The organism is Bacillus sp. FJAT-27225 (genome assembly GCF_001685025.1).
In the GTDB taxonomy this organism is placed as follows: Bacteria; Bacillota; Bacilli; order Bacillales; family Cytobacillaceae; genus Bacillus_D.
In genome coordinates this window covers 518116-573425 of the sequence record NZ_MAYU01000001.1, presented here as the reverse complement: position 1 = coordinate 573425, position 55310 = coordinate 518116, and the positions used below count along the sequence as shown (strand labels likewise).

The following is a 55310-nucleotide window of genomic DNA, read 5'->3' as shown; positions in this document are numbered from 1 at the left end:
CACATGTGAAGGCTGTACTGTATTTTATTCAATGAAGGATTTTCTCGAGTATAGCAAAACAAAAGATGAAGAGATCTTTGTAATTGGCGGAGCCGAAATTTTCCGTGAACTTTTCCCATATGTGGATAAACTCTATTTAACACTGATTCATGAGCAATTTGAAGGAGATACCTTCTTTCCAGTATTCCTTCCGAATGAATGGGAATTGATTTCAAGAGAAATAGGCATCAAGAATGAGAAGAATCCGTATGACTATGAATATCTTATCTACAGCAGGAAAACTGGCGGAGGGAAATAATGATCCGGCTCATTGTATGTTTTGCCTATATTAGCGGCTATCTCCTCTATAGCACAATTGAACTGCGCCGCCTGAAAAAGCTGAATCCTCTTCTATCGGTAGCGGAGAAGGATAGAATCATCCATGCGACGCCTAAACGCTGGTCTCGTACAATCATGAAATTGACCGGGTCAAAGGTTGATGTAATTGGGGAAGAAAACATCCCCGAAGGAGCTGTCGTTTTCATCTCGAATCATGAAGGCGATTTTGATGTACCTGTCCTGCTCGGCTACTTGGCCAAACCGTTTGGTTTCATTTCCAAAATGGAAGTGAAAAAAGTGCCGGTCATGAGAACATGGATGGATTTGCTTAGCTGTGTATTCATCGATAGAAGAGACCGAAGACAGGCGATTACGTCAATACGTGAAGGGGCCGAAATCTTGAAAAAGGGCCATTCAATGGTGATTTTCCCTGAAGGAACGCGGAGCAAAGGAGGCGCTGTAGGCACATTCAAATCCGGAAGCTTTCGTCTTGCCAAGGATGGGGGAGTCCCGATTGTTCCTGTTTCCATCCAGGGGACCGCAGATGTTTTTGAAAAAAATGGCCGCCTGATCAGGCCTGCCGGGATTACCGTCACAATTGGGAATCCAATCATGCCGAAAATTTTTCTCGTGAAGGATTTGAAGCAGGTTGCCGAAGAAGTAAGACAGACAATTATAAGGAATATGGATACACCTCCTAATAAAAAACATCAGCCGGCCGGCTGATGTTTTTTGCCCGTTATTCCAGATTACCAGATTGTTCGTACTCGCTGAGCTTTCCCATCATGTTCCTGAAATCGTCAGGGCTTCTGAATTCATCTTCCTGAAAATGCGCTCGAATCCATTGAATCAATTCCGAAGGGCTGTTAAAGAAAACTCCGCTTGTATCGCTTTTGCGGATCATATAGCGGCCGTTGTCCTCATCAATCGTCACTTCAACTGGAAGTGCACATTCAAAGCTATCCAATGAAAACTCCATCCATCCCACTCCCTTCGGATCTTATTTGGTATAGTATATGTAGTTGCTTTCCGTATAATCAACTGAACACCGTCTTTTTTAGCAAACCAGAATTCAGTATCGATTGACTTAAGCCTGCGTTCTTGTTACATTTGTACAGCAGGGCATAGCTGGTAATTCATTGAAATGCAAAATATCACATTTGTGGAGAATCATTTGGATTTTGTGAACTTACTATGAATTTTAACTATATTTAAACCAAAATCGTTTATAAAGTACTATAATCATAGTAGATTTATCATTATGAAACGCTAAAGGGGTTGTACACTATGGGATTGAGTAATATTGGTGTTCCCGGATTAATTCTAATCCTTGTTCTTGCATTGATCATTTTTGGTCCTAAGAAGCTTCCTGAAATTGGACGCGCATTTGGCCAGACACTCCGTGAATTCAAAAAATCCACCCGCGAACTGACTAGCGATGTCATGGAAGATTTTGAAGAAGATAAGAAGAAGGCAGAGAAAAAAGCTTAATCTTATACATTCATTTATGTAAATCAGGGGGTTCACTTACCTTGCGAGCTTGAGGGCGGAGCTTGGGAAGGAACCCTTTTGTTTAAACTATAATTCAAAATTTTAACCCCCTTAACTTCGCCAAAAGGCTCGCAGTTGTGCGGGCTTTCTAATAAAGCTTTTAAACTGCTCCGAGGAAAAGGTAAAAAGTACATGGCAGGGAGAAAGATATGGAAGATAAAGAATTAAACTTAGTTGATCATCTTGACGAGCTCAGGAAAAGAATTATTATTACAGCAATTGCCTTTGTGGCTTTTTTCATTGCCGGGTTTATGTATGTGGAAGAGATTTATCAATGGTTTGTCCGCGACCTCGAAGTCAAGTTGATTGTGCTCGGGCCTAGCGATATTGTCTGGGTTTACTTTGCCCTGGCTTCGTTAATCGCCATTGCCGGCACAATTCCGATTTTGGCCATCCAAATCTGGCTGTTTGTAAAACCGGCGTTAAAGCCAGTTGAGCGGAAAATATCGCTTTCCTATATTCCAGCTCTGTTCATCCTGTTCATAGCTGGCTTGGCATTCGGTTATTTTGTTATTTTCCCGAACGTGTTGAAATTCCTGGTCAATCTGGGCGGCGACATGCTCGTCACCAACTTTACCGCTGATAAGTATTTCCGGTTCATTATGAATATGACCTTGCCATTCGGTGTATTGTTCGAGCTGCCGGCAGTTGTCATGTTCCTGACTTCACTCGGAATCCTTAATCCTTATGTGTTAACAAAAATTCGGAAATATGCTTATTTCATTTTAGTAGTAATCGCAGTTGTCATCACGCCGCCGGATCCAATGTCCGATTTTCTCGTGATCATCCCTTTGCTGCTTCTATACGAAATCTCTGTCAATCTATCAAAATTCGTCTTCAAGAAACGGCAAAAACGGCTTGAAGCAGAAGAAACCGAGCTGGCAGCTGAATAATTTACATTAACTAACCCTGGCCAAAACGGCTGGGGTTTTTTTGCGCAGCAAAGGGACATAGCGGCTAATCACTAATTTCTAACCTTGCTTGCAATTTGATTGCAATAGGTTTTTTTATTTGACTTAAAAACCACTATAAAGAACGAAATATTCTTAATAAAAAACGAAATAGTAAGAAAACTGAAGATAAAAGGAGGAAAATAACGAATTAAGTTAAAAAAACGGCAAAATATCGAATTTTCAGGGTTTTCTATCTCCTCCAATCTTTTTTATACTAAGAACGCTAGGTTCTTTAAAGAGAACGAATGAATTTTAATAGACTCACAATAGGAGTGAGAACAATGATAAGCCGTCGTGAACGCCACAGAAAAAATGCTGTATTTTCTAACCTGTTCAAGCCAATTGTTATCCTGTACATACTTATTTTCATCATTACAGCCATGACAGGAGGAACAAATGCTTCTTTCAATGATTTAGAAAATGTCAATGTATCTTTTAAGTATGGTGAAGAGGTTTGGGATAAAAGCTCTTTAAGTTTTGAGAATAAATTTGGACTTATATGTCAAAAGCCATCTTTAGTGCTTTTTACAGATATAAAAAATGTCGGAAGTACAATGCAAGGCACAACTAAATTTGAACTCCAATTTGACCCAACCCAAACACCTACACGTAAAAAGCCAGGAACTACTGTATTTTCAGGTGAAATTCCAGCATTAAGTTCGAACCAAACTTTCACTCTAAAGACACCGGCAGGCTTTGATGTTAAACCGGGGATATACAAATTCAGGGCCTACCAAAGACCTGGGCATTCCGGAAATCAAGTTATCTGGGGCGGGGAAATCAGGGTGACTGAAAAAGATATTAATTCATGTAAAACCGCCAACTAATACAGATAAAAGAGGTGATCGAAATGAAAAAGGACAAGAAGTCATCGAAAAAAATTTGGGATCTTCTTTATTATAGTGGATTCACAGTTCTTCTTGTTCTGATTGCTATTGTCTTGTGGGGGCGATTTACAGGAGGTGAACCTAATCTATTAGGCTATCAGCTGAAGAAGGTCATGTCTGGATCCATGGAGCCTACTTTTTCAACGGGTTCTTTAATACTCGTTAAAAAAATAGAGAATAGAAGTTCTTTGGAGAATGGGGATATTGTCAGTTTTATCGATAACAATAGCCTAACAACCCACCGAATCTTAAAGGTAACAAATGAAAATGGCCTGTTGGCATTTCAAACCAAGGGTGACAACAATGCTCATCCAGATATGAAACCTGTCTATGCTGGGAATGTGGTAGCAAAGTATACAGGGGTAACCATTCCATTTTTAGGATATGTATTAGATTTTCTCGGTTCCAATAAAGGAATAGGGTTATTAATGATTATCCCAGGAATACTACTCGTCGGTTATTCAATCTTGACAATAGGAAGTGCTATTAAGGATATCGATAGGCGGCTTAAACAGGCCAAGGGAGAATCAAAGGAAGCAGTCTAGATGGTGGCAGCTCCTTTACTAGAAGGAGTTTACATACATGCCTGGGAAGGGCGACTATAAATAAGGAGGTATTTAGAATGACCATTAAAAGAAAAATGAGTATGGGCATCCTTGCTGGGGCATTAGGATTATCACTAATTGGCGGAGGAACCTGGGCTGCGTTTAACGATGTGGAAGAAGTAAACAATAGTCTACTTGCAGGGACTCTGAATCTTGAGGTCGGTGAGGGTACGACTTTTGACTTTCCATTGAAAACCTTAAAGCCAGGAGACTCCATCACCAGCCAGCTGGTTCTTGAAAATGCTGGTTCGCTGGATATCAATGACATTCTTGTTGATGTTGAAAAGCTTGAAGGCTGGAAAGATAAGGATGAACTTGAATTAGGTATAACCAATACAGAGGATGAATTCCTTCAACAATTTTCAATCGTAGTAAAGAAGGGTGAAACAGCAGTCTACACAGGCACGCTTAAAGACCTTGTCTACGCTGACTTTGGAAAGGAACTAACTGGAACTAAGCATGATGAAGTTGGTATTGAAAAAGATGGATCTTTAACTTTAGACATTCTAGTTACTTTCGTGGATAATCCAGCGAGGATCGGGGATACGAGGCATTTTGTCCAAAACAAATACCAGGGTGAACAATCCAACCTTCGCTTTGTTTTCGAAGCAACCCAAATGCCAGGGGAAGAAAGGTAATAGAGTATGTATATCGGAAAAGGGAGGATATCTAATCCTCCCTTCTTTAAAACTAGCAAAATGTCCGCATAGCCATGCCGAAATAGATAAAAGCATGGACGAAAGCGAAAGAAAGGACATTGATGGAATGAAAAAACTTCTATTAACGATGGTTTGGGTAATACTCCTAGCAGCCTATCTTCCAATGGCAGCTCTGGCAGACCAAACCGAAGCTGGCAAGAACGTGAAAGAGATCGATATTACCACTGTCCCTGAAGAGTTTTTAGTCCAAGTGGAAAATTTTAAACCGGGTGACTGGGTAGTCCGAGAGTTGAAAGTATTAAACAGCGGAAAGATGGATTTTTATTATTCCTTTGAGAATTCGTTCTTGAAAGGCTCAGAAAAACTTTATAACGAGCTTTTACTCAAGGTGACAAGTGAAAAAACAACATTGTTTAACGGAAAACTCAAAGACTTTAAAGAGTTGAATCCTAACTTTTTAGCAAAGGGAAAAACAGAGATTCTAACAATGACTGTGGAAATGCCTTTTGAACTTGGCAATGAATATCAGGGACTTGGGACCGAATTTCTTTTTAAATTATATGCAACAGGTGAAGAGGATATAGTGATTCCACCTGGGGATAAACCAACAGGACCTTCCAAGCCAGTTGGGCCAGGGGGGAATTCCTTGCCCTTGCCAAATACAGCAACTGGCATGTTTAGCTTACTAGCTATAGGAATAGGGTTGGTAACAGCAGGGGGATACCTGTATATTCTTAGTAAAAAGAAAATGATGAAAACAGGTTTAAATCGACCTTGAATAGGATAAAGGCTATCAAGGTCTTTTTTTGTTATACCATCATATCCAAAGTGGTAGTTACGTAAAGTATAGTAATAGATAAGATTAGGGGAGCGAGAGGGATGTATAAAAAGGTATGTACTGAGTGTGATAAGCCATCGTTCAGCAGCGTTGATTCAGGAACGTGGCTTTGCCCGGTATGCGGGGCGGATATATCAAAAGTAACTATTCAGGCTTCTGAAAGCCACGATAGGCAAAAGAAGGTTGATCATTTATCAGTCCGATATGTCAAGCAACATAGTCAGAAGAAACTTTATCATGAATTGGTTTAATCCATCTTTTCAAAAATCTGCGCATAATCAGACACATTTCGAACTTTAAGTATTGTATACTATAATCAAACGGGTGAAAAAGAGGATTGATACTATTTTATTAGTGAAAAGCCTGGAGTTCACAAATGCAGTTGGACAGAAGGTAAAGATTGTGGAGATTCCTGTATTGGAGGAAGATAACCCAAATCAGTTTATGATCCGTTTCCGTTTGCAGAAGTTTATGTCAGGTCTAAACGAGGAACAGCGGCCGAAATCCAGCTATTCCTTTCGGGAGTACTTGAAGAGTAATTTGAGATGGCCTGATTATGAGCAGCTTTATAACAGTACTAAATTGAAGAACAATGCTTAATCAGTTGGGTGCCGGGCTGCCGGTGCCCTTTTTATTTGGTAACTTCGCAAGACAATCGGTATAATAAATAGCAAGTGTAAATTAGCAGGGAAGTGAATGTATTGGCTAAGATTAAGATTGTAACAGATTCTACACATGATTTGCCAAAGGAGACAATTGAACAATATGGTATAGAAGTCGTTCCTTTGACGATTTCAGTTGCTGGGAAAACGTACACTGATGGAGTAGATATCGAGCCGGAAGAATTTTTGGAACGAATGAAAAATTCACCGGAGCTGCCGAAAAGTTCACAGCCGTCCGCTGGTGCTTTTCTTGAGGTGTATGACCGGCTTGGAGCAGAAGGATATGAAGTCCTGTCTATACATATGACTGGTAAAATGAGCGGTACAGTCCGGTCAGCAGAAAGTGCTGCAGGGATGACTGAGACAAACGTGACGGTTGTTGATTCAAAGTTCATTTCAAAGGCCCTTGGTTTCCAGGTAAGGGAAGCCGCTATCATGGCGGCAGAAGGGAATACGATGGATGAAATCGTTGCCCGCCTTGATGAAATGATCGGAAATACGCGACTTTACATAATGGTTGATACGCTGGAGAACCTGGTGAAGGGCGGGCGGATTGGTAAAGGCCGTGCTTTCCTTGGCTCGCTCTTGAATATTAAACCGATTGCCTCTCTTGAAGGTGCCGAATACAATCCTGTCGCAAAGGTACGGAGCTACACTCAGGTTGTGAAGTTCTTGGCCAAGCAGTTTGCTGAGGATGTGAAAGGGAAAACGGTTAAAAGTGTCGGAATTGCCCACGCTGGAGCGGAAGATCTTGCCGGGAAAGTTGCTGACAGCATCCGTGAAGCAACAGGTTTTGATCAGGTAGAAATCGATTATACAAATTCAACGGTCAGCACCCACACAGGGCCTGGTGCGTTTGCATTGATGTATCATTTTGAATAATAATAAAGGGTCGGGCCATTGGGTTCCGGCTCTTTTTTAATTTTGGATGTGCTAAATGAAAATGTGATTTTTAAGTCGTTGATTGGAGCGAAAGACACGTNTAAGGCGCGAAGACTCGTTCGAAAATGCAAAGAGCGCATTTTCTCCTGCGATGCTTTTTCTTGGAAGCTTATTCAACGTCCTGCGGGAGAAAAGGTCAGTGGGAGACCCCACAGGCGCATGCGCCGAGGAGGCTCCCAGGCCGCCCGCGGAAAGCGAAGTGCCTGGAGCGTAAATCAACTTTCACCTTTACATTTAATTAAAACGATTTCCTTTTCAGGCCTGAAAAGGTTTGGTAAGATAGGGACGACTATAGAGAAAATGACGGCGGTGACTCCCTTGAAAACAAAAGCAATTCTCTTAATGGTGGCAGTATGTGCGATGCTGCTGTCAGCCTGTAGCAAGGAGCTGGATGGTGCCGAAAACTGGGACCTCCAGGAGTTTACGTTTACAAACCAGGAAAATGAGAAATTTGGAACGAAAGACCTCGAGGGTAAGGTGTGGATGACCAGCTTTATCTTCGCCAACTGCGAAACTGTCTGCCCACCTATGACGGCGAACATGGTCGAAATTCAGAAACAAGCCGAAGAAGAGGGCATCGAGAATATCCATTTTGTTTCCTTCACAGTTGACCCGGAGAATGATTCTCCCGAAGTTCTTAAGGAGTACAGTGAGAAGTTCGATGTTGACCTGAAAAACTGGGATTTCCTGACTGGCTATGAACAGGAAGAAATTGAACAGTTTGCCTTGGAAAACTTCCAGTTGCTTGTAAAAAAACCTGAGTCGGATGACCAGGTGATCCATGGTACTTCCTTTTACCTAATCGGTCCCGATGGAAAAGTGAAGAAATATTACTCTGGCGTGTCAGACGTACCAAAGGACCAAATAATCGAAGATATCAAGAAACTTCAATAAAGCCCAGTTTCGGGCTTTTTTGCTTTGCCTCTCTAAAAATCAAAGTAATTCAGCGGTTTTGATCCATAATTCAGCGATTTTTAGAATAATTCAGCGGTTCTGGCAATCGCTTCACCAACATTCGGGTTCTATAAACAGTTTCCCAGTTTGTCCCGGTGTTTTACAGGCATCCAAGCAATTTTCGCATGATATAATAAGATATAGAAAGGACGGTGAAGCGTGTGTGGAATAAAGCGGGATTAATTTTTGCTGCGGGTCTTATCGTAACGGCTTGTGCAGTCAACTTTGAGTGGCATACCCATAAGGAAAGAAAAACGGTGATTGAAGCTGAACGATCGATACCTGAAGATTTTATCCCACGCACGTTTAAGCTTGCAGCGATCGGGGATTCTCTTACACAAGGTGTCGGGGACAGCACGGATAGCGGCGGTTACCTTCCATACTTGAACGAAATGCTAGAGCAGGAAAAAGGGGTAAAAGAAGCAAGCTTCATAAATCTCGGTGTGCGTGGGACGAGAAGCGACCAGCTGCTAAGAAAGCTTGAAACGGATAAAATGCAAGAAGCCATAGCCGAATCCGATATTGTCATAGTCACGATTGGCGGAAATGACGTGATGAAAGTTGCGCGTGAGAACATTCTCAATTTACAATATGATGCATTTGAAGAAGAAATGGTTTCGTATACAGAGCGGGTCAATGAAATTTTTAAAAAAATTAGGTCTGAAAACCCTGAAGCAGCGATTGTCCTGGTTGGCATTTATAATCCGTTTGGAAAATGGTTTACGGAAGTAGATGAGCTGAACCAGATTGTCGACGATTGGAATGAAGCAGGTAAATCGGTTGTCTCGCAGTACCCAGATTCCTATTTCGTTGGGATTGATGACTTGTTTGTTACGACAGATGTGAATTTGCTTTTTGACGACCAGTTTCATCCGAATGATAAGGGGTATCAGTTAATTGCGGAGCGTGTGTATGAAACGCTTGGTGAAGAAGCGCTGCCTGTTCTGGCCCGAAAAGACGGGACTGCAGCGGATGAGGAGAATTCAGAATGAAAAATAGGTGGAAAACCGCCTTCTTTGTTTTGCTCGGATTGGTGCTAATTACCGTTGTTGGCCTTCTGGTTATGGCCATCCTTCCAGGTGAGAAACCCAAGCCTTCTGAGAAAATCGATGAAAGCGGCCATGTTGGGTTTTTGATCCGGACAAACAAAGAAGACGTCAATAAATTGGTCAATTATTATCTTGAAAAAGAAGTGGGCAACGCTCCGATTGACTACAAAGTACAAGTTGAGGACGAGGTTGCGCTTTACGGCAGTGTGCCATTTTTCAGCCAGGAACTGGACATGAAAATGGCATTTGAACCTGAGGCTCTCAAAAATGGAGATCTTCTCCTGAATCAAACAACTTTGCAGGTCGGCAGGCTGAAATTGCCTGTGCCTTATGTCCTGGATTATATCAGGAAAAATTATAAACTCCCAGCGGGGGTAGAAATTCTTCCAAATGATGAGTCAATTTATATCCATATGAAGGAATTAAAGCTAAAAAGTGATGCCAAGCTAAAGGCAAATACCTTTGATTTAAAGAAGGATGACATTTCGTTCACATTGCTTGTACCTGTTTCAGAATGAGTGCCGGAGATTTCCCGCACTCATTTTTCTATGATAAAAACAGCTTCGTCTTGCAAGATGCAAATAAGATACGCTTTGTTTTCTTCAAAAAAAGAATCATGCATTGGCAGGACTATGGTTTTGGTCCCGTTAAGCCTAGCTTCAAGATTATAGTGGGCTGGTGTGAGCCTAAGAACGTGAGTAACACCGAGATACTGGAGGCCGGGAAAGACAACATCGCCCTTATGGACAGAGATGTCAAGCGCTTGCTGCTGGGGCGCAAGGTGAAGAAATTTGACCACCGATTCACCTCTGGGCACACTATCATCAAAGCCGCATATAACGATTTCAGCCTTTCCTTCTGATACTGTTATAGCGATTAAATAGTTATGTTCCTTTTCGATTTGCAGCCATCTTGTACCAATCCATTCACCACCATCGTACACATCCACTTGGCACCCACCCTCGGGTAGCGCGACCATCCTGCTCAACTTTTTATAGTGAAGGCCTTCGACTAACGGAAGACCGTTGACATGGATCCCCACACCTTGCAGCATGCTTCCAAGAAAAAAGTAGCCGTACCCTCTTCCTTGCAAAGGCATTTCTTTGTAAAAATCCATACTCATCCTCCTTAAAATGGAAACATATGAATTAATTGTTTACAATTTACTTGAACTTGCATATACTAAGAATATCTTATGAGAGGCGGGTGAAGTGTTATGAGCAAATCTATTCTTTTTTCAGTTGTCATGAACTCTAACACAGCCCGTACGGCTATTTAGGCAAAAAGGGACAAATCTGTCCATTTCTCCTGAATTCAAGACCGCTGGCTGTGTATGCCAGTGGTCTATTTTATTTTTTCAGGAGGAACAAAACTTGAACTTACTTACAATTGGATTAAAAGAAACGATACAACAGGCAAGCATTGATTTTATGAGGCCGGATTGCATCCTTGGCAGGGTGGCACTCGAGCATAAACATATGTACCGGGTATGGACGGAAGAAGGCGAATTGCTTTGTGAGGTTTCTGGGAAAATGGCCTTTGAGGCAGCGGGCAGGGAGGACTATCCCGCTGTAGGCGACTGGGTGATGGTCGCTGCACGGAGCGGTGAAGGGGCTGGTACCATTCATGGGTTACTGCCACGCTTCAGCAAGTTTTCAAGGAAATCGGCGGGACGGACGGCTGAAGAACAAATTGTCGCCGCAAATGTGGATGTCGTGTTTCTTGTCAACAGCTTGAATGATGACCTGAATTTGCGGCGAATCGAACGGTATTTGCTGCTCGCCTGGGAGAGCGGAGCAAATCCGGTTATAGTCCTGAGCAAAGCTGATTTATGTGCAGATGTCGAAGAGAAGGTGGCTCTAGTGGAGGCGATCGCGTACGGAGTGCCGGTTATATCAGTGAGTGCCGAAATGAATGAAGGCCTTGATCAGCTGCTGCCTTACTTGGCCCCTGGTAAAACAGTTGCCTTGCTCGGCTCATCAGGTGTCGGGAAGTCGACATTGACGAACAAGCTGCTAGGCGAAGAAAAGCAGGCGGTCAAAGGGATCAGGGAGGCAGATGACAAAGGGCGCCATACGACGACACATCGAGAGCTCATTTTGCTGCCGAACGGGGCTGTTTTGATCGACACTCCCGGGATGAGGGAGCTGCAGCTTTGGGAAAGCCAGGATGGACTTTCAGAAGCATTTTCCGATATCGAGGAGATTGCCGACACATGCAAATTCCGCGATTGCCAGCATAATGATGAACCAGGATGCGCTGTCCAAGAGGCGATTTTCAGTGGAGTGCTGCCTGCCGAACGGCTTGCCAGCTACAACAAGCTGCAGAAAGAGCTTGCCTACATCGAGCGAAAAGCCGACAAACGGGCGCAAACCGAAGAAAAGAAACGCTGGAAAACCATTCATAAGCAAATTAAACACAAAAAACGCTAGGTAAAGGGGGCCTGTAAAAGGGTCCTCTTTTTCGATTTATAAAAAGTAAGCCGCGGGGTGCAGGTGTAACTCAGTGTTTTGTGGCAGCCGTGTCCGCAGGGTGTGAAGGAATTGTGAATAGGGGCGATAAATGATTCGTTCAGGGTGATAAAAAAGTGATTCAGGGATAAAAAAAGTTCATTCAGGGTGATAAAGTGAAAAGCGATTTGTGCTGATGGTTAGTCCCGTTCTAGTGCCGCTAATTCGCCGAAGAGCACGCCGATTAAGCGGTACTACGAACCGGATTGGTTCAACTATACCGCTAAATGGCACAGCGGCAAGTTTCACTGTATCTCACAAATCGGGCTTTTACGGGCTATTGTTCCCGCTAAGCTTCTTGTATTTCTCTAAAGCCGTGAGGAGGGAGCTTACAGCCCGTTGGTGCGGGATAAAGTTGTAAAAACGGCTGATAATTTTTCCGGTGAACGTGAACCTTCGATTACTGTTGTGGAACAAGAAAAATTCGAGGAGTGACAGGCACTGTTCGCATTTTTCGGCAAACGAGAACTGCCCCGTAAAAGCCGAGCTTTCTTCTTGGTTTTCAAAGAAGTTTGCCGTATAATCAATTTTCGTAGTTATTACGAGTTTATAAAGGGAATAGGTAAAGTGATGTATTTTAAAGGAAAGGATGAATGAATATGTTCAAAAATCTATTCGGTAAAAAACAAGAAGTTGTTACAGAAGTAGAGCTCGTGTCGCCGCTTACTGGTACGGCTGCTGCACTTGAGAGCGTGGACGATCCTGTATTTTCGCAAAAAATGATGGGTGATGGGCTAGCGGTTCAGCCGGCGGAAGGAACTGTCGTTGCACCGGTTGATGGAGAAATCGTTCAGGTGTTCCCTACTGGACATGCTGTTGGAATCAAGGCGGCTAACGGCGCCGAGATCTTGATTCATATTGGACTTGAAACCGTCTCCATGAAGGGGGAAGGCTTTACTGCCCATGTCCATGAAGGGGATAAGGTAAAAAAAGGGGACAAGCTGGTAAGCTTTGATATGTCCCTAGTTACCGAGCGTGCCAAAAGCACAGTCACTCCTCTGATTATTACGAACACCGATGCCATGACGATCGAACAGCTGGCAACTGGTGAAGTGGAAGCCGGGGTAACTCCTTTCCTGAAAGTAACGTCAAAATAATGAACAAAACCGCCTCCAAGGGCGGTTTTACTGTTTTCCGGGCAGCTTGCTTTTATTGGCCATGCCTCCAGAAAGGATGAATTTCATTGCATCCTCCGGTTTTACGTCGAGGATTTCAACCTGGTCCTTAGGAATCAGGAACGTAAATCCTGCAACCTGGAAGGTTTGCTGCACGTATACGGCTATATACTCTTTTAGCGGTTCATGAAGGCTTTCCAGTTCCTCGGAGGTAATAAAGCCGAGGCTCTTCATCTCTGTACCGGGAATGGTAATTAATGCGACCTTCGAAAAAGATTTCTTTTCACCAAGGAATGAATTTACAGTATCCTTGATGACTGAATAAATTGTTTTGACAAGCGGGATTTTTTCCAGCAGCCGATCAATTAGCCCAATCAGCTTTCCGGTAACAAACCTCGTCGACAGGAAGCCAAGAAAAGTAATCAGCGCCACTGTCAGCAGCAGGCCAATACCGGGAATGTACGATTCCGCCATATAGGGGCGCAAAAGGTTGCCGAGCAGCCCGTCCAAAAACAAAAAAGTTTTATATATTACCCAAACGACGATGATGATTGGGACAATCACGATAATCCCATTAATAAAATTTTTGGCTAGCGACTTCATAGTTTCATTTCCCCATTTTGTTTTTCTCTATTATAGCCGCGATACTCCTGTTTTGAAAACTGCCGGGATTGGTTTCGAACGGCAGTCCTACTGTTTTTCAACGACAATGGCGCTGATTTTTACCGAGGGGTTTCCATCCTTCGTATCCGAAGACAACCGATTTCCCGTAAAATTGAAGCGAATCGTATGAGACCCGTCCCCAAGGGAACTGGCTATATAATTGTAGCGGTTCTTTTCAAAAGGCCACCATGTAGATAGTGTCCCTGCGGGTTTACCGTCAATCGCTACTTCAACCATTCCGCCGTCCGGGCCGCGCTCAAGTATATAGCCTACCATTGTCCCTTCAAATTCGAACTCCAGATAGCTGTTATTGGTTTTACTGAAATAACCTTCCCTCACGTTAACAAAGCCTGACAGTTTCGAAGGGGTACGAATTAATTCGTACTCTTTGTCGAGGTTTTCGTTAAAGGGGGCGGGCAGTAATACTTCCTTTTTCAAGTTAGTATCAGCAGCTAATTCCTTTACCGTTTTCAGCAGTTCATTAGCATAGAGCTGATAGCCCTTGTCATTAGGATGGACAAGGTCTGTTGTCAGCTCATTTACGGAAAGCCCTGATAATTGAAAAGGGACACGCATATCGATGTTTCTTGCGCCGTATAAAGTTGAAAGCCTGCTGATTTCCTCGGCAAATTCTTCGTATGCAAGGCAGCTTTCCGTTAAAGTAATAATATGTGCAGAAGGATGTTCCACTTTAATTGTTCGCAGCAGCTTTTCATAAAAAAAAGAAAATTGTTTTTCGTTCATATATTTTCGGTCATTCTCACCGAAAACGAGAAAGACAAGATTAACTGGGGAAGAAGGTTTTTCGTTTTCATACTTCATTATGCCTTCGAAGGCCGTTGCACCACTTTGGACTATAGAAATCCTTTTTCCGCTAGAGCCGAACTCATCCTTAATTCCTTTTTCAAACAATGAGAACCAAGCGGAAGAAGAACTGGTTGCACCTGCTCCCCGTCCTATGCTGTCGCCGACGATTAAATAAGTGTACTCCTTCCCGAGAGTTATTTTTTCATAAAAACCCTCAGTCTCCGCCGGACCTTCTTTGGCGCCAGTACTTTCAAGGAATGCTAAAAACACTAATGTTACACCGCAAACTAGGGCAAGAACCCAGCCAATCCTCTTTCTTTTCATGTGTTCATACACCCCATCCTTGTCATCATACTGTCATTTTACCGTAACCAAAACGTAATAAATACGGAAGATAGGACTATTTTTCGAAATCTATCAAAATCTTATGCTGCCGAAATTTTGGCTTTGACAAATGGGCGTATGCACATTCAGGACACCAACCCATATCATATGATGAGTTGAAAAATAAAAAGCGGAGGGATGCATCTATGCATTACGGATATAATCCTTGTGGGTATGGATACGGATACGGAGATGGATATGTGGGCGGTTATGGGTTTGATGGTTGTCGGAATCCATTCGTTTTAATTGTTGTATTGTTCATTCTCCTCATCATCATTGGCGCATGCTATGTTTGGGAATAATAGAAATGGCACCTTTTCAAAGCTGAAAAGGTGTCTTTTTATTTGAGTAAATAAAAGACGACAGTGCTTGGATAAGCTGAAAACAGCCGCAGGTTTGGAGTGCCTGCGGCTTTTCCATGCACTTCCGGCTGCAAATCTATTGACGCTCATAAGATTTCTGGTATGATAAGAATATTTTCAGGCGCATCCTCCGTCATGATTATTATGACTTTAATAGCAGGAGTACTAGCGGACTTATAGGCAAGGAGGAGATTGTAATGAGGAAGTCATTCTACCATTTCCTTATGAAATATAGGCATCCAAAGCCAAATGATACTATTAGCGGGTTTGCAAACGCCGCTTTCAAGGACCACAGCTTTCCGAAAACATCTGAGGATTATGATGAACTGAGCCGTTACCTGGAAATGAACGGCCACTATTTACCTTCAATGGCTGTTTTTGATGAAGCGTGGGAGGAATACATTGAGACGGAGAAAAGGTAAACTTTAGTTTTATGAAATTTGTTTTTAGCGTCAAAAACGCTCGCAAATATGTTGTGATTGACGGGGTACTTCAGTTGGGTATCCTGTTTTTGTGTTTAGGCCTGGGGTTTTCCTCTTATGGCTTTTCCATACGCGGTCAGTCTGTCTGAATTGTGAGTTTCTCGGAAATATAGCGTAAACTCTCGGAAATATTAAAATTTTCTCGGATAAGCTATAAAACGTCCCGGATAAAATTCGAGAACTGCTTACAAGCTTAAACCATCTCTTTAAAAGCTTTTGGAAAGTTCTAACGCAATCCTCGATGGGAAATTTCACTAGGGTTCCAGTTAACTATAGCCATATAAACCACTCCAACATTTACCATCGCCTTCCTTGCCACGGAAGGCGATTTTTATGTATTCGCATCGTGTGCGATTAAACACCATGTGCATATACTATTGTAATCAAACGGAGCTCACAAGGGGGTGAATCAGATGGAGAAGGGGAAACAACCGAAGTTTAAGATTGGTGAAACAGTTGTGATCGTCATGTATGGTACAGTTGGAACGATTACAGATATAAAATGGGTCGGCGGGCAGTATGTGTATGAAGTGAACAAAAGTGATGGCCTCTACGTCGAATCCTCGCTCCAGCTGCTTTCGGAGTACGATGGCACCCCTATTGGGCAGGAGCATTTAGATATTGAATACAAATTTTTCTTTGGTGATATCGTCCAGGTAAAAGGCTATGGCAATGAACTGTTCCGGGTTGTCGGTGTTAGGACCGAAATTTGGCGGTACAAGGAAGATGCCTGGGAAGATATTATTTATGAGCTTGCCAGAGTAAAAGACGGGGAATGGCTTGAGGCCGGGGAAGAGGAATTGACCCTGCTTGCCGATGCGGAGCATGCCGAAACATTTATTAATAAACTGGGCTTTCTTCATATTGTTGGCAAGCAGGAAAAGGCCAGAAAGCAGCAGCGGTCAGAATTGTCCAACAAGGATGCTGAAGCTGAGGAGCTTGCCCGTAAAAAAGAAAGGCGCTTATTGATTGACCGCCTGCTCGACATCTATAATGATTATCGGATTTTACATCAACTGTTTGGAGACCACGAATACAGCCAGGTTATGGAAGTCATTATGAAGAAGCTGAAGAGCCTGCATCCTAAAGACGGGAAAAAACATGTCTGACCCGTCCTTCCCATAATGTCCCTCGATTTATGAAGCCGGTTCTATACCATCCCACGGCTTATTTTTCTCAAATCCAACGCATGAAAAACAGTGCTTGAACATACATTCTCTAAAAAGGAGGAGATGCAAATGGGAGAAATCGAAGTGATCATTGATACAGAAGAAATTGCTGAATTTTTCTTTCATGAGCTTGTAAAGAGAGGGTATACACCAACCGAAGAGGAACTTGAAGAGCTTGCGGACATCACATTTGAATTCCTCCTGGAAAAGAGTATCATTGACGAAGAGAATTAATTGGTTCAGAAAGCGGCCTGCCAAAGTGGAAGGCCGCATTATTATGGACGGAATTTTCTTTGTGGGCTGAAACCTTTTTATCCAGCCAGCGTATACATCACTATCCATAGTCAGGGAGGAAAATGAAATGCTGAAAAAACTGCTAAAAATGCTTCTCGGTTCGAAGAAGTATAAACCATATTACAGCTCCAGCGATGCCTGGAAGCATATGAAATATAAAAAACATGGCCATTACGGGCATGGATATTACAAGAAAAAGAAAAAATTCTCGAGTTTCTTCAGCAGCTGACTCTTGGTTGCCGGCATGCGAAAAGCCGGGGAGGAACTGCGTTAGTATGCTGAAAAGACTTGTACTTTTTCTATCTTATATACTCGAAAAGCCATTGCCTCCCGGTACGATTGTTAATGGGCGCTATAACGTGATCAGCCTGCTTGGGACCGGCGGCTACGGCCACACTTATCATGTTATTGACGAGGAAACCGGTAAGCATATGGCGTTGAAGGCTCTTCGTCTGCATAAACGAATATCCCGAAAAGGAAGAGCCGGCTTTGACAGGGAAAAGGAGTTTCTACAAGAACTCAATACTGAAGGAATACCGGATTACTTCGGCAGTGGTGAACATGAAGGCACCCCGTATTATGTAATGGAACTAGTAAAAGGGAAAAACTTTGAACAGGCCATTTTCGAAGATGGCAAATCCTTTCAAGAGGATGAGGCATTCAAAATTGCGTTTGAAGTTCTGACAATCCTGGATAGCCTTCATCAGCAAGGAATTGTCCATCGGGACGTAAGAATTCCAAATGTTATTTTGAGCGGGGAAAAAATCTATTTGCTTGATTTGGGACTGGCGGAAAGCGCTTCATATGGAAAGAAGAGGAACCTTTTTACGAGGATTCATCCGAGGAAGGAGCGGAATCAGCAGGCAGATTTTTATGGGCTTGGCCATTTTGTCCTTTTCCTGCTTTATTCCTCCTACAGCCCCATCCCTGGTCAAAAAGAGCGCAGTTGGGAGGAAGAGCTGAATCTGTCTCCTCTGGCTAAATCAATTTTAAAAAAGCTTTTAAAACTAGATGGCGAATATACTTCTTGCACCGAGGTTCAGTCAGAGATAAAACAATTATTGGTTGAGGGGGAGAAGAAGAATGTCAATATTTAATAAGATGCTTGCTTCGGTCGGAATTGGAGCCTCTAAAGTGGATACCAGGCTTGAACAGGATACGCTGACACCTGGTGAAACAGTAAAAGGTGTTGTTGTCATTACAGGAGGGAGCACAGAACAGAACATCGATTCCATTTATTTGTCATTGAATACTACATATCTAAAGGAATCAGATGACAAGAAATATAGTGTGAAAGCGTGTATAGACCGTTTTAAAGTAGCCGATCCATTTACGGTTAAATCGGGTGAAAAGAAAGAGTTTCCTTTCTCATTCAGGCTGCCTTTTGATACGCCTGTCACGATTGGCCGCACAAAAATTTGGCTTTCAACCGGCCTTGATATTAAAAACGCAATTGATCCGACAGATACTGACTATATCAGGGTTGCTCCCAACCCGACGATGTCCGCGATTCTTTCGGCCATAGAAGAGCTTGGGTTCAGGCTTAGGGAAGCGGATTGTGAACAGGCCCCATACAAAATGCGGGTAAGGCTTCCGTTCGTCCAGGAATTTGAATTTGTTCCGGTTGGCGGACAATTCAAGGGGCGGCTTGATGAATTGGAAGTCGTCCTACTGCCGAACAGCCAAGGTGATATTGAGGTGCTGATGCAGGTAGACCGCAGGGTACGGGGGCTGGGTAGTTTCCTTTCAGAAGCATTGTCAATGGATGAATCCAATGTTCGCTTTGTTGTTTCCCCGTCGGAAGTTCCGTATGTACGGCAAAAAATTAAATCGATTATTGAGCGTTATTCATAATTTTTTATGAAAGAGGAAGGGAGTAAATGTCCCTTCCTCTTTTATGTGTTTTTTCGCTTTTTGGCCGAATATTCCTTTGCATGTGCCTCATGTTCAGCTACAATTGCTTCCGGCGGAATATGATTGTTTTTCTTTGGAGAGTTGATGCGGTTTCTATGCTTTTTTCCCACTTTCATACCTCCTGATGTTTCAATTTGGGCATACCTGGATATTGTAGAATGCAGAGGATAACTTTTAACTCCAAGGCTATGCTAAAGAATAGTGTACCCCAACAGCCATACAAATCCACCTGCGTAAACGTTTTAAAAAAGTGGTTTGTATGGTATTATTGGGGAAGATGTTAGACATCATACGTTTCAATTTAGGAGGATAAATATGAGCATACATATTGGTGCAAAAGAAAATGAAATTGCAGAAATAGTCCTGCTTCCGGGAGACCCCCTAAGAGCGAAATATATCGCTGAAACCTTCCTTGAAGGAGCAACTTGCTACAATGAAGTAAGAAATATGTTAGGATTTACAGGTACATACAAAGGAAAACGCATTTCTGTTCAGGGAACTGGCATGGGTATTCCATCTATTTCAATTTATGCAAATGAGCTTATCGAAAGCTACAATGTGCAAACGCTAATCCGTGTTGGTACTTGCGGTGCAATTCAAAAGGATGTAAAGGTTAGGGACGTTATTCTTGCGATGACTTCTTCAACTGATTCACAAATCAACAAGCTGGAGTTTGGCGGAATCGACTTCGCACCTCATGCAAATTTCGAACTGCTAAGAGACGCCTATGACGCTGGTATTGAAAAAGGCCTTAACCTTCGTGTTGGAAACGTGTTCACAGCAGACTTGTTCTACAATGACCATTCTGACCTTGAAAAACTAGCTAAGTATCAAATTCTGGCTGTAGAAATGGAAACAACAGCGTTATACACACTTGCTGCCAAGTATGGCCGCAGGGCACTTTCTGTCCTGACTGTCAGTGACCATATCCTGACTGGTGAGGCCACAAGTGCAGAAGAGCGCCAGAAAACATTCAATGACATGATTGAAGTTGCGCTTGAAGCCGCTATTAAAGAATAATGATATTGAACTGAAGGCTCTCCATTCGAGGGAGTCTTTTTCTATTTTTTAAAGAATTTTCAATTGAGCCAGCCATGTATTTGCTTTTACTATTCCTTTATTGCTATAGTTTTGTAATGACAGTTGGCATCCATGTAAGACAATAGTGAATAATAGGCTTTCCGATTTAATAGCGACAGTCTCAATCATTAAAATCCCATGATATGAATCGGGTTGGGTTTCCAGCACGCACCATGAAAAAATAGTATGAGTTCCCTTGCCCTGTCCTAAAAAAGAGGATTATACTACAATAGATTAAACAGCTTTACGAAGGAATGCAGGTGATTTTTTGAAAAAGCTTACGATTCTGCTTTGCAGTGTTATATTCTTGGCAAGTTGCAGCCAAATCGAGTCAATTCTAAAGAAAAATCCGTTTACAGAAGATAAAGAGGTAGAAACGTCGGACAACCCGAATAATCAACGAGCTGTCAATGGTCCTGTTCTTGAAGCCGCTTATTTCAATCAAGTACAGGAAACGAGCGGAAAAAAGGAAATTATGAATCCTGAAAATATACTTGCGCTAGTAAATAAGGAATTTTCTTTGCCAGGCGAGTACAGGCCTAATGATCTAGTAAGGCCAAACGTCCCCTTTTCCTTCGGTGAATCGGATGCTGAAAAAAGTTTGATGCGCAAGGAAGCGGCCAAAGCACTTGAAAAACTTTTCGCACAGGCTAAAAAAGAAAACATAGAAATATTTGCTGTTTCGGGTTATCGTTCATACATACGCCAAAAAACTTTGTTTGATGTTGAGGTAGCAAACTCCGGTTTGGAAAAAGCCGAACAGGTTGTTGCCGTTCCTGGCCAGAGCGAGCACCAAACAGGATTGACAATGGACATAGCAAGCAGGGCAACTAATCTGGAATTGACAGAGGCGTTCGGGGAAACAAAGGAAGGGAAATGGCTGGCTGAAAATGCCCATAAATTTGGATTTATTCTTCGATATCCAAAAGGGAAGGAACACATAACAAACTATCAATATGAGCCATGGCATTTCCGCTATGTTGGTACCGAGGCTGCAAAGACGATGTATAAAAATGACTGGACTCTGGAGGAATTTTTCCAGGAAGTAGAGAAAATATAAAGGAACCTATCACAGGTTCCTTTTTTGTTCAATTGTATTGATAAAAACAAGAAGGCGTGCAGTAACTTTACTGTTTTTGATTAAAAACCATTTGTCTGGACAGGGGCTTTGGTAAGTTCAGTTGAATGAGGGGAGGGAAAGACATGATAGAACTTAGAGAGATAACGATGAAAGATGCACTAGAATTGCTTCAGTTCGAGCTGAAAAACAAACTGTTCTTTGAAAAATTCGTGCCTCCGAGGGCGGAAGATTATTTAACATTGGCAGGCATCCAAAAATCGATCTCATCCATGCTGGAAAGCAGGGAAACTGATGAATATTACCTCTTTTTAATAATAAATAATCAAGATAGAATAGTTGGCAGAGCGAAGGTATTTACTATTGATAGGGTAAAAGGAAGCGCTGAAATCGGTTTTAGGATTGCAGAAGACCAGGCCGGGAAAGGAATCATGTCACAGGCAGTCACCCAACTGGAAAAGATAGCTTCGATGAGATTGGGGCTTTGGATGCTCGAGGCTGTAGTTATGGAGGGGAATCTTGCTTCGAAGAGAGTTCTTGAGAAGTCTGGGTTCAGAAGTGAGCGATTCATGGAAAAGGCTCTATTGTTTAACGGAGAGAAGCGGGATGCCTTTTTATATAAAAAAGAGTTGCCTGTTTAAATCCGGAATCATCAGCATTAAGCCGATAAAACACACTCCTTCATGAATATTTCTTTGTTCTTTAACCGAAAAAGATGTTATTCTAAATGATAAGAGTTTCTTTTATTTTTACAGGAAAATGGAAGTGGTGAAAGCTGTGGATGAACAAAATCAAACCCAGGAGCAGGATCAGCCGCAAGAGCAAGTGAAGCAACCCGTAATCATTCGGATGAAGAGGTCCTACTTTTTCATGCTTCTTGTCTTCCTTGTTGTAGTAACAGCAGGAATTACAGCTTTTGCGACTTCATTAGGGAGTGATTCCCCCCATCCGGTAGTGATTGGCGGAAGCCAGGAGCGGGATGAATTTGCAAAGCTTTATAAAGCTTATGATATCCTTCAGGATGGGTATTTCGAGGATCTTGACGAAGACAAGCTCGTCAACGGTGCAATTAATGGCATGATTGAGTCGCTCGATGATCCCTATTCTTCTTATATGGATGAAGAAGCTGCGGAGCAATTCCATCATAGCGTCGATTCCTCCTTTGAAGGGATTGGGGCTGAGATACAGGAAAAAGATGGCCATATTATGATTGTTTCCCCATTGAAGGGATCGCCAGCTGAAAAAGCAGGACTCAAGCCTAAGGACATTGTCCTTGAGGTAGACGGAAAAAGCATTCAGGGCTACTCCTCAACAGAAGCGGTAGCGCTAATCAGAGGTGAAAAAGGCACAAAGGTCGAGTTAACCATTCAAAGGCCTGGTTCCGAAAGCACCATTAAAGTACCAATCATCCGTGACGAAATTCCGATTGAAACGGTATATGGAGAAATGGTTGGGGATGGGATCGCCAAGGTTCAGGTCACCACATTCTCCAAAAACACATTTGATGAATTGACAACCATGCTGAAGGATCTTAAAAAGCAAGGCATGAAGGGGCTTGTCCTTGATTTAAGGCAGAACCCTGGTGGCCTTCTGGACCAGGCGATTGCAATCTCAAGCCTGTTTGTCCCTGAAGGAGAAATCCTCTTCAAGGTTGAAGACAGGAATGGAAAAACGAAAGACTATAAATCCGATGGCGGCGACAAACCTGATTACCCAATGGTCGTCCTGATCGACGGAGGAAGTGCCAGTGCCTCGGAAATCCTTGCCGGTGCTGTAAAGGAATCGGCCGATGTTCCATTAGTTGGCCAAAAGTCGTTTGGAAAAGGGACTGTCCAAACTGCCCAGGATTTTCCGGATGGTTCAAATGTTAAATTTACAACAGCCAAATGGCTTACACCTAACGGGAATTGGATTCATAAAAAGGGAATAGAGCCTGACTATAAAGTAGATCTTCCTGCTTATTATAGCCTGCCTCTCCTTGATCCTAAGCTGAAGCTAAAACAAGGGGATTCTTCCGAGAATGTAAAGATTGCCCAGCAAATGTTAAAAGCGTTGGGATATGACCCAGGCAATGAAACTGGGTTCTTTGATGAGAAAACGCTAAAGGCCGTCAAGGAATTCCAGGCAGCCAATAAGCTTGAACAAACCGGCGTCGTGACTGATGAAACAACTATGAAAATGATTCAGCTTCTGCAGGAAAAAATTCAAAAGGAAGACCCTCAGCTGGATAAGGCTATTGAGGTATTGAAAAAGGAAATGAAATAAGTAAAGAGGCTGTCCTATAATGTCGTTGGCTGACGACTTTATAGGACAGTTTTTCTTATTTTTAGGCTGTGTTAAAGGATATTATTGATTTTTTAAAGCAGTTGATTGCAGCGTAAGGCGCGAAGATTCGTTCGAAAATGCAAAGAGCGCATTTTCTCCTGCGATGCTTTTTCTTGGAAGCTTATTCAACGTCCTGCGGGAGAAAAGGTCAGTGGGAGACCCCACAGGCGCTCGCGCCGAGGAGATAGAAAAGCGGAGGCGACTGCCCAGCTCCGACCAGCGCTCCTCGAAAAAGCTAAAGCTTTTTCTTCGTGCGATGCCTATGCTTCCGAAGCTTACTCTTGTGCAGGGCCTGAAGCAGAAGTCGTTCTTTGACTTCAGCTGAAGGACCGAAGCGACCTCGAGGAGCTGGGAGAGCAGCTAGACAGGCTCCCAGACCGCCCGCGGAAAGCGAAGCGCCTAGTGACAGGCAAAGTTCGCCTGTCCCTGCGATGATTATTCACAGAGGCTTTCCTTTGTGGAGCGAAAATCAACAACCTTGTTTGACAGAGCCTATTTTTAAAGAATAAATGGGATTTTACAGCTTCCGCCAGCTGGTTTTGTCCTTCATCGGCTTACTTTATAGAGAAGACTGCCCGGCTTGGGTAAGCCTCTTCAATTTGTTCAAACTTTCCTTTTCAGTAGCTTATTCCCTTCAAAACACGGCTTCCGTTTCTAACTGCGGGCATTTGGTTTGTAAGAGCCTAGAAAATACTATAAAATGACTGTTTAGATAGTATAACGGAAAAAGCCACGAGTGGTACAAAAGGGCAGGAATATCCTTGCCAATGATGGAATGAACGGGGTGAGAGAAATGAAACAAATCATCCATTTTGATAGACAGCTTAAAGAAGATATTGAGAATATTGAGAGTCTCTGCAATACAATCTGCATGACGGTAGCAACTGAATACCAGCCTCTTTTTTTTGAACGGGGCCAGCATTTGATTCTTGAATTGGTCAGAAAGCAAAAAGGAAATAAACAGGCTGACAAAGATTACTTTAATGATGATTATGAGTCTTTTATAGAAATCGGCATTGAGCAGGATGATGATTATTTTCCAAATGGCTATATTCCAATTTGGAAATGCAAGGAAGAATGGTTTCAGAAAACAGGTTATTTGACCAGCAAGAATGAATTGGAGCTTGAAAGAATCCTTCGGGCCATGGTAATTGAAATGCTGGAAGAATAGGCTTTTGACAGGAGAGGAAAAGGTGCCGATGAACAAAACAGAAATTTATATCCTATCGGGTTTCCTTGGAAGTGGGAAAACGACACTTTTAAAGAGGCTTCTCGAGGACGAAAAGAAACATGACCGGAAGGTAGCAGTCATGATGAACGAGCTTGGGGCAGTGTCAATTGATTCTGATGCGGTAGGGGAAGATGTCGCATTAAAAGAATTATTGGGCGGGTGCATCTGCTGTACGATGAGCGGACAGGTGGAGGGGCAGCTTCAAGGCTTGCTCCAGGTGGAGAAGCCAGATGCCATATATGTTGAAACAACTGGGGCTGCCCATCCTGTCGAAATCCTTGATGCACTTGTTTCACCATTATTCGCCGACCAAATTGAGCCGAAGGGGATTATTACAACCGTTGATGGCCAGAGATGGCTGGACCGTTCTAAACTCGGGCCCCAGCTTCAACGGCTTTTACTGGAACAGGTCCGTCATGCCGATTATGTAATCGTGAATAAAGCAGGAGTATTATCGGAAAAAGAACAGGCGGACGTTAGTATTAGCATCCAGGCACTCAATCCTCATGCCAAGTGTATTTTGACTGATTATTCCAAGACCCCTTTACAGGACATTAGAAAACTTTCCAGCGTGCCTGGCAAACAGGAACGGACTCATATTCATACAAAGGATTTGGGACTGGGGACATATGTCCATACCTTTTCAAAACCAGTCGATCGTGAGGCGTTTGAACAGTTTCTTCGTAGCCTTCCAGAAAATATGTACCGGATTAAAGGGTATGTGAAGTATAAGGGATCGGCTTATCCTGAGCTATTTCAATATTCATATGGAATGCCTTCCTATATGAAAGAATATATGAATATGCCCCTCAATATGGTTTTTATTGGAGAGGAAGTAAACTGGGAATCACTCAAGGAAACTCTTGTTGCGCTTGAAGACATCTGAACCCGGTAATCGGTTTGGAGCTTCGTAGAAGGGGTAATGTGTGGTAAATCCCGCTTTAAGGAGTTGTTAAAAATGCCTTGGTCAAAAGATGATTATCCTGCTTCAATGAAAAACCTCGACCCAGAAGTTCGAGAAAAAGCAATTGAAATTGCGAATGCAATTCTTGAAGAGGACAACGATGAAGGAAAGGCAATTGCGATCGGAATTGATAAAGCAAGGGAATATGTTGAAAACCACGGAAGAGATTAAATCAATTTGCCTCCATTTTTAAAGATGGAGGCATTTTCATGGAATGAACAGGGAGCCATCGTGGAAAACTTTCCATAGTAAATTTTAACCGAATGGGTGGACTTCCTGTGCTAAAACGTATGAGTATGCTGCTGGTTTCAATCATCCTTTTATTTCAATTTCCATCTGATCCCCTGGCCGGGCAGAGCGAAGCAACACTTCTTCCCTGGGAGGAAGTAAGACAACTTTTCCCGCGTTATAGCAAATTTACAGTCGTTGATGTCGAAACAGGCCTGGCATTTCGTGTCCAAAGGAGGGCTGGCAGCAGACATGCTGATGTACAGCCCCTGACAACCGAGGATACGAAAATAATGAAAAAAATTTACGGAGGTAAATGGAGCTGGAAAAGAAGGGCCATTTATGCCTTACATGGAAAAAAGAAAATTGCCGCTTCGATGAATGGCATGCCTCACGGAGCTGGGGCTCTCCAAAATAACTTTCGCGGCCATTTTTGTATTCATTTTTACAAAAGCTCCACACACAGCAAGCGGGAAATGGACCTTTCCCACAAACTGATGGTGTACAAAGCTGCTGGCCGGCTTGAGAAGCTTCTGGCAACAGATAATCCCTATGATACTGTTACATACTTTATTGCAGGGCTTAAAGAACAGGACAAAAAGATTGTTTCAGCCCTATCCATAAAAAGAACAGATTGGAAGCCGCTTTTTCATCATGTTGAGAATGTCAAAATATCGAAGATGCCCGAGCTTCCGGTTGAGAATTTTCAAGAAGAATTGACCATCAGTGTGCCAATCGTGCTTGAATGGCAAATAAACGGAGAAGGCCGGGTCGTAAAAGAAACTGAAGTCACTCTTTTCCGGGCATCTCCAGCAAATGCATGGAGGATTGACACACATTCCTTCATCGAAAATAATCCATTCTTATCAGGTTTGTAGAACAAAAAAGGCAGCATCCGGTAAGCCGGATGCTGCCTTTTTAAGTAAGGCGGCCAAATTGGGCAAACATTTTTTCATCCTCAATCAGCCCGCATACCCCACATTGAATTCTAGCTTCTGGACCATTGTACGCTAAATGGAAGGGCTCAAGTTCCCCTGGACCATATTCCCTGTCTATTTCACCAGTTGAAGGGTCCATTTTGACCGCACGCGGTACCTGTTCAATGATCGTAAATCTGCTGCGGTTTGTTTTGCAGTTTGGGCATCTGTATGGTGATGGCATGGCTTCCTCCTGTTATGTCAATTTGCTGCTTTTATTTTTTGCAAAGAGTAACGTGAATATGTAAAATGCTAGTGACATATAGAATGGGGTGCGAGGAGGTATAAGATGGATTACGATCGCCTATTGGAAGAATACAGGAAGGTCTGGAATAATCGCCGGTTAGAGTCAATTGACAATCAAAGTGAAATGGTATTGAAGGATGCGATAAGAAGAGAGCTGCTCGATGAAAATTCCCACCCCAGAGCACGCAAAGGTCTATTGGAGAAATATTATTCAGCGACAAAGAGGCTGCTTGCCTCAAGCCTGAATGATAGGGACAAAGTCAGCCTGCTTCAATTGCATGTCGATATAGTTTTAAATTTAGAAAAAAGATAACGACAAGCCAAATTACCTTTCAATCTGGATCTCGGAAAGATGGGTATGGAGGGATCTGAGAAATTTAATTTCCAGAATTCCGTCTACAGCAGCAGCTGTCACCCCTTTTTTCCGTACCGGTACAGGAAGTGTAAAAGATTCACTATTGCCTGCCTCAGGGATGTTTTCGATAATCAGCTCGGTTGACGTATGAAATATACGCATCTCATCCAGCCACTCAGGTTTTACTGGAAATCTTGCAAAGACAAATTCATGAGTTTCAAATATATTAACCTGAATATTCCTTCTAGATGACTGTTCCGGGGATTCTGACTGGTTGTTTGAGAAAATAGTGCCTGTTTCCCCGCCCTGGGGCATGTAGTTTTTAATGGCATCCATTACATATTGTTCAATCATTTCTGGTTTCATGTTTTTCATCATGTCTTTTGAAAAAGGGAAGCCCCCCCATGGAAACATTGCAATCACCCTCTCAACGCCATATAACTTTGTTTCATTTGGGCCGTTACCCCATTTTATGCCGATAGGGGGGCTAAGGTTCAATTGCGTCTTAACGGTTTGGGATTCTAGAGCAGCAATTAGGGGTGAAGACAATAGTTTTATTATGTAAACCAGGATAATAATATAATTATGTAAACTGGATACAAAAAATAAAACTGCGATTCATTCGCAGTTTTATTTTTTAACGATTAAGCTTCAAGCAGATGTGTTTCTTCCTGTATTTCGGCCTGCTTTCTCATGAAGTGAAACGTATAATGGTCTTTTGGAATCTCATAAAGGTCAAAGATATCGCCTTCTGCATTCAGTTCTGCATACAAAGCTTGCCTAGATTCATTTGCTCTCACAGAATAGGGTAATTTTTCAGCTGCTTTGATTGAGCGGAGATTTGCCTTTCTTATCCGCATGAAAACTGTATCGATGCCAAGTTCGTAAAATACTTCCTGAAAAAATGCTTCCTTGGCGGGGTTATTATAGCCCCGGCCATGATAAGGCTTGCCAAGCCAGGTCCCGAGGAAACCGGCATTGTCGGAAACATCAAATAGGGAAATAGTGCCGATTGGCGAACCCCATTCATCGGTAATTGTCCTGGAAATGACCTCACCGCGTTCCTCAGCTTCAATAACTTGCTTCGTCAAAAATAGGAATTCTTCATAGGAATTCGCTTTATGGCGGACAAACGGAAACACATCAGGATGTGTAATAAGGTCATAGAGGGCATGGCAATCGGTCAGATCGCGTTTTTTGAGCATAAAAATAGCCTCCAGTCAGGGCAGACCAGTCCTGTGGACAGGAACATTTCCACCCTCGAAATTTTTAAAATTGCGTAAAAAATTTCGGGGTGGGAATCGAACCCACTAAGACCAGTCTTGACTGGTGGCGCACCATTTGCCTTCCCAATGCACATATATGAATTTGTATTGTGTATCAACGTTGAGCAGCAGGATTACATTAAAAATAGTAATCACAAAAAGTATAATACAAGATTTTTCTTTAAAAATAAATAGGTTTTTATCATTAATTTTTGGTGTTTTTGTGAGCATTTTCTACAAAATTCGCTGATAGACAAATTTCCCATCAATCATTGTCCATAACGGCTTCGCCATAAAATGGAATGGATGGTTGCTCCAAAGGACAAGATCCGCGTCTTTCCCTGTTTCGATGCTGCCGACACGGTTGTCGACGCCAAGATTCCTTGCCGGAAGGATGGTAATCCCTTCAAGAGCTTTATGCTCCTGCAATCCCTCTCTTACAGCAATTGCGGCACAAACATTCAAATATTGAATCGGAGTATAAGGGTGGTCCGTTGTAATTGAAACTTCAATACCGGCATCCGACAATCTTTGGTATGTGGTCCAGCTTTTGTTTTTCAATTCAACCTTTCCCCTGCGCGTCAAGGTTGGCCCGACTGATACCTTAAGCCTTAGTCCGCTCAATTCGTCAGCAACAAGGTGCCCTTCAGTGCAATGTTCGATGCGAAGATCCAGATCAAACTCCTGTGCAAATCGTAATGCACTTAAAATATCATCGGCTCTATGGGCATGGATTCTTACAGGAATTTCTCGGTTTAATGCCTTTAACAATGGAGCAAACCGTAAATCATCCGAGTCCTCACAATTGCGCGCCTTGTAAAAGGCTTCCCTCAGCATTCCCATAAGGCCCATTCTTGTAATGGAATCATTCATGCCATTACTGTGAATTCGTTTCGGATTCTCACCGAGGGCTATTTTAAGTCCTGCCAGTGGATTGATAATCATATCCTGAACGTTTTTCCCTGTCGTTTTAATTACCGCGGTTGTACCGCCGATTACATTGGCGCTGCCTGGCATGACATGGACTGTTGTGATCCCGTGTTGGATAGCATCCGCAAAACCTGAATCAAAAGGGTAAACGCCATCAATCGCCCGGATATGCGGTGTCATTGGCTCAACTGTTTCATTCGCATCATTGCCGGCCCAGCCGGTACCCTCATCATAAAGGCCAAGGTGGGTATGGACATCAATAAACCCTGGAAGCAAAAAGTTTTGCCTGCAGTCAATAATCGCTGTTCCTTTTGAAGCCTTAAGATTCATGCCGATTTCAACAATCTTTCCTTTAGATACGAGTAAGTCGGCTCCTTCGAGCGGCTCAGTAGTAATAGGTACAATTGTCGCATTTTTTAAAAGTATTATATCCATTAAACTGCTACCCCGCAGACTTGTTGTTTTATTCATTTTACCAAGTGATGTACCGTTCAGGAAAGGGAAATAATTTGAGTTGGTATCTTTGTTTATGCCGGGTCATTCCTCTATAATTCTTCATATATGAAAAAGAAAGGGGAGTTTCAGTGTGTTGAATGGAGTTGGCCTCGTACTTGAAGGGGGAGGAATGAGAGGAGTCTATACGGCAGGGGTACTTGAATATTTCCTCGAGAGCGGACTCTCATTCCCTTATGTAATTGGAGTTTCAGCCGGCGCATGCAATGCAGCATCGTACTTGTCAGGACAAAGAGGCCGAAACAAGGTGGTCAATATTGAGTATGTTTCTGACCCCCGCTATTTGTCATGGCAAAATTTCAGGAAGAACAGACAGCTGTTCGGAATGGATTTTATCTTTGATGAAATCCCGAACAAACTAGTCCCCTTTGATTATCAAGCTTTTAATCAAAACCAATCCGAATTCGTGATCGGAACGACCGATTGTACTTCAGGTGAGCCGGTTTATTTCGGAAAAAACGACTATGGAACCGAATTGCTGACAGTATTGAAGGCGTCCAGCTCACTGCCGTTCGTCGCACCGGAAATTCAATTTAGCGGCAGAACGCTTCTGGATGGTGGTATCAGTGACCCTATTCCGATAAAAAAGGCTCAATCGGAAGGTTTTCATAAAAATGTCGTAATCCTGACACGCAACGAAGGATATATAAAAAAACCTTCCCGGTTTCATTTCATGGTTAATCGGAAGTATCCGCAGTACAAAGGGCTTCAAACAAGCCTTCGCAAACGATACCAGGTATACAATGATACTGTTTCGTATTTGGGGAGAGAAAGGCAGGAAGGCAAGGTTTTCATTATTCAGCCAACCCATCCATTAAAGGTGGGCAGAATGGAAAAAGACCCAGTCAAATTAGCAAGTCTATATGAGCAAGGGTACTCGGATGCAAAACGAGTTGCACGAGAACTGATAAGCTGGGCTCAAAGTTAAAAGGCCAAATCTTATTCATGATTTGGACAAGCAGGAAATAGAATAGAAGAAAAAAGGTATTTAGGAGCCAATTATGAACATATCCGATTATTATGGCGAAAGTGCAAAAGCATTATTAAACTCCAGCCTTCTTTTTCTTCTGCCTGCGTTTTTATTAGTGATTCTAAATATTGCCTATATAGGAAACAGTAAGATTATGCTGTTTTGTCTTCCCTTTATCGGTACAAGCTTGGTCTATTTTCAAATACATCTCATGAAAGCCAAGCACGCGGAAGCGGCCGGAACAGGATATCATGGTGTAAACGTACCGCTGCAAGAAGCAAGAAGCATGCTTGTCCTGTATAGCAATCATGTTTCTCCGACTATTCTCTTGTTTTCGCCAGCTGGAGTCAAAATTGGAGAGATAATGAAAAGGAAACGTACACTAAAGCATATATTAACCAGCCGCAAGGAGTTTGAGCTGTGCGATCAAGACAAACTGCCTTTAGCTGTTTACTCTGTATCCCGGGGTAAAATTGATAGCTTTGATGAAAAAGGTTTATACCTTGGAAGCCTGATTGACAGCAGGAATGAAGCAGCCCGCTTATTACAAGCTGGTATAGAGACAAGCAGCCCGCTGTATGTGTCTGGCTCGAGGTTTTTTATGGATGTCAAGGTGGAAGCAGGCACGGAGCAACATTGCGCAAGGCTAAGAAGAGGGATGATGCCTTTGGAGTGGGAAGCCCGTTTCCCTGACCCGAATACACCGGTTTTTACTTTGGATGATTCAGCGGCTCCAAATGAACGGCTCCTCTATTTTTCCGTGCTCGTACAAGAATTTTTCATAGAACGCTAATCTTGCAATAATATGACCCATATACCATTCTTACTATGAAAGACTGTATGGTGCTTCTCTGAGAGACATAGTGATTTTAGCTGGGGGTATACGTGTGAAGGTTGATTTTATTAAGGTGCATGGTTCTGGAAATGATTTTTTGCTTATTGATGAGTTTTCCAGTGGGGAACTTTTTACATATGAAGAACGGGGGCGGCTTGCCCGCTTGCTTTGCGATCGTGAAAATGGGCCTGGTGCGGATGGCATCCTGTATATTCAAAAAAGCGAAACAGCAGATGCGGCGATGCGGGTATTCAATGCAGATGGATCCGAGGCTTCGATGTGCGGAAATGGCCTGCGCTGCGCCGGCAGATTTATTTGTGAGCTGCTTGGCAAGGAAACGGCTATTGTTGAAACGATGAAGGTGAACCTCCTTGTCCAAAAATATCCCGATATCTATGAGGGTGTCTCCACTTTCAATGTGGAAATCTCCCTAGTTCTTTTTGCTTTGGAGGATCTCCCGCTCAACTTGGACAAAGAGACGCTTGTAAAAGGCAGAATTCCTGAATTAAGCAGATTTCTGGAGTTTACGGCTGTGGCTATGCCGAATCCCCACTTGGTTTCCATCGTCGGCCAGGCGGAGCTTGCCGGAAGTCTTCAAAGGTCAATTAGCGAAAAAGTAAATGGGCCCAATGAACTTTTTCCTGATGGAGTGAACGTCAGCTTCGTGCGAAACCTTGCTGAAGGGCATATTTTTGTCAGGACGTTTGAGAGAGGGGGCGGCTTCACCAATGCATGCGGTACGGCCATGTCGGCCTCCTCACTGGTTACATGTCTGTATGGATATAACCAGACCGAAAAACCGATAAGGGTGTACAATGATGGCGGCATGGTAGAGTGCATCGTCCGTGAACACGAGGGTATGTATAAAATTGAACTGATCGGAAATGGAACATTTGTGTATAAGGCAAAAGCTGAGTTTGACCTTGCGAGTTCTTCGGTTGAAGTGACTGATCAGGTTGACCTGGGCGAGCAGGATAGGTATTCATACTTGCAAAAAGAAGCAAGACGGATCCTTTCTAAATATAGCTAAATGGTCTAATAGCTCTCAAATAGGAATGTTACGAAAACAGTCAAAAGAGTTCCTACTTCAAGAGCCGGCGCAAAACCGGCTCTATTTTGTGTTCTTCAGGAAGTTCAAAACAGGTCCAAAAGGCTGATCTTCCCCGGCAATGAAGTAATCTTTGAACGGATCACCAATTTTCCTATACCTTTTCAACACATTTGGCAGATTGAATTCCTTTGGGTCCAATCTTTTGTCAACTTCTTCCCAAAAAAGCGGGGCGGCCACACCTGCGTGCGCGTTCCCCCTTGGGGAATATGGAGCAACGATCGTTTTGCCGTGGGCATGCTGAACATAATCGACATAAAGCCTGTTTCCGCGGTTTTTCTTCATCCGCTCAATAGTAAACAAGTCCGGCTCCTTGGAAACGAGATAGTTTGCTATGAACTCCGTAAACAGTCGCGTTTCATCGAAAGTATACGTATTCGCCGGGAGCGGAATGTAAACCTGAAGCCCTTTATTGCCTGACGTCTTTACAAAACCGGTCAAATTCAGGCCGTCTATTACTTCTTTAATATATAAAGCTGCTGTCACGGATAACTGAAACTCATCTATTGAAGGCGGATCAAGATCAAGGACAATTTCGGACGCTTTAGTTGGATGCGAGTCAATCGTTTGAAAAGGGATATGGAACTCAATCGCCAGCTGGTTTCCCAGCCAGACCAGAGTTTTCAATCCATTACAGACAATATATTGAATATCTTCATCCAAATGTGTTTCAACAAAATCCGGTGCATAATCCGGGCAATTTTTTTGATAAAATGCCTCGCCAAACATTCCATGCGGATAACGGATTACGGTCAGCAGCCGTTTTTGTAAAAACGGCAACATGGAAGGTGAAACTTCTCTTAAATAATGGATTAGATCTATTTTTCTAATAGGAGGGCTTTCCCATATTGGCTTGTCGGGATGGGTAATCTCCACATCTTCAGGTGCATTTTTCTGATTGAAAAGAAAATGATCATACGTACAGTCCGCCGGCTTCAAATCAAAGCGAAATCTATTAAAATGGGGCTCCCGCAATTCGCCATCATAGAGTTCCAGGTATTTTACTTCAAAGCAGATGCCTGGCTCCACATAGATGAATCGATGATCCTCGTTGGTGCTGTTTTGGCGAATCACAGCTGATAAAGCCTGCTTTTCCTCAGGCTGGAATCCGAATAAAATATGGCCGATTTTAAAAATTTTATCATCCTTATAAACTGCGCAATGATAGTAACCATTTGCTTTTTCATAAGCAATTAGAAAGCAATTTACAAGCTTGAAATTCTTATGCTTCACCCATGCATCAGTCCGTTTTCCTTCTTCCCAGCGGCCAAGCGGGTCCTTTGCAACAATGCCTTCCCCGTCATGAAGCACAACCTGTTCCCAAATCTCGTTAAAATGATAATAAGCTTCTACCAATTGCAGCAGTTCCGGGCTCGACAGACTTGCTTTTCCCGATAGCCCTGTGTTTCCAAACAAGTCTTTTAATTCTTTTTTTCGCTCGCGATAAGGGCTGTTTATAAGGCTCCTTCCGGCGAGCTTAAGCAAGTCAAATGCCATCAGCCGGGCAGGCGTTTTCATGGCAGATTCCTGAATTCTCTCTTCAGATTTCATCCTTCCTCTTACCTGGATTGCTGAAAAATTGGCTTTAAACTCGTTTTCGAGAATGACTAGCTCGCAATCAAGAACAAGCGGTAAATAAGTCCTGAAAACCTCTCTCCTGCTTGTAAGGAAATGTTCAAGTTCAGGAAACTGCGGAAGCAGAGGCTTGCCATTTCGGCTAATCAGTTCGATTCTTTCTTCTGTCCAGTCCAGCATCGCCCTGAATCCATCATATTTAACTTCATACGACCAGCCTGTTTTGGTTGGCTGTTTAAAACTAAGTATAGGAAGCATAGGCTTCATTTGTGCCGGCCCCCATTCTTTTTCGTTTAGTCTGTTAAAAATATGCTCGTTTTATCCAATTTCCATTACCTAATATGTGTGTTATTGGCGCAACTGTGCAAACTAAAAGAAAAAATGACTGGAGGACGTGGGATGCATACGATTTGGAAAGGAAGCATTAGTTTTGGGCTTGTTAATATTCCGATAAAGCTTCATGCAGCAACAGAGGACAGGGATATCAAACTTCGGACTTTGCATAAGGAATGCCATTCACCAATTAAATACGAAAAGGTTTGCCCCGTCTGTGACAGGGAAGTAAAAAATGAGGAAATCGTCAAAGCGTATGAGTATACAAAGGGTAAATTTGTGGTATTGGAAGATGAGGACCTAGAAAATCTAAAAAAGACGAAAGAAGATAAAGCCGTTGAAATTATCGATTTTGTAAAAATGGAGGAAATCGACCCGATCTATTTTAACAGAACGTACTTTATGTCCCCTCATGAGGGCGGCGGCAAGGCATATTCACTCTTAAGAAAAGCGCTCGAGGATTCGCAAAAGGTCGGACTGGCTAAAATTGTCATTCGCTCAAAGGAGCAACTTGCTGTCATTAGGGTATATGAAAATACACTTGTCATGGAAACCATTCATTATCCGGATGAGGTCAGAAAAGCTGGCGATGTTCCAAATGTACCGGAAGCTGAAAATGTTTCAGAGAAAGAAATCTCGACTGCGATTCTTCTTATTGACCAGCTGACAACTGAATTTGAGCCTGAGAAATACACCGATGAGTACCGGACAGCTTTGATGGAACTGATTGACGCGAAACGGGCAGGCCGGGAAGTCGTTGCACCAACCGCAAAAGAGCAGCCTGCCAATGTTACCGACCTGATGGCGGCGCTCCAGGCCTCGATTGACAAAACAAAACCGGCGAAGCCAGCAGCAGCACCGGCAACGGCAACGGGACCTGCACCGAAAAGAAAAGTCATGCCTAAAAAGAAAAAAGAAGCATAAGGGTATTCGTGTCAACGCCCTTATGGAAGGTTTGGAGTGAAAACGGTCGTTGATAGGATAGTGTCAACGCCCTTTTAGAGCATTGCGAGTGAAAACGGTCGTTGATAGGGTGGTGTCAACGACCTTATGGGAGGTTCGGAGAGAAAACGGTCGTTGATAAGTTTGTATCAACGCCCTTATGAAGCAATCCGAGAGAAAAACGTCGTTGATAGGATAGTGTCAACGCCCTTTTAGAGCAATGCGAGAGAAAACGGTCGTTGATGAGTTTGTATCAACGCCCTTATGAAGCAATCCGAGAGAAAAACGTCGTTGATAGGATAGTGTCAATGCCCTTTTAGAGCATTGCGAGTGAAAACGGTCGTTGATAAGTTTGTATCAACGCCCTTATGGAGCAATCCGAGAGAAAAACGTCGTTGATAGGATAGTGTCAACGCCCTTTTAGAGCATTGCGAGTGAAAACGGTCGTTGATAGAATGGTCTCAAACCAGGTGAAGCGTTCCCATCAGTTTCCGCCTGTCATACCCAACCGACAAGAAAAAACCGATGCGGGCAAAACTTTTAATATACTGCAAATCCACTAATCAGAATCAAGGGCCGTCCCCGTATTCGGCCCTTTTTATGTTAAGAAATTAACAGCAGAGGTTCGCCTTTAAGGAAAGCGCCCTTAATGGAGCATAGTTCTTTTACATCAGAAAGGGGAGGAATCATGGCTGGGAGACTCGTGAAATTTGCCTTTTCGTATATTGGGCTTTCGGTAGCCGTTTTTTTAGGATTCGTTTATATATTTTTGGAAACAGCAAGTGAGCTTAAAGAAAAAGATATTGAAATATTTGATGAAACCATCATCAACTTCGTACAAAGATTTATTTCATCCGAGTTAACGGAACTTATGCTAATGGTTACTTTTCTGGGATCCATTCCGTGGCTGACAGCTTCCGTCATTTGTTCCATGGTGTTTTGTCTTTTAAAAAAGAAATGGCGCTCAGGATTGTTCATTGCATTCTCTTCAGGAGTTGGGTCTCTGTTTAATCTGTATTTAAAAGAACTATTCCATAGGGAAAGACCCGACATTAAACCTTTAATAGAAGAAGAGGGTTATAGTTTCCCAAGCGGGCATTCAATGGGCTCTTTCATTTTTTACGGTGCAGCCGCCTTCCTTATCTTCCACTATGCAAAAAAGTGGAAAATGAAGTTAGCTGGCACTGGTGCCCTCCTTTTCATTATTCTTATGGTAGGACTTAGTAGGATTTATCTCGGTGTCCACTATCCGAGTGACATTATTGGCGGGTTTGCTGCAGGTGGAGCATGGCTTGCTGTTTGCGTCATTCTTTTCAAATTCTTTGAGAAAAAAGAGGATATTAGGAAATAGTCAAAAAAGGCAGAAACATCGCAGTTCATTTACAATGGGAGTAGGGAAGCCAGCCATTATAATTGACAGGAGGATCATATGGGAAACTATATTCTTGCATTGGATCAGGGGACGACAAGCTCGCGCGCGATCCTTTTTGATCGTGACGGACAAATTGTGCATATGGCGCAGAAAGAATTTACACAGCACTTTCCGAAGCCAGGATGGGTAGAACATAACGCTGAAGAAATTTGGGGATCGATTCTTTCTGTAATAGCGTCGTGCCTGACAGAATCAGGGGTAAAACCATCAGAAATAGCTGCGATCGGCATTACCAATCAGCGCGAAACGACAGTTGTATGGGATAAGGAAACTGGACGTCCGGTTTATCATGCGATCGTCTGGCAATCGAGGCAGACAAACGATATTTGCGAAGAGCTGAAAGCCGCGGGGTACAGTGATTTATTTAGGAATAAAACGGGCTTATTGATAGACGCTTACTTTTCAGGTACAAAAGTGAAATGGATTTTGGACCATGTGAGCGGTGCCCGGGAAAAGGCAAACGATGGGAAGCTGTTATTCGGAACCATTGATACTTGGCTGATCTGGAAGCTTTCAGGTGGCAGCGCCCATGTGACCGATTACTCTAATGCTTCGAGGACGCTGTTATACAATATTTATGACCTTAAATGGGATGAAGAGCTTTTGTCCGTTCTTGATATCCCTGAATCGATGCTTCCTGAAGTCCGTCCATCCTCGGAGGTTTATGCCAAAACAGCCCCGCACCATTTCTTTGGCCAGGAAATCCCGATTGCCGGAGCGGCCGGTGACCAGCAGGCTGCGTTGTTCGGACAGGCATGCTTCGCGGAGGGCATGGCGAAAAATACATATGGAACAGGCTGCTTTATGCTTATGAATACAGGGGAAAAGGCGGTTAAATCGAATCATGGGCTGCTGACGACGATCGCCTGGGGTATTGGCGGAAAGGTCGAATATGCGCTTGAAGGCAGTATTTTTGTTGCCGGCTCTGCAATCCAGTGGCTTCGTGATGGACTTCGGATGATCCGTTCTGCTAAGGACAGTGAGACATACGCATCAAGAGTCGGCTCTACCGATGGAGTATATGTCGTACCAGCTTTTGTTGGCCTCGGGACTCCATACTGGGACAGCGATGTACGGGGGGCTGTATTTGGGCTGACGAGAGGCTCAGCAAAAGAGCACTTTATCAGAGCTACCCTTGAATCGCTTGCATACCAGACGAAGGATGTCCTATCAGCGATGGAAGCGGACTCAGGTATCAGCCTGAAGACTTTACGGGCTGATGGCGGTGCTGTCAATAATAGCTTTTTGATGGAATTTCAGAGCAGCATTCTTAATGTGCCGGTTGAAAGGCCTGTTATAAATGAGACAACCGCCCTTGGTGCCGCTTACTTAGCTGGGCTGGCCACTGGTTTTTGGAAGGATAGGAAGGAAATTAGTGAACAGTGGGCAATTGGCGGCCGGTTTGAACCTGCAATGGAGGATAACGAGCGCGAACAGCTATATTCCGGCTGGAAAAAGGCTGTTCAAGCCGCAATGGCGTTTAAATAATTGAAGGAAAGGGGTATGCCAGCTTGAAGATTGTCGTCATTTCAGATACGCATATTCCAAAGCGGTCAAAACAGCTCCCCGATGAGCTGCTAGAGGAGGCCAGTTCTGCAGATCTGATTATTCATGCCGGTGACTGGCAGACTGCACAAGTCCTAGAGGAGCTTTCCACGTTTGCCAAAGTGGAAGGGGTAGTTGGCAATGTCGATGGCCCGGAGCTGACAGCCCTTTTGCCATTCAAAAAAGTTATTGAGGCCAATGGATACAGGATTGGCATTGTCCACGGCCATGGAAAGGGAAAGACAACCGAAAAGCGGGCAATCGATGCGTTTTGTGAAGAGGAAGTAGACTGTATCGTATTCGGCCACTCCCATATACCAGTCCTTCGATATGAACAGGACATCCTCCTTTTTAACCCGGGTTCACCAACTGATAAACGAAGGCAAAAATATTTTTCTTTTGGAATTATCCATGCAGGAGAAAGCCTTGTTGCCAGGCATATATTTTTCAGTGCAAAGGCTTAGCAGTTTCCGTATGACCTTTTTAAAGAAATGTGCTATAATGATAGACAGAAGGAAAAACAAAACAAATTTTCAGCATCACCGATTTTATAAAGAGCGGCACATATGTCCTTTTTATAATGCGGTGTTTTTTTCTTCAGGGCATCTAGCAGTAAAGGGATATGTCTGCCCGCTTCGGAATCGGAATCCACCGATTGAATAATGTTAATGGAGGTGCCTCGAATGGCGTTTGGAAGAAGAAATGTTGAAGAAGTTGTACTGGAAGCTACTGAAGTTTGGGAGTGCACTGCAGATGGCTGCAAAGCCTGGATCCGCGATAATTTTAAAAGTGAAGATGTACCCCAATGCCCAATCTGTAAAAGTGAGATGAGACGGGCAACAAGGGAGATTCAGGCAGTCGCAAACACTAGCAAGCGCTATATCTAGGTTCATCATTTTCAGTTATTTTTGGAAAAACAGGGGCGGAGCCTATGGAAATTGTCAAAGTAACGGCTCAACATGCCGACGCATTCATCCAATATTGCAAATCGCATCGGGATAGCCTGGACGATTCATACCTTGGCGATGACGAGCTGAAAGCACTTAAGCTTGAAAAAGATGACCCATCCTACATCGCTCTGGATCGAGATGAAGTGATTGGGGCCGTCAGCTTGAGGATGGATGATTATTTGCTTCGGGGAAAAAAGGCCCGGTTCCGGATCCTTCATAGTAAAGACAACTCCTCTATTGTGTACGACCAGCTTTTTAATGCAATTAAAACTGAAATGGCATCAATTGAAACAGCAGTCCTGTTTATTCCGGAGGGAATGGCTTCAGTTAGGGACCAGCTTATTAGGCTGGGTTTTCAGGTTGCCAGATTCTCCTATCTATTAACACGGAAACTACAGCAAGTCCCGGCCGTGCAGCTGACTGAAGGATATTCGGTAAAAATATTTGAACTTGGAAAAGATGAAGAAGCATATTGCCATATTCGCAATACAGCATTTTCGACACTGGCTGGATCTGAAACACCTATTACTCCTGAGGAAACAGCCAAACTGGCGGTGCGTAAAGATTCGGTTCCAAACGGAATTAGATTCATCCTGCACCATGGCAGGGCTATTGGCCTCGTCCGCGTAGCAAAGGATTTGTACAATGGTATTCCGTATGCTGTTATTGGTCCATTGGCACTTTTGCCTGATTACCAGAAGAAAGGCCTCGGCCGGCAGTTATTGCGGGCAGGCCTTACAGCCGGATTGGAATCAGGATTCGATCATGCCATCCTGAGTGTAAATGCCGAAAACGAACTGGCAGTCCGCCTATATACAAGTGAAGGCTTCACAACAGAAGAATCTTTTGTTTGCTATCATTATAAACCATAAATAAAAGGTGTCCGCTTACGATCGCGGACACCTTTTGTTATACGTATTCAAGCTTCATCGATATGATTGCTGCAATACTGAATCACCATTTCTTCTTCATCTTCTTCAAGAGCCAGGTCCAAAACTTTTCCAGACTCTTTTTCGAAGAAATTGTATTGGGCTATTTTCTTCTTGTCACCCTCGATTGCAAAAATAACCTTTAACCCAGTCCCAGCCTCAGAATAAAGCTCATCTTCTTCGTCAATTTCCAAATCAAGCAAAAATTCAAAGCGTTCACCTTTCAATAGGCCGAATGGATCCTCCAAATACTCTACTGAATGTCCAATTATCTCCATATGTGTCTACCCTCCAAGCTTCAGATCTTGTCTTTCCTTAAAATAACACAACAATGAGGTAAATCAAAACTTAATGTGAATGGCGAAAAAATAGTATACGGGACAGCCCATAAAAAAACTGTCCCAGTTAAGCCGTCAGGCAACGACTTTTTGGGACAGCATCTTTTTATGCGGATGAGAGGACTTGAACCTCCACGGGGTTGCCCCCACTAGAACCTGAATCTAGCGCGTCTGCCGATTCCGCCACACCCGCAAATATGAATACTTTTATACTATAACATATTTTTGAGCTATGTATATCATTTTTTTCTGAGTTCGAGGACAAACATAACTGAAAAGGCAGCTGTTCAGCTGCCTTTAAAAGTGTTTAGGATGTTTCTGGTTGGTAGGGCGGATTTGCCTGATTGTCACAAAAGCGCTCAGGATACAAACACCGCTAAGCAAGATGAATATCCAGACATCCGCTTTTTTCATCAGGAGAGCAATGACCGGCGGCCCAACCGCAACACCGATAAAACGCATCGAACTGTATATCGACGTGATTGTACCCCGTTCTTCTTTTTCGACTCCTTCAGTAATGAGGGAATCCAGGCAAGGCAAGCTTGTGCCGATGCCAATACCGGCAATCGTAAACATCAGGAGCAAGTACCATAGCTTATCGGAAAAATACAACGCAGCGATTGCTGCCCCAGCCATTACAATCCCAATTAAAATCAGCCATTTCATTAATACTTTATTTTTCTTGATCACCTTTCCCGTAATGAAGGAAGCGAGGCATAAAGCACCCAATGGCAACGCTAGGAATAACCCCTTTTTAATATCTTTAATCGCATACTGTTTTTCAAAAATATCGGATAGGTAAAAAAGTATTCCAAACAGCACAAACATCAAAATGCCGCCAATGAAAAAGATTGCATAGAGCCAGCGCCCTTTTTTCGTAAAGGTTTCTTTGACACCTTCGAAGAATTTTTTGAATGGAACAGGCTTGTTCGTAATCTTTGGGCATTTTACTAGAAAAATCATCATGATGATTGATACCGTACAAAATAGCGGGATTGAGATAAATGGCAAATACCAGAGAATTCCGGCCAAAAACGATCCAAGCACAGGGCTTAGTACCTTTCCAAGTGTGTTTGACGTTTCGATCATTCCAAGTGTACTGCTCACATCGTCATCATTCTTAAAAAGGTCTCCAACAAGGGGAAGGACAATTGGAAAAGCCCCAGCAGCACCGACTCCCTGAAGAGCCCTGCCTGCAAGGATAATCCAGTAGGCATCATCGGCTTTCCACGATGCCCAGCTTGAAATAATTCCGCCAACTGCTGCAATAATGAGGCTTGGAATAATCACTTTTTTCCTCCCAATATGGTCGGACAAATAGCCGGCAAAAGGAATCAAAACAATGGCCACTATCGAATAAACAGTAATAATCATGCTCGACTGAAACGGAGAAATAGCCAATTCTTTTTCCATCCTTGGCAGGACTGGAATCAGCATCGAATTTCCCAAAGTCATGACAAGCGGAATGGAAGAAAGGGAAAGGATTGCCCATTTCTGTTTGGAAAGCTCAGAAGACTTTCCTTTCTTTTGTTTATCTGTCCCTATGCACAGTTGATCAATGTGATCCATGTTCTACTGAACCGCCTTTGCTTCGTTTTTCTTTCCTTGCCGCAGCAATGGAAGTGTATACTGGTTGTAACCTTACTATTTGCTTATTTTAGAAAATGTAGTTAATCAAAACACATCCTTTTAATGGGATTGGAGGATCTGGAAATGAATGAAATGAACATTGTCCAATTTTCACTTGGAAAACCTAAAAAATTTTTGCATAATGGCAAAGCCTATCGTTCGGCAATTGGCAAAGAGCCAGTACTGGAAGCTTATCTCTACAAGGAGGGGCTTGCAGGCGATGGAGTGGCACATCCTGCCTTTCATGGAGGGCCTGACCGGGCACTTTGTTTATATCCGTATGAGCATTATGCAAAGTGGGAGGCTGAATTCGGAAAAAAGCTTGAGCCGCCTATTTTTGGAGAAAATATTACTGCAACCGGCATGCTTGAAAAAGATGTACATATAGGAGATATTTTTAAGATTGGCAATGCAACTGTACAGGTAACTCAAGGAAGAATCCCTTGTTCAAGCATCTCAAGATACAATGATATTGATGTGTTTCTTAAACGGGCGATGGAGACATGCCTGACGGGATATTTCTTTCGTGTGCTAGAAGAGGGATCGATTAACAGGGAAGCCAATATTGAATTAATCCAGAAGCATCCTAAAGGAATCTCAGTTCTAAGTGCCGCTGAAATCATTCTTCATAAAAAGCGGCATAATCAAGCACTCATTCTGGAAGTGATTGACATTCCCGAGCTTGCTGAGGAATGGAGAAGGAGTCTAAAAAAGCTGGTGAAAATGTAGTATATTTTAAAAATTTATAAAATTTAGTTGACTTTCGCGAATTACAGTATTAATATTAAACACAATATTAAGCGTTGACGAAGAGTAGTAACCATAGCAGAATCTTAAGAGAGCTGATGGATGGTGTGAATCAGTGATGAAGCTTTGGTGAATGGACTTCCGAGCACTTGACCGAAACCCGTTTAGGAAGTAGGCTCAGGCGGTTTGCCTTTCCGTTATAATAAGGCGCGTATTCGGCTTTTTAAGCCCGATACGGACTAAGCGGGCTGTTTTCAGCCAACAAAGGTGGCACCACGGGTTTCCCGTCCTTTATGGACTGGAGCCCTTTTTTGCGTTCAAAAATGTTGTTTAAAATTTCATAATGACAAATCGTTGAGCAAGGGGAGTACATTCTTTCAGATTGTCACAGAGAGCCGGGATGGTGGAAACCGGTACAGGAGAAGGGATGGAATGGGCTTGCGAGAGGCACTTTGAATGAAGTAGGGGTGCACGGGTTCTGCCGTTAAAAGGATAGGGTATCGGACTTTTCCTGTACCTGAAAGAGGAAGCAGATTTCTGCTTCAACTGAGGTGGCACCGCGGTTATTTAATCGTCCTCTATACACATTTCGTATGTGTATAGGGGACTTTTTTATTTACTGAAAAAGGAGGGACAGCACCAATGCTGAAACAATTAAAAACGCAGACAAAACCGCTAGTTATTGAATTGAACGGGGATACGTTGACCCCTGTATCCATATTTCAAAAGCTGTCCGGCACGAAAAAGTTTCTTCTCGAAAGCTCCCTGAAGCATCACCAAGCTGGACGATTTTCGTTTATCGGTGCTGACCCTGCTTTTGAACTTAAAACAAGTGGAGGGGTGACACGGCTAATTTCAAATGATGGAACAGAAACCTTTTTTGAAGAAAGCCCGTTTAATGTTATTCAAACTCTTCTGCGTGAACCGGACTCAAGCGGAGTGCCTTTTCCGTTTTTTGCAGGAGCAGTTGGATATGCGGGCTATGATATCGTTCGTTTTTACGAGAGAATCGGCCTTGAACTTCATGATGAAATCGGCATGCCCGATGCACATTTCATGTTTTACGAAGAGTTGGTCGTATTCGATCACCTGGAGCAAAAGGTGTTTCTGACCGGATACCCTCTCCTGGAAACAACGGATGATATGAGCCTGTCCATAAGGCTTGAAGGAAGGAAAAAGGAATTGGGAGCCAAACTTCCTGAACAGGAACCTGAAGCCTTTAAACTCGGGACCTTCCGGCACTCCCTATCAAAGCACGATTTTATTAAAAAGGTTGGCATTGTTAAAGAGCATATTGCAGAAGGTGATATTTTCCAGGCAGTCCTTTCACACCGACTTCAGGCTGATTTCACGGGAAATACGTTTTCCTGCTACAGAAAGCTAAGGACTCATAACCCTTCTCCATATATGTACTATTTTGAATTCGGCGAGTATACAGTAATTGGTTCATCACCGGAAAGCCTGGTCAAGGTTGATGGGAGGACAGCCTTCACAAATCCGATTGCCGGGACGAGGCCGAGGGGAGTGGACCCTGACATGGAAGCAATCCTCGAGAAAGAATTAAAGGAAGATGCGAAAGAACTAGCCGAACACAGGATGCTTGTTGACCTGGGCAGGAACGATCTCGGACGTATTTGCAAATTTGGTTCAGTACAGGTCAATAAATACCTGGAGATTGAAAAATACCGGCATGTCATGCATCTTGTTTCCAAGCTGAAAGGAGTGCTCCGTGAAGAATTCTCTTCTCTGGATGCATTAGCTTCCTGCCTGCCGGCTGGTACGGTCTCGGGTGCACCTAAAATACGGGCTATGGAGATTATCAACAATTTAGAAACCAAAAAGAGGGGGCTTTACTCAGGAGCAATCGGTTATGTTTCCCCGAATGGCAATATGGATTTTGCACTTGCCATCCGGACAATGATTGTTACAGCAGAAGGCCGGGCATTCATCCAGGCAGGGGCAGGTATTGTACACGATTCCAACCCTGAATCGGAGTACGAAGAGACGATGAATAAAATGAGAGCTTTCCTTGGAGGTTTAAAATGATTCTGCTACTTGATAATTACGATTCGTTTACATTCAATTTGTTTCAATACATTGGAGAACTTGGGGAGACCATCCTGGTTGTTCGAAATGACCGGTTTACCATTGAGGAAATACGGACCCTCCAGCCGAAAGCGATTGTTCTATCCCCAGGACCAGGTAAGCCCGAGGATGCGGGGATATGCATGGAGGTTGTTAAGGAATTGCATGCGGAGTATCCAATCCTTGGCATCTGCCTAGGCCATCAGGCGATTGCTCAAGCCTTTGGCGGCGTTGTCCGGAAGGCAAAGCGGGTGATGCATGGAAAGGTTTCTCTCATTAGCCATAAGAGCAACGGACTGTTTGTGGGTCTTCCAGAATCGATCGAAGTTATGAGGTATCACTCCCTTTCGGCTGATGAAGAAACATTGCCTTCTGAACTGATTGTAGATGCAACAGTGGTTGATGATGGGGAAATCATGGCCTTCCATCACATTGACTACCCGATTTACGGCTTGCAGTTCCATCCGGAATCAATCGGTACCCTACATGGGAAACATTTGCTAAAAAACTTTATTTTAAAAATAGCTGTGTTAGAGGATAGCGTTGCATTTTAAAAGTTATTGATTGAAGCGGAAGGCACGTAGACTCGTTCGAAAATGCATACGCATTTTCTCCTGCGATGCTTTTTCAGGGAAGTTATTCAACGTCCTGGCGGGAAGAAAGGTCAGTGGGAGACCCCGCAGGCGCTTGCCGCCGAGGAGGCTCCCAGGCCGCCCGCGGAAAGCGAAGTGCCTGGAGCGGAAATCAACATTCATGTTTAACAAAGTTTTTAGAAAAATTGGAAGGACGGATATACATGAAGGAATTTTTGCTCCGGTTATCTGAGGGCAAGTCCCTCTCTGAAGTTCAAATGAAGGATGCGGTCGGCATGATGCTTAATGATGAGGCAGAAGAAAGTGAGATTGCAGCATTTTTAATGGGATTGAAGATAAAGGGAGAAACACCTGATGAAATTGCCGGGATGGCAAAAGCAATGAGGGAGAATGCAGTTGGATTCGGTAAAACACAAGGTGCAATTGACAATTGTGGTACTGGCGGAGATGGGGCTTCGACGTTTAATGTCAGCAGTACATCTGCATTTGTGCTTGCCAGTGCGGGCATCAAGGTTGCAAAGCATGGAAACAGAAGTGTTTCCAGTAAAACTGGCAGCGCGGATGTTCTTGAATATTTGGGGATAAATTTGGCACTTTCCCCTTCAGAATCACAATCGCTGCTAGAGGAAATCGGAATTACCTTCTTATTTGCTCCACAAGTCCATCCAAAGCTGAAGCGAATTATGAAGGTAAGGAAACAGCTGAAAATCCCGACTGCGTTTAATCTTATTGGACCTTTGGCAAACCCAGTCGATCTTGATTATCAGCTTGTCGGTGTTTATAAACCAGAGTTTGTCCCGCTTTTTGCCAATACGCTTGCGGTACTTGGAAGGAAGCGTGCTGTGGTCATAAACGGAGCCGGATCGCTCGATGAGGCATCACTGGCCGGGGAGAACACGCTGGCTATCGTTGAAGGCGGGCAAGTCAACTACACAACAATCACCCCCGATAATGTTGGGCTTCCATACTATGCCAACACTTCTATCAAAGGTGGCGAAGCGAGTCAAAACGGGGAAATTCTTAAAGGTGTCCTTAAAGGAGAAAAAGGGGCTTATCGCGACACTGTCCTGTTAAATGCAGGAATCGGCCTTTATACAGCAGAGGCTGCCAGCTCGATCCCTGAAGGTGTCAAATTGGCTGTGGAAATGATTGATTCCGGAGCGGCCTATAAAAAACTGGAGGACTTGAGGGAGTACTCAAACAAGTTCAGGAAGGAGGCCATTTGATGGAAACAATTTTGACGAAAATTTTAAAAGAAAAAGAGATTGAAGTGATCAGACTAAAAGAGTCCAGGCCTGTTGTTAAAGAAGAACGGAACCAAAAGCGGTCATTCATTCAGCAACTGAGAAATTCCGAACAATTATTGATTATCGCAGAGTTTAAGAGGGCATCTCCATCAAAAGGGGTGATCAACATAGAACTTGATCCCGCCAAACAGGCGAGACAATACGAGCTTGAAGGGGCACAAGCGATTTCAGTATTAACAGATAGCCCGTTTTTCCAAGGTTCATTCGAGGATTTGAAGGCTGTAAGAGAGGCAGTCAATCTGCCTGTTTTATGTAAGGATTTCATTATTGATGAAGTGCAAATTGACTTTGCCTATGAAGCCGGAGCCAATCTTGTTCTGTTAATTGTAGCTGCACTTGAGGAATCAAGGCTTCGGGAACTCTATCATTATGCCCGCTCTCTGGGGCTTGAGGTGCTTGTGGAGGTTCATGATGAAACTGAACTTGCGGCCGCACTTCGATTAGGTGCTGATTTAATTGGTGTCAACAACAGAGATTTGCGAACGTTCGAGGTAAAGCTTGAAACAACAAAATCACTTGGGCCAATCGTAAAAGAAGCAGGTGCGTTCTTCATTAGTGAAAGTGGCATTAAAACAGCCGAGGATGCTGAACTTGCTGCGGCTTCGGGTGCGGATGGACTTTTAATAGGCGAATCTTTTATGAAAAGCCCAGCCCTATCCAATAGTTTTACAGCCTTCAAAGTGACGAGAAAGGAAGTGGCCAGGAAATGAAAGTCAAAATCTGCGGAATGAAAGATACAGCTGCGGCATTAAAAGCTGTTGAATACGGAGCCGATGCACTGGGATTTGTTTTTGCGGACAGCAAAAGGAAAATAACAAAAGAGGCTGCCAGGGAAATCATCGATAACCTCCCTAGCCATGTCATGAAAGTGGGCGTCTTTGTAAATGAAAAGAAGGAAAGAATTGAAGAAATCGCTGCTTTTTGCGGTCTTACTCATATACAGCTTCATGGCGAAGAATCACAGGAATTCATTGATGAACTTCGTTATCCTGCCATAAAGGCACTTAATATCAATGGGCGCAGGGACTTATTGAAAATCGGGGAGTACCGGACAGAGTATATTTTGCTGGATAGCCCAAAAGGCACGTATCGCGGCGGAAGTGGTTTATCCTTTGACTGGGAATTTCTAAAAGATTTCGAACTGAACGGGCAAAAGGTGATATTGGCCGGCGGGTTACGCCCGGAAAATGTTGCAGAAGCAATCATGACAGTAAAACCCTACATGGTGGATGTATCGAGCGGAGTCGAAACTGATGGACAAAAGGATTTAGGAAAAATAGAGGCATTTATCAAAGCTGCTAAAAAAGTGGGAGGGGTTACAGTATGACAACATATACATTGCCAGACGAAAGGGGACACTTCGGGATGTTTGGCGGAAGATTTGTACCTGAAACATTGATGCAAGCGATCCTTCAAATGGAAGAGGCTTATAAGGAGGCGAAGGAGGATCCGGACTTCCATCATGAAATCAATAGGCTCTTAAAGGAATATGTAGGAAGGGAAACGCCGCTTTATCTTGCAGAAAATCTTACAAGGCATGCTGGAGGAGCTAAAATTTATTTGAAGCGCGAGGATTTAAACCATACAGGCGCACACAAAATTAACAATACAATCGGCCAGGCACTGCTTGCGCTTCGAATGGGCAAACGAAAAATAGTCGCCGAAACCGGTGCGGGCCAGCACGGTGTTGCAACCGCGACAGTCTGCGCGTTGCTTAACCTGGAATGCGTTGTTTTCATGGGGGCGGAGGACGTCAAAAGACAGGCTCTTAATGTATTCAGGATGGAACTTCTCGGCGCAAAGGTAGTCAGCGTCGATTCCGGCAGCTCTACCTTGAAGGATGCCGTTAATGAAGCACTCAGATACTGGGTTGCCAATGTTGATGATACGCACTATCTCCTAGGCTCGGTTATGGGCCCGCATCCTTTCCCGGTAGTTGTCCGCGATTTTCAAAGTGTGATAGGAAAGGAAACGAAACAGCAATTTTTGAAAAAAGAAGGAAGGTTGCCAGAGGCTGTTGTGGCATGCATTGGCGGAGGCAGCAACGCAATCGGCATGTTCTACGAGTTTATACAAGAAGAGGGAGTTCGCCTATTTGGTGTTGAAGCTGCAGGTAGCGGAATTGATACACCTTTCCATGCGGCATCTATGGCAAAGGGGAAACCAGGTGTCCTGCATGGCGCCTTCATGTATCTTTTGCAAAATGAAGAAGGCCAAATCCAGGAAGCTCATTCGATTTCAGCTGGCCTTGATTACCCGGGGGTCGGCCCCGAGCACAGCTATCTAAAGGATTCGGGCAGGGTCACATATGATTCCATTACGGATGAAGAAGCGTTAGCCGCGTTTAAACTGCTATCCATCAAGGAAGGAATTATCCCAGCGCTTGAAAGTGCCCATGCAGTCGCATATGCTGTAAAACTTGCAGGGAGGATGTCCGCTGATGAATCAGTTGTTGTCTGTTTATCCGGCAGGGGTGACAAGGATATTGATACAGTACGGGCTAGATTGAAAGGAGGAAGTGGAGATGAATAGGTTGACACTCAAACTTAACCAGCTGTCGAGTAAAGGGGAAAAGGCTTTTGTCCCCTATATCATGGCAGGAGATGGCGGTATTGAAAAATTGGGTGAAACTATTAAACTGCTTGAGAGTTTCGGTAGCTCTGCAGTGGAAATTGGAATTCCATTTTCCGACCCTGTCGCTGATGGCCCAGTTATCCAGAAAGCCGGCATCAGAGCCTTGAAAAAAGGCACTTCTCTGAAAGAAACGTTGGTGCAAATCGGGCAAGCCAGACATCAAATCTCAATACCGATCATCATTATGACGTATGTCAATCCGATTTTGGCCTACGGAATTGAGAAATTTAGTCATGATTGCAGTGCCGCTGGTGTCGACGGCTGCATTATCCCCGACTTGCCAATTGAAGAAGAGTCCTTTATAGAACCCTATTTAACAGAAGCGGGAATTGAACTTATTCGGCTCGTTACTTTAACGACACCAATTGAACGAATTGAGGACATTTCAAGAAAAGGCAATGGCTTTCTGTACGCTGTCACAGTGAAGGGTGTTACAGGCGGCCGGACAAGCTTTCATGAGGAATTAAAAAGCTTTCTTTCAAAAGTGTCACAGGTTAGTAGAATCCCAGTCCTGGCTGGATTCGGAATTTCAACAGATGAACAGGCAAAAGAGCTTGCATCGTATTGTGATGGAGTCATTGTCGGAAGCAAAATCGTCGAGCTGCTGGATGAAGGGAACATGGAAGAATTGGAGAAGCTTGTTTCTTCTCTACAAAAAGTAGCCGCTCCTAACTAGCCTAGCATAGAGCACGCCCCTTTAATGGGGTGGCTTTTTCTTTTGATAGTCGTCTGGCTAGTGCCATTTGTTACAGAGTAAATAATTGCAATTTACTATACTAATGATGGGAGCAATTATAGAGAAAAGCTAGAGGTGTGAGAGAATGAAGCTATATGAAAGAATAGTGAACATCCTTGATGAAAAAGGACCGCTTCCATTCCCAGCCCTATATCATGAGGCAAGCAGCTTGTTAAGTGAAAAGGAGGGGCCTTTTGATCTTGGAGAGGTCCAAAACACCATTTTCCGTAAAAAAGATTTATTTTTCATTAATAACGAGATGGTATCGATTCACCCTGATAAAAAGCTGAGCCATCTTCATGTTTATTCTGAAATGCCGGGAAGGCCTGCATGCCAGGCAATCATTGATTTTGAAAAAGGGAAATTCATTTATACAGAATGGCGGGATAAAGGTTCACCATATCGCTCAATTCCCCGCCGGCCATTCGGGATTCCTGGGGATATGGCTATATTTAAGGCAGCTGTTTTCAGTTTGGCAGTTTGGGACTGGGAACAAAATTACATAGCAGACGAAGGAATTATCCTGAATGGAACTAGCTGGTATGTTATTCTTAAATCAAAAACAAAAGTGTATAAAAGTTCTGGTTTTGACCGTTTTCCGGAGAATTGGCAAACCTTCCGCAGTTCACTTCAGGAATTGACCGGCTCACCATATTGGTGAGCCGTTTTTATGTTAAAGGAACTTAAAAAAGTAAGTGATTGTAAATATATGTATATAGAAAGTGGGATTTAGATCCACAAGGAAAGCTTCGGCAGCATAAACATCGCAAGAAGAAAAAGCGATAGCACAGGATAGCGTTCCCTGAAATTGCTTCGCACGAAATTACGATCTAGCGTAATGAGGATTTTCGAGGAGGCCATACGGCGCTAACGCTTTTTGTTCTTAAAAGTTGGCCGGGTTGCATTTATGCTTAAATTCTTTAAAATAAAGGAAGGAAGTCTATAAATAGAGGTGCAAATATAACTTTGAGAGAACTTACAATAGAAGAACTGTTCAATATAAAAAACCCGGTTGTCATAGATGTTCGCTCGCCTATTGAATTTCAAGAAGGAGCCATCCCGGGAGCGGTAAATGTCCCTTTATTCACAAATGAAGAGCGTGCAGAGGTAGGAACAATTTATAAGAAGGAAGGATCCGATGCCGCGAAATGGCGTGCCATGCAAATTGTGGCACCAAAACTGCCGGACATGCTCTCGGAGATTCGGAAGTATAGCGGCCCGGGAAACAATCTTGTCGTCCAGTGCTGGCGTGGAGGCTCAAGAAGCAAGGCAGTCACATCCTTCCTGGAATTCTCCGGTATTAGCGCGAAACGGCTGCAAGGCGGGTATAAGGCGTATCGGCAGTCAATTCTTAAAGAATTGCCGGACCTTATGCCAAAAAAAGCGGTTGTTCTTCATGGCATGACCGGAACAGGGAAGACGGAAATCCTGAAAATCCTTTCTGAAAAAGGATACCCTGTCCTTGATCTGGAACAGCTGGCGAACCATCGGGGATCAATTTTTGGGGCGATTGGCCTTGGACAGGGAAATAGCCAGAAGATGTTCGATGGCTTGCTCCATGACAGGCTCCTTGAGCTAAAAGGAACTCCTTATGTTATTATGGAAGCGGAAAGCAAGCGGATTGGCAAGGTTGTCCTTCCTGAGGAACTAATTGATATCAAGAAGAATGGTTTTCATATCCAGACTCATCTGCCAATGGAGCAGAGAATTCAGCATATCATCTCGGAATATATAACTCCATACCAACATGAGCCGTGGTACCATGAAAATGTCAAAACCGCTCTGGAAAGGATTCAAAAGAGGATTAAGGACCAGCAAGCAAAACTCCAGCTGTTTGAACGGATTGAGGATAGGGATTATGCCGGAATGGTACCGATCTTACTCGAATCGTATTATGACTCGATGTATGGACATAAACATCATGAATACAATGGCGATTTTATTAACATTTATGCAGAAAGCTTTGAAGATGCGGCTCAGCAAATTCAAGTGTACCTTGATGAATTGGAATCTATGCCGAAAATCAATGTAAAACAGTATTAAAATGATTTTTGCATACTTTCCTAAAACTCTCTATAAAACATAACTAGCCGCCGGCAATGTGCCGGCGGCTGTTTCACATGGCAAGGTAATGGGAAAAATTGTTTACTTTTTAAAAGGTCGTAATCCTCGTCGATGGATCTCATCTTTAAGGATTTTAATCCATTCTTTTTCCGTCCCAGATTTCATTGCATCACGATACGAAACGATAAGCTGCTCATTGCTCATAATTCTCATTGATAGCATTGCCTCCTCGGAAAATTTAATGGATAGAATATTCAGTTTTTAATATTGTAAAGCGAAAAACCATTTTTGAGAACCCCTTTTTTAAAATATTTTAAAAAAGGTACTTTCGGACGTGTTTCGCTGACTTTCCTCCTAGTATTCGACTAGGAAAGACGTCTTGTCGAATACTCTAAGTTTTCTGAGATGTTTTGGACATATTTCCAACGTGGTAAATATTTAATGTGACCTCTTGGAAAGTAGGCGAGTGTTATGGAACTATACGGTTTTGAGTATGAGAATAAGCAATTTAACAATCTCTGTTTTATTCGCAAAGATACAATTTGTAATGTAGTCTATTTAACCTTTAAAGATTATTTGACGGAGGAAGTATTCACGTTTGATTTGAGGAAGATGGAAAATCTCAGGTTTAGAACCGCCATCGATTCCCTTCAGGTACGGCGGGCAGAGGTACTTGCAGATACCCTCCAACATTCATTATACTAGTCATATACCAAAAATCAGGGGGAATTCACGTGCAACACCTTGACTGGCACAAGAAAGCCACGCTTAAAAAAGTGAAATGCGTTCATGCGGATGCTAAAAAATTTATTGTAAACAATGTCCTCACTCCGGGTAAGGAATATGAAGTGAAAAATGAAACAGACGAATTTTTGTTTATCGTCGACAATTCCGGTAAAGTGGGCGGATATTACAAGGAATACTTTGAGGAAGTGTAAGAATGGAACTGCCGGTGCTAACCGGTAGTTTTTTGATTTTAGGGGGAGAACAATGACAAACAAACCATTTAATCGGTTAGAGGGCCAGGAAGTTTTACTCATTCCAATGGAGCTGAGCCATTGGATCGGCTTATGGGAGGCAGGGAAACCCTCTGAAATATGGGAATTTACTTCTGCAAAAATCGGAAGCCATGAAGAAATGGAAAATGAGGTTGCAAAAGCTATTCAGGAAAGGGATAAGGGTAGCCAATTTCCATTCACGATATTTAGGAAAAGAGATGCAGCGATAATTGGAAGCACAAGATATATGGACATCTCATGGAAAAATGAAAGCCTTGAAATTGGCTGGACCTGGCTTCATCCATCGGCATGGAAAACCAGGGCCAATACTGAATGTAAATATTTACTTCTTAGGCATGCCTTTGAAGAACTAGGGATGAACCGTGTCCAGCTGAAGACAGATGGCCGGAACATAAGGTCGCAAACAGCAATTGAACGCATTGGTGCCACAAAGGAAGGGATACTTCGCCAAGATAGAAAGCTCGCTGATGGATACATCAGGGATACAGTTATGTACAGCATCCTCGCCTCTGAGTGGCCGGATGTTAAATTGAAGCTTGAGAAGCTGCTAGAGAATTAATCCGGTTTAGAGACTTTGGCCGCAATTCTTCATACGTAAGATCCTTGGAACTTCTATTCGTGACTTTGTGCTGCAATTTTTAACTGAAAGGTCACTTAGGAAGACTTTTATTTGTAACCTGATTCAAACACATTATGCTTATAAGCAGAAAGATAAGGTTAGAGGTGTTAAATTGGAGTATCTATTTGTAGGGATAGGTGGCGCAATCGGAAGTCTGCTTCGATACTTATTTTCCGGCTTACATTTACCTGGCGGTTCTTTCCCCTTCGGTACCCTTGCCGTGAACTTATTGGGATCCTACTTTCTTGGCTGGTTTACTTCTCGTTTTATCTCACAAAAGAAAATTCATCCAAATTGGTCGGTGTTTTTCACAACCGGCCTTACAGGTTCTTTTACTACATTCTCGGCTTTTTGCCTTGAAACAGTCATGCTGGTTGACCAGGGCCAATATATGGCTGCGAGTTTCTATTTCTTGTTTAGTCTGATTGGTGGCTTAGGCTTTGTATGGATTGGGACCTTTCAGGGAAAATCTCAGGTTAAAAAGGCGGGTTTGGAAAAATGACCTATCTTGCAGTTGCAGCCGGGGGATTTCTTGGCGCTATGGCCAGATTTTTTGTTTCAAAGCTTCTGAATTCCAAGGACACGAATCGAATCCCTTTTGGAACCATGC

General features: G+C 43.2%; 68 protein-coding genes, 1 tRNA gene and 2 other annotated features (2 of these 71 only partly in view). Of the genes, 55 read left to right on the top strand and 14 right to left on the bottom strand.

Going from position 1 to position 55310, the window contains the following annotated elements; translation table 11 throughout:
* Together A8F94_RS02950 and A8F94_RS02945 are read left to right on the top strand one after the other, a co-directional pair.
* On the top strand, window positions 1–298 hold the 3' portion of the coding sequence (locus A8F94_RS02950) for a dihydrofolate reductase (RefSeq protein ID WP_066195378.1). 203 nt of this gene lie to the left of the window's left edge; the window shows 298 of its 501 coding nt (coding positions 204–501); the start codon falls outside the window, past its left edge; its stop codon occupies window positions 296–298.
* Complete coding sequence (locus tag A8F94_RS02945; protein ID WP_066195375.1) at window positions 298–1044, top strand: lysophospholipid acyltransferase family protein; 747 nt, start codon at window positions 298–300, stop codon at window positions 1042–1044. Before A8F94_RS02950 ends, A8F94_RS02945 begins: the two co-directional genes overlap by 1 nt.
* A gap of 13 nt (window positions 1045–1057) precedes the next feature.
* Here A8F94_RS02945 and A8F94_RS02940 read toward each other — a convergent pair whose 3' ends face one another.
* Window positions 1058–1297, bottom strand: coding sequence for a hypothetical protein (locus A8F94_RS02940; protein ID WP_066195372.1), 240 nt, complete (start codon window positions 1295–1297; stop codon window positions 1058–1060).
* Between the two features lie 308 nt (window positions 1298–1605).
* Between A8F94_RS02940 and tatA the strand changes: the two genes are divergently transcribed.
* The 12 genes from tatA to A8F94_RS02880 all read left to right on the top strand — a co-directional run bounded on the left by tatA (window position 1606) and on the right by A8F94_RS02880 (window position 9936).
* Window positions 1606–1809, top strand: a complete 204-nt coding sequence (gene tatA, locus A8F94_RS02935; RefSeq protein ID WP_066195368.1) for a twin-arginine translocase TatA/TatE family subunit — start codon at window positions 1606–1608, stop codon at window positions 1807–1809.
* Window positions 1810–2018: 209 nt separating this feature from the next.
* The gene (tatC, locus tag A8F94_RS02930) at window positions 2019–2762 is read left to right on the top strand and encodes a twin-arginine translocase subunit TatC (protein WP_066195365.1); all 744 of its coding nucleotides are present in this window, start codon (window positions 2019–2021) and stop codon (window positions 2760–2762) included.
* 341 nt (window positions 2763–3103) lie between these two features.
* Window positions 3104–3649 carry an amyloid fiber anchoring/assembly protein TapA gene (tapA, locus tag A8F94_RS02925; RefSeq protein ID WP_066195362.1) on the top strand — a complete coding sequence of 182 codons (546 nt, stop codon included), beginning with the start codon at window positions 3104–3106 and terminating at the stop codon, window positions 3647–3649.
* Between the two features lie 23 nt (window positions 3650–3672).
* Window positions 3673–4254 carry a signal peptidase I SipW gene (gene sipW, locus A8F94_RS02920; RefSeq protein ID WP_066195359.1) on the top strand — a complete coding sequence of 194 codons (582 nt, stop codon included), beginning with the start codon at window positions 3673–3675 and terminating at the stop codon, window positions 4252–4254.
* Between the two features lie 77 nt (window positions 4255–4331).
* Window positions 4332–4952 carry a TasA family protein gene (locus tag A8F94_RS02915; protein ID WP_066195356.1) on the top strand — a complete coding sequence of 207 codons (621 nt, stop codon included), beginning with the start codon at window positions 4332–4334 and terminating at the stop codon, window positions 4950–4952.
* A 127-nt stretch (window positions 4953–5079) separates the two neighbouring features.
* Window positions 5080–5751: a TasA family protein gene (locus tag A8F94_RS02910; RefSeq protein ID WP_175384345.1), complete on the top strand. Its 672-nt coding sequence runs from the start codon at window positions 5080–5082 to the stop codon at window positions 5749–5751.
* 101 nt (window positions 5752–5852) lie between these two features.
* Window positions 5853–6062 (top strand): hypothetical protein, encoded by a 210-nt coding sequence (locus A8F94_RS02905; protein WP_066195351.1) that lies wholly within the window; start codon window positions 5853–5855, stop codon window positions 6060–6062.
* A gap of 73 nt (window positions 6063–6135) precedes the next feature.
* Complete coding sequence (locus A8F94_RS02900) at window positions 6136–6411, top strand: DUF2535 family protein (RefSeq protein ID WP_077247585.1); 276 nt, start codon at window positions 6136–6138, stop codon at window positions 6409–6411.
* A gap of 101 nt (window positions 6412–6512) precedes the next feature.
* Window positions 6513–7355, top strand: a complete 843-nt coding sequence (locus A8F94_RS02895) for a DegV family protein (RefSeq protein ID WP_066195348.1) — start codon at window positions 6513–6515, stop codon at window positions 7353–7355.
* A gap of 360 nt (window positions 7356–7715) precedes the next feature.
* The gene (locus A8F94_RS02890; RefSeq protein WP_066197206.1) at window positions 7716–8309 is read left to right on the top strand and encodes an SCO family protein; all 594 of its coding nucleotides are present in this window, start codon (window positions 7716–7718) and stop codon (window positions 8307–8309) included.
* A gap of 221 nt (window positions 8310–8530) precedes the next feature.
* A complete protein-coding gene (locus tag A8F94_RS02885) occupies window positions 8531–9361 on the top strand; it encodes an SGNH/GDSL hydrolase family protein (protein ID WP_254660773.1) in 831 nt (276 codons plus the stop codon).
* A complete protein-coding gene (locus tag A8F94_RS02880; RefSeq protein ID WP_066195342.1) occupies window positions 9358–9936 on the top strand; it encodes a YpmS family protein in 579 nt (192 codons plus the stop codon). The genes A8F94_RS02885 and A8F94_RS02880 overlap by 4 nt, the downstream gene beginning before the upstream one ends.
* Before the next feature lie 20 nt (window positions 9937–9956).
* On the opposite strand, the gene A8F94_RS02875 is transcribed toward A8F94_RS02880, so the two are convergent.
* Window positions 9957–10535 (bottom strand): DUF4397 domain-containing protein, encoded by a 579-nt coding sequence (locus tag A8F94_RS02875; RefSeq protein WP_066195339.1) that lies wholly within the window; start codon window positions 10533–10535, stop codon window positions 9957–9959.
* Between the two features lie 256 nt (window positions 10536–10791).
* On the opposite strand from A8F94_RS02875, the gene rsgA reads away from it, so the two are divergent.
* Both rsgA and A8F94_RS02865 read left to right on the top strand, forming a co-directional pair.
* Window positions 10792–11850 carry a ribosome small subunit-dependent GTPase A gene (gene rsgA / locus A8F94_RS02870; RefSeq protein ID WP_066195336.1) on the top strand — a complete coding sequence of 353 codons (1059 nt, stop codon included), beginning with the start codon at window positions 10792–10794 and terminating at the stop codon, window positions 11848–11850.
* Between the two features lie 677 nt (window positions 11851–12527).
* Window positions 12528–13025 (top strand): PTS sugar transporter subunit IIA, encoded by a 498-nt coding sequence (locus tag A8F94_RS02865; protein WP_066195333.1) that lies wholly within the window; start codon window positions 12528–12530, stop codon window positions 13023–13025.
* Window positions 13026–13052: 27 nt separating this feature from the next.
* Here A8F94_RS02865 and A8F94_RS02860 read toward each other — a convergent pair whose 3' ends face one another.
* Window positions 13053–13646: a DUF502 domain-containing protein gene (locus tag A8F94_RS02860; protein WP_066195331.1), complete on the bottom strand. Its 594-nt coding sequence runs from the start codon at window positions 13644–13646 to the stop codon at window positions 13053–13055.
* 87 nt (window positions 13647–13733) lie between these two features.
* Entirely contained in the window at window positions 13734–14837 is a 1104-nt protein-coding gene (locus tag A8F94_RS02855) for an SGNH/GDSL hydrolase family protein (protein WP_066195328.1), read from the bottom strand.
* 206 nt (window positions 14838–15043) lie between these two features.
* Between A8F94_RS02855 and yjcZ the strand changes: the two genes are divergently transcribed.
* From yjcZ to A8F94_RS02830, 7 genes are all read left to right on the top strand, one after another.
* Window positions 15044–15199, top strand: coding sequence for a sporulation protein YjcZ (gene yjcZ / locus A8F94_RS24795; protein ID WP_077247530.1), 156 nt, complete (start codon window positions 15044–15046; stop codon window positions 15197–15199).
* Between the two features lie 257 nt (window positions 15200–15456).
* Window positions 15457–15681 carry a YozE family protein gene (locus A8F94_RS02850; RefSeq protein WP_066195325.1) on the top strand — a complete coding sequence of 75 codons (225 nt, stop codon included), beginning with the start codon at window positions 15457–15459 and terminating at the stop codon, window positions 15679–15681.
* A gap of 473 nt (window positions 15682–16154) precedes the next feature.
* Complete coding sequence (locus A8F94_RS02845) at window positions 16155–16850, top strand: hypothetical protein (protein WP_066195322.1); 696 nt, start codon at window positions 16155–16157, stop codon at window positions 16848–16850.
* A 129-nt stretch (window positions 16851–16979) separates the two neighbouring features.
* Window positions 16980–17144 carry a YozD family protein gene (locus A8F94_RS02840; RefSeq protein WP_066195319.1) on the top strand — a complete coding sequence of 55 codons (165 nt, stop codon included), beginning with the start codon at window positions 16980–16982 and terminating at the stop codon, window positions 17142–17144.
* A 127-nt stretch (window positions 17145–17271) separates the two neighbouring features.
* Window positions 17272–17433: a hypothetical protein gene (locus A8F94_RS25605; RefSeq protein WP_175384344.1), complete on the top strand. Its 162-nt coding sequence runs from the start codon at window positions 17272–17274 to the stop codon at window positions 17431–17433.
* A gap of 46 nt (window positions 17434–17479) precedes the next feature.
* Window positions 17480–18301, top strand: a complete 822-nt coding sequence (locus tag A8F94_RS02835; protein ID WP_066195317.1) for a serine/threonine-protein kinase — start codon at window positions 17480–17482, stop codon at window positions 18299–18301.
* Window positions 18288–19058: a sporulation protein gene (locus tag A8F94_RS02830; RefSeq protein WP_066195315.1), complete on the top strand. Its 771-nt coding sequence runs from the start codon at window positions 18288–18290 to the stop codon at window positions 19056–19058. Before A8F94_RS02835 ends, A8F94_RS02830 begins: the two co-directional genes overlap by 14 nt.
* Window positions 19059–19099: 41 nt before the next feature.
* Here A8F94_RS02830 and A8F94_RS26310 read toward each other — a convergent pair whose 3' ends face one another.
* Window positions 19100–19228: a hypothetical protein gene (locus tag A8F94_RS26310; protein WP_302621284.1), complete on the bottom strand. Its 129-nt coding sequence runs from the start codon at window positions 19226–19228 to the stop codon at window positions 19100–19102.
* A gap of 205 nt (window positions 19229–19433) precedes the next feature.
* On the opposite strand from A8F94_RS26310, the gene deoD reads away from it, so the two are divergent.
* From deoD to A8F94_RS02795, 8 genes are all read left to right on the top strand, one after another.
* The gene (gene deoD, locus A8F94_RS02825) at window positions 19434–20138 is read left to right on the top strand and encodes a purine-nucleoside phosphorylase (RefSeq protein WP_066195312.1); all 705 of its coding nucleotides are present in this window, start codon (window positions 19434–19436) and stop codon (window positions 20136–20138) included.
* Between the two features lie 328 nt (window positions 20139–20466).
* On the top strand, window positions 20467–21258 hold the full coding sequence (locus A8F94_RS02820; RefSeq protein ID WP_066195309.1) for a M15 family metallopeptidase: 792 nt from the start codon (window positions 20467–20469) through the stop codon (window positions 21256–21258).
* Window positions 21259–21401: 143 nt separating this feature from the next.
* Complete coding sequence (locus A8F94_RS02815) at window positions 21402–21917, top strand: GNAT family N-acetyltransferase (RefSeq protein ID WP_066195305.1); 516 nt, start codon at window positions 21402–21404, stop codon at window positions 21915–21917.
* A 118-nt stretch (window positions 21918–22035) separates the two neighbouring features.
* The gene (locus A8F94_RS02810) at window positions 22036–23541 is read left to right on the top strand and encodes a S41 family peptidase (protein WP_066195302.1); all 1506 of its coding nucleotides are present in this window, start codon (window positions 22036–22038) and stop codon (window positions 23539–23541) included.
* 853 nt (window positions 23542–24394) lie between these two features.
* Window positions 24395–24772: a hypothetical protein gene (locus A8F94_RS02805; protein WP_066197204.1), complete on the top strand. Its 378-nt coding sequence runs from the start codon at window positions 24395–24397 to the stop codon at window positions 24770–24772.
* Between the two features lie 28 nt (window positions 24773–24800).
* On the top strand, window positions 24801–25718 hold the full coding sequence (locus A8F94_RS02800) for a CobW family GTP-binding protein (RefSeq protein ID WP_066197202.1): 918 nt from the start codon (window positions 24801–24803) through the stop codon (window positions 25716–25718).
* Window positions 25719–25790: 72 nt separating this feature from the next.
* Window positions 25791–25967: a hypothetical protein gene (locus tag A8F94_RS25600; RefSeq protein ID WP_175384343.1), complete on the top strand. Its 177-nt coding sequence runs from the start codon at window positions 25791–25793 to the stop codon at window positions 25965–25967.
* Window positions 25968–26074: 107 nt separating this feature from the next.
* On the top strand, window positions 26075–26902 hold the full coding sequence (locus tag A8F94_RS02795; protein WP_254660772.1) for a hypothetical protein: 828 nt from the start codon (window positions 26075–26077) through the stop codon (window positions 26900–26902).
* 40 nt (window positions 26903–26942) lie between these two features.
* On the opposite strand, the gene A8F94_RS02790 is transcribed toward A8F94_RS02795, so the two are convergent.
* Window positions 26943–27185: a DNA alkylation repair protein gene (locus A8F94_RS02790; protein ID WP_066195296.1), complete on the bottom strand. Its 243-nt coding sequence runs from the start codon at window positions 27183–27185 to the stop codon at window positions 26943–26945.
* 105 nt (window positions 27186–27290) lie between these two features.
* Here A8F94_RS02790 and A8F94_RS02785 point away from each other — a divergent pair, with 105 nt between their 5' ends.
* Window positions 27291–27560, top strand: coding sequence for a hypothetical protein (locus A8F94_RS02785; RefSeq protein WP_066195294.1), 270 nt, complete (start codon window positions 27291–27293; stop codon window positions 27558–27560).
* 12 nt (window positions 27561–27572) lie between these two features.
* On the opposite strand, the gene A8F94_RS02780 is transcribed toward A8F94_RS02785, so the two are convergent.
* From A8F94_RS02780 to A8F94_RS02770, 3 genes are all read right to left on the bottom strand, one after another.
* Complete coding sequence (locus tag A8F94_RS02780) at window positions 27573–28016, bottom strand: hypothetical protein (RefSeq protein WP_066195291.1); 444 nt, start codon at window positions 28014–28016, stop codon at window positions 27573–27575.
* A gap of 230 nt (window positions 28017–28246) precedes the next feature.
* Window positions 28247–28807, bottom strand: a complete 561-nt coding sequence (locus A8F94_RS02775; RefSeq protein WP_066195289.1) for a GNAT family N-acetyltransferase — start codon at window positions 28805–28807, stop codon at window positions 28247–28249.
* Window positions 28808–29101: 294 nt separating this feature from the next.
* The gene (locus tag A8F94_RS02770; RefSeq protein WP_066195286.1) at window positions 29102–30232 is read right to left on the bottom strand and encodes an amidohydrolase; all 1131 of its coding nucleotides are present in this window, start codon (window positions 30230–30232) and stop codon (window positions 29102–29104) included.
* A gap of 151 nt (window positions 30233–30383) precedes the next feature.
* Here A8F94_RS02770 and A8F94_RS02765 point away from each other — a divergent pair, with 151 nt between their 5' ends.
* The 3 genes from A8F94_RS02765 (at window position 30384) to dapF (ending at window position 33145) form a co-directional block, all read left to right on the top strand.
* A complete protein-coding gene (locus A8F94_RS02765; protein ID WP_066195284.1) occupies window positions 30384–31238 on the top strand; it encodes a patatin-like phospholipase family protein in 855 nt (284 codons plus the stop codon).
* Window positions 31239–31311: 73 nt separating this feature from the next.
* Window positions 31312–32073, top strand: coding sequence for a hypothetical protein (locus A8F94_RS02760; RefSeq protein ID WP_066195282.1), 762 nt, complete (start codon window positions 31312–31314; stop codon window positions 32071–32073).
* A gap of 94 nt (window positions 32074–32167) precedes the next feature.
* Window positions 32168–33145, top strand: coding sequence for a diaminopimelate epimerase (gene dapF, locus A8F94_RS02755; RefSeq protein WP_066195280.1), 978 nt, complete (start codon window positions 32168–32170; stop codon window positions 33143–33145).
* An 81-nt stretch (window positions 33146–33226) separates the two neighbouring features.
* Here dapF and A8F94_RS02750 read toward each other — a convergent pair whose 3' ends face one another.
* Window positions 33227–35065 carry a DNA ligase D gene (locus tag A8F94_RS02750; RefSeq protein ID WP_066195278.1) on the bottom strand — a complete coding sequence of 613 codons (1839 nt, stop codon included), beginning with the start codon at window positions 35063–35065 and terminating at the stop codon, window positions 33227–33229.
* A gap of 132 nt (window positions 35066–35197) precedes the next feature.
* Between A8F94_RS02750 and ku the strand changes: the two genes are divergently transcribed.
* From ku to A8F94_RS02720, 6 genes are all read left to right on the top strand, one after another.
* A complete protein-coding gene (ku, locus tag A8F94_RS02745) occupies window positions 35198–36055 on the top strand; it encodes a non-homologous end joining protein Ku (protein ID WP_066195275.1) in 858 nt (285 codons plus the stop codon).
* 706 nt (window positions 36056–36761) lie between these two features.
* The gene (locus A8F94_RS02740; protein ID WP_066195272.1) at window positions 36762–37424 is read left to right on the top strand and encodes a phosphatase PAP2 family protein; all 663 of its coding nucleotides are present in this window, start codon (window positions 36762–36764) and stop codon (window positions 37422–37424) included.
* 78 nt (window positions 37425–37502) lie between these two features.
* Window positions 37503–38993, top strand: a complete 1491-nt coding sequence (gene glpK, locus A8F94_RS02735) for a glycerol kinase GlpK (RefSeq protein WP_066195270.1) — start codon at window positions 37503–37505, stop codon at window positions 38991–38993.
* A 23-nt stretch (window positions 38994–39016) separates the two neighbouring features.
* Window positions 39017–39514 (top strand): metallophosphoesterase family protein, encoded by a 498-nt coding sequence (locus A8F94_RS02730; protein WP_066195268.1) that lies wholly within the window; start codon window positions 39017–39019, stop codon window positions 39512–39514.
* A gap of 219 nt (window positions 39515–39733) precedes the next feature.
* Window positions 39734–39937, top strand: coding sequence for a cold-shock protein (locus tag A8F94_RS02725; RefSeq protein ID WP_066195265.1), 204 nt, complete (start codon window positions 39734–39736; stop codon window positions 39935–39937).
* 44 nt (window positions 39938–39981) lie between these two features.
* Window positions 39982–40872 (top strand): GNAT family N-acetyltransferase, encoded by an 891-nt coding sequence (locus A8F94_RS02720; protein WP_066195262.1) that lies wholly within the window; start codon window positions 39982–39984, stop codon window positions 40870–40872.
* Window positions 40873–40919: 47 nt separating this feature from the next.
* On the opposite strand, the gene A8F94_RS02715 is transcribed toward A8F94_RS02720, so the two are convergent.
* The 3 genes from A8F94_RS02715 to A8F94_RS02705 all read right to left on the bottom strand — a co-directional run bounded on the left by A8F94_RS02715 (window position 40920) and on the right by A8F94_RS02705 (window position 42836).
* Window positions 40920–41207 carry a DUF6509 family protein gene (locus A8F94_RS02715; protein WP_066195259.1) on the bottom strand — a complete coding sequence of 96 codons (288 nt, stop codon included), beginning with the start codon at window positions 41205–41207 and terminating at the stop codon, window positions 40920–40922.
* A 169-nt stretch (window positions 41208–41376) separates the two neighbouring features.
* Window positions 41377–41460: transfer RNA gene (locus tag A8F94_RS02710), tRNA-Leu, on the bottom strand.
* 104 nt (window positions 41461–41564) lie between these two features.
* On the bottom strand, window positions 41565–42836 hold the full coding sequence (locus tag A8F94_RS02705; RefSeq protein ID WP_066195255.1) for an MFS transporter: 1272 nt from the start codon (window positions 42834–42836) through the stop codon (window positions 41565–41567).
* A 144-nt stretch (window positions 42837–42980) separates the two neighbouring features.
* Between A8F94_RS02705 and A8F94_RS02700 the strand changes: the two genes are divergently transcribed.
* The 10 genes from A8F94_RS02700 to mnmH all read left to right on the top strand — a co-directional run bounded on the left by A8F94_RS02700 (window position 42981) and on the right by mnmH (window position 53041).
* A complete protein-coding gene (locus A8F94_RS02700) occupies window positions 42981–43625 on the top strand; it encodes an MOSC domain-containing protein (RefSeq protein ID WP_066195251.1) in 645 nt (214 codons plus the stop codon).
* A 65-nt stretch (window positions 43626–43690) separates the two neighbouring features.
* Window positions 43691–43938, top strand: a binding site (T-box leader).
* A gap of 50 nt (window positions 43939–43988) precedes the next feature.
* Window positions 43989–44225 (top strand) — a binding site (T-box leader).
* 60 nt (window positions 44226–44285) lie between these two features.
* A complete protein-coding gene (gene trpE, locus A8F94_RS02695) occupies window positions 44286–45689 on the top strand; it encodes an anthranilate synthase component I (RefSeq protein ID WP_066195248.1) in 1404 nt (467 codons plus the stop codon).
* A complete protein-coding gene (locus tag A8F94_RS02690; RefSeq protein WP_066195245.1) occupies window positions 45686–46282 on the top strand; it encodes an anthranilate synthase component II in 597 nt (198 codons plus the stop codon). Before trpE ends, A8F94_RS02690 begins: the two co-directional genes overlap by 4 nt.
* A 242-nt stretch (window positions 46283–46524) precedes the next feature.
* Window positions 46525–47547, top strand: coding sequence for an anthranilate phosphoribosyltransferase (gene trpD / locus A8F94_RS02685; protein WP_066197200.1), 1023 nt, complete (start codon window positions 46525–46527; stop codon window positions 47545–47547).
* The gene (gene trpC / locus A8F94_RS02680) at window positions 47547–48338 is read left to right on the top strand and encodes an indole-3-glycerol phosphate synthase TrpC (protein ID WP_066195243.1); all 792 of its coding nucleotides are present in this window, start codon (window positions 47547–47549) and stop codon (window positions 48336–48338) included. The genes trpD and trpC overlap by 1 nt, the downstream gene beginning before the upstream one ends.
* Window positions 48335–48955 (top strand): phosphoribosylanthranilate isomerase, encoded by a 621-nt coding sequence (locus A8F94_RS02675; RefSeq protein ID WP_066195240.1) that lies wholly within the window; start codon window positions 48335–48337, stop codon window positions 48953–48955. Before trpC ends, A8F94_RS02675 begins: the two co-directional genes overlap by 4 nt.
* Window positions 48952–50160 carry a tryptophan synthase subunit beta gene (gene trpB / locus A8F94_RS02670; protein ID WP_066195235.1) on the top strand — a complete coding sequence of 403 codons (1209 nt, stop codon included), beginning with the start codon at window positions 48952–48954 and terminating at the stop codon, window positions 50158–50160. Before A8F94_RS02675 ends, trpB begins: the two co-directional genes overlap by 4 nt.
* On the top strand, window positions 50153–50938 hold the full coding sequence (trpA, locus tag A8F94_RS02665; RefSeq protein ID WP_066195233.1) for a tryptophan synthase subunit alpha: 786 nt from the start codon (window positions 50153–50155) through the stop codon (window positions 50936–50938). Before trpB ends, trpA begins: the two co-directional genes overlap by 8 nt.
* A 145-nt stretch (window positions 50939–51083) precedes the next feature.
* The gene (locus A8F94_RS02660; RefSeq protein WP_066195231.1) at window positions 51084–51659 is read left to right on the top strand and encodes a hypothetical protein; all 576 of its coding nucleotides are present in this window, start codon (window positions 51084–51086) and stop codon (window positions 51657–51659) included.
* Window positions 51660–51964: 305 nt separating this feature from the next.
* Entirely contained in the window at window positions 51965–53041 is a 1077-nt protein-coding gene (mnmH, locus tag A8F94_RS02655; RefSeq protein ID WP_066195228.1) for a tRNA 2-selenouridine(34) synthase MnmH, read from the top strand.
* A gap of 102 nt (window positions 53042–53143) precedes the next feature.
* Here mnmH and sda read toward each other — a convergent pair whose 3' ends face one another.
* Complete coding sequence (gene sda, locus A8F94_RS02650) at window positions 53144–53275, bottom strand: sporulation histidine kinase inhibitor Sda (RefSeq protein WP_066195226.1); 132 nt, start codon at window positions 53273–53275, stop codon at window positions 53144–53146.
* Window positions 53276–53796: 521 nt separating this feature from the next.
* Between sda and A8F94_RS02640 the strand changes: the two genes are divergently transcribed.
* The 4 genes from A8F94_RS02640 to A8F94_RS02625 all read left to right on the top strand — a co-directional run.
* The gene (locus A8F94_RS02640) at window positions 53797–54000 is read left to right on the top strand and encodes a DUF6501 family protein (protein ID WP_066195220.1); all 204 of its coding nucleotides are present in this window, start codon (window positions 53797–53799) and stop codon (window positions 53998–54000) included.
* A gap of 52 nt (window positions 54001–54052) precedes the next feature.
* Entirely contained in the window at window positions 54053–54640 is a 588-nt protein-coding gene (locus tag A8F94_RS02635) for a GNAT family N-acetyltransferase (RefSeq protein WP_066195216.1), read from the top strand.
* 172 nt (window positions 54641–54812) lie between these two features.
* A complete protein-coding gene (gene crcB, locus A8F94_RS02630) occupies window positions 54813–55202 on the top strand; it encodes a fluoride efflux transporter CrcB (RefSeq protein ID WP_066195213.1) in 390 nt (129 codons plus the stop codon).
* A protein-coding gene (locus tag A8F94_RS02625; protein WP_066195209.1) for a fluoride efflux transporter FluC crosses the window boundary here: on the top strand, window positions 55199–55310 show its beginning. Its footprint extends 233 nt past the window's final position; only the first 112 of its 345 coding nucleotides appear in the window; its start codon is at window positions 55199–55201; its stop codon lies beyond the right edge, outside the window. Before crcB ends, A8F94_RS02625 begins: the two co-directional genes overlap by 4 nt.

Bases quoted from the DNA above. Each gene is read 5' to 3' on its own strand.
- A8F94_RS02835 (WP_066195317.1), top strand. From the start codon at position 17,480: ATGCTGAAAAGACTTGTACTTTTTCTATCTTATATACTCGAAAAGCCA.
- A8F94_RS02700 (WP_066195251.1), top strand. From the start codon at position 42,981: ATGAATGAAATGAACATTGTCCAATTTTCACTTGGAAAACCTAAAAAA.
- A8F94_RS02850 (WP_066195325.1), top strand. From the start codon at position 15,457: ATGAGGAAGTCATTCTACCATTTCCTTATGAAATATAGGCATCCAAAG.
- A8F94_RS02740 (WP_066195272.1), top strand. From the start codon at position 36,762: ATGGCTGGGAGACTCGTGAAATTTGCCTTTTCGTATATTGGGCTTTCG.
- A8F94_RS02780 (WP_066195291.1), bottom strand. From the start codon at position 28,016: ATGTTTCCATGGGGGGGCTTCCCTTTTTCAAAAGACATGATGAAAAAC.
- A8F94_RS02905 (WP_066195351.1), top strand. From the start codon at position 5,853: ATGTATAAAAAGGTATGTACTGAGTGTGATAAGCCATCGTTCAGCAGC.
- A8F94_RS02910 (WP_175384345.1), top strand. From the start codon at position 5,080: ATGAAAAAACTTCTATTAACGATGGTTTGGGTAATACTCCTAGCAGCC.
- A8F94_RS02840 (WP_066195319.1), top strand. From the start codon at position 16,980: ATGGGAGAAATCGAAGTGATCATTGATACAGAAGAAATTGCTGAATTT.
- A8F94_RS02775 (WP_066195289.1), bottom strand. From the start codon at position 28,807: ATGCTCAAAAAACGCGATCTGACCGATTGCCATGCCCTCTATGACCTT.
- trpE (WP_066195248.1), top strand. From the start codon at position 44,286: ATGCTGAAACAATTAAAAACGCAGACAAAACCGCTAGTTATTGAATTG.
- tatA (WP_066195368.1), top strand. From the start codon at position 1,606: ATGGGATTGAGTAATATTGGTGTTCCCGGATTAATTCTAATCCTTGTT.
- A8F94_RS02945 (WP_066195375.1), top strand. From the start codon at position 298: ATGATCCGGCTCATTGTATGTTTTGCCTATATTAGCGGCTATCTCCTC.
- A8F94_RS02725 (WP_066195265.1), top strand. From the start codon at position 39,734: ATGGCGTTTGGAAGAAGAAATGTTGAAGAAGTTGTACTGGAAGCTACT.
- A8F94_RS02890 (WP_066197206.1), top strand. From the start codon at position 7,716: ATGACGGCGGTGACTCCCTTGAAAACAAAAGCAATTCTCTTAATGGTG.
- A8F94_RS02815 (WP_066195305.1), top strand. From the start codon at position 21,402: ATGATAGAACTTAGAGAGATAACGATGAAAGATGCACTAGAATTGCTT.
- A8F94_RS25605 (WP_175384344.1), top strand. From the start codon at position 17,272: ATGCTGAAAAAACTGCTAAAAATGCTTCTCGGTTCGAAGAAGTATAAA.
- A8F94_RS02855 (WP_066195328.1), bottom strand. From the start codon at position 14,837: ATGAAAAGAAAGAGGATTGGCTGGGTTCTTGCCCTAGTTTGCGGTGTA.
- A8F94_RS02705 (WP_066195255.1), bottom strand. From the start codon at position 42,836: ATGGATCACATTGATCAACTGTGCATAGGGACAGATAAACAAAAGAAA.
- A8F94_RS02915 (WP_066195356.1), top strand. From the start codon at position 4,332: ATGACCATTAAAAGAAAAATGAGTATGGGCATCCTTGCTGGGGCATTA.
- A8F94_RS02880 (WP_066195342.1), top strand. From the start codon at position 9,358: ATGAAAAATAGGTGGAAAACCGCCTTCTTTGTTTTGCTCGGATTGGTG.
- A8F94_RS02660 (WP_066195231.1), top strand. From the start codon at position 51,084: ATGAAGCTATATGAAAGAATAGTGAACATCCTTGATGAAAAAGGACCG.
- A8F94_RS02940 (WP_066195372.1), bottom strand. From the start codon at position 1,297: ATGGAGTTTTCATTGGATAGCTTTGAATGTGCACTTCCAGTTGAAGTG.
- glpK (WP_066195270.1), top strand. From the start codon at position 37,503: ATGGGAAACTATATTCTTGCATTGGATCAGGGGACGACAAGCTCGCGC.
- A8F94_RS02800 (WP_066197202.1), top strand. From the start codon at position 24,801: ATGAACAAAACAGAAATTTATATCCTATCGGGTTTCCTTGGAAGTGGG.
- trpD (WP_066197200.1), top strand. From the start codon at position 46,525: ATGAAGGAATTTTTGCTCCGGTTATCTGAGGGCAAGTCCCTCTCTGAA.
- sda (WP_066195226.1), bottom strand. From the start codon at position 53,275: ATGAGAATTATGAGCAATGAGCAGCTTATCGTTTCGTATCGTGATGCA.
- deoD (WP_066195312.1), top strand. From the start codon at position 19,434: ATGAGCATACATATTGGTGCAAAAGAAAATGAAATTGCAGAAATAGTC.
- A8F94_RS02635 (WP_066195216.1), top strand. From the start codon at position 54,053: ATGACAAACAAACCATTTAATCGGTTAGAGGGCCAGGAAGTTTTACTC.
- tatC (WP_066195365.1), top strand. From the start codon at position 2,019: ATGGAAGATAAAGAATTAAACTTAGTTGATCATCTTGACGAGCTCAGG.
- sipW (WP_066195359.1), top strand. From the start codon at position 3,673: ATGAAAAAGGACAAGAAGTCATCGAAAAAAATTTGGGATCTTCTTTAT.
- tapA (WP_066195362.1), top strand. From the start codon at position 3,104: ATGATAAGCCGTCGTGAACGCCACAGAAAAAATGCTGTATTTTCTAAC.
- A8F94_RS02865 (WP_066195333.1), top strand. From the start codon at position 12,528: ATGTTCAAAAATCTATTCGGTAAAAAACAAGAAGTTGTTACAGAAGTA.
- A8F94_RS02760 (WP_066195282.1), top strand. From the start codon at position 31,312: ATGAACATATCCGATTATTATGGCGAAAGTGCAAAAGCATTATTAAAC.
- A8F94_RS02715 (WP_066195259.1), bottom strand. From the start codon at position 41,207: ATGGAGATAATTGGACATTCAGTAGAGTATTTGGAGGATCCATTCGGC.
- ku (WP_066195275.1), top strand. From the start codon at position 35,198: ATGCATACGATTTGGAAAGGAAGCATTAGTTTTGGGCTTGTTAATATT.
- trpB (WP_066195235.1), top strand. From the start codon at position 48,952: ATGACAACATATACATTGCCAGACGAAAGGGGACACTTCGGGATGTTT.
- trpA (WP_066195233.1), top strand. From the start codon at position 50,153: ATGAATAGGTTGACACTCAAACTTAACCAGCTGTCGAGTAAAGGGGAA.
- A8F94_RS02720 (WP_066195262.1), top strand. From the start codon at position 39,982: ATGGAAATTGTCAAAGTAACGGCTCAACATGCCGACGCATTCATCCAA.
- A8F94_RS02750 (WP_066195278.1), bottom strand. From the start codon at position 35,065: ATGAAGCCTATGCTTCCTATACTTAGTTTTAAACAGCCAACCAAAACA.
- A8F94_RS25600 (WP_175384343.1), top strand. From the start codon at position 25,791: ATGCCTTGGTCAAAAGATGATTATCCTGCTTCAATGAAAAACCTCGAC.
- A8F94_RS02860 (WP_066195331.1), bottom strand. From the start codon at position 13,646: ATGAAGTCGCTAGCCAAAAATTTTATTAATGGGATTATCGTGATTGTC.
- A8F94_RS02675 (WP_066195240.1), top strand. From the start codon at position 48,335: ATGAAAGTCAAAATCTGCGGAATGAAAGATACAGCTGCGGCATTAAAA.
- trpC (WP_066195243.1), top strand. From the start codon at position 47,547: ATGGAAACAATTTTGACGAAAATTTTAAAAGAAAAAGAGATTGAAGTG.
- A8F94_RS02810 (WP_066195302.1), top strand. From the start codon at position 22,036: ATGGAAGTGGTGAAAGCTGTGGATGAACAAAATCAAACCCAGGAGCAG.
- A8F94_RS02785 (WP_066195294.1), top strand. From the start codon at position 27,291: ATGGATTACGATCGCCTATTGGAAGAATACAGGAAGGTCTGGAATAAT.
- A8F94_RS02770 (WP_066195286.1), bottom strand. From the start codon at position 30,232: ATGGATATAATACTTTTAAAAAATGCGACAATTGTACCTATTACTACT.
- A8F94_RS02690 (WP_066195245.1), top strand. From the start codon at position 45,686: ATGATTCTGCTACTTGATAATTACGATTCGTTTACATTCAATTTGTTT.
- yjcZ (WP_077247530.1), top strand. From the start codon at position 15,044: ATGCATTACGGATATAATCCTTGTGGGTATGGATACGGATACGGAGAT.
- A8F94_RS02845 (WP_066195322.1), top strand. From the start codon at position 16,155: ATGGAGAAGGGGAAACAACCGAAGTTTAAGATTGGTGAAACAGTTGTG.
- A8F94_RS02805 (WP_066197204.1), top strand. From the start codon at position 24,395: ATGAAACAAATCATCCATTTTGATAGACAGCTTAAAGAAGATATTGAG.
- A8F94_RS02830 (WP_066195315.1), top strand. From the start codon at position 18,288: ATGTCAATATTTAATAAGATGCTTGCTTCGGTCGGAATTGGAGCCTCT.
- A8F94_RS02790 (WP_066195296.1), bottom strand. From the start codon at position 27,185: ATGCCATCACCATACAGATGCCCAAACTGCAAAACAAACCGCAGCAGA.
- A8F94_RS02875 (WP_066195339.1), bottom strand. From the start codon at position 10,535: ATGGATTTTTACAAAGAAATGCCTTTGCAAGGAAGAGGGTACGGCTAC.